Genomic DNA, 45,591 nt, shown 5'->3' with positions numbered 1-45,591 from the left:
AAGAGGCCGGTGATAGCAACGAACATTGATTGTGTTTTCACCGGCCTCTTCGCAGCGCAAGGCTGCTCCTACACAGATTGGGGGCGCAGCGCTATTGCACATGGGCCTGCAGCGCTTGCTGGTCGGCATGGTAGGAGGACCGCACCAGCGGCCCGGACGCCACGTTCTTGAAGCCCATCGCCAAGGCCCGTTCGGCAAACCAGGCGAAGGTGTCCGGGTGCACGAAGCGCTGCACCGGCAGGTGGCTGCGCGACGGTTGCAGGTATTGCCCCAGGGTCAGCATGTCGACCTGGTGCTCGCGCATGCGCTGCATCACCTCGATCACTTCTTCATCGGTTTCACCCAGGCCCAGCATCAGCCCGGATTTGGTCGGTACGCTGGGCACACGGCGTTTGAAATTCTCCAGCAGGTCCAGCGACCACTCGAAGTCCGAGCCCGGCCGTGCCGCCTTGTACAGGCGCGGCACGGTTTCCAGGTTGTGGTTGAACACGTCCGGCGGCTCCTGCGCGGTGATGGCCAGGGCCACGTCCATGCGCCCGCGGTAGTCCGGCACCAGGGTCTCCAGCTTGACGCCCGGCGACAGCGTGCGGATTTCACGCAGGCAGTCGACGAAGTGCTGGGCGCCGCCGTCGCGCAGGTCATCGCGGTCCACCGAGGTGATCACCACGTACTTCAGGCGCAGGTCGGCAATGGCAATCGCCAGGTTCTTCGGCTCATCGGCATCCAGCGGTTTCGGCCGCCCGTGGCCGACGTCGCAGAATGGGCAACGGCGGGTGCAGATGTCGCCCATGATCATGAAGGTCGCCGTGCCACCGGAGAAGCACTCGCCCAGGTTCGGGCACGACGCTTCTTCGCAAACACTGTGCAGCTTGTGCTTGCGCAGCAGCGCCTTGACCCGTGCGACCTCGGGTGACGTGGCAATGCCCACGCGAATCCAGTCAGGTTTACGCGGCACCTCCTCGGTGGGCAGGATTTTCACCGGGATGCGCGCCACCTTGTCGGCGCCGCGCAGTTTCACACCGGCTTGCAGGGGCTGCGGGAGCGTGGCGGCAGGCAGGGTCTGGTTCATGTTCATGCTCCGGCAATCAAGGCTTCAGCCACGGTAATAACGTTGCGCCACAAAGGGTGTGCGTACCACCTGCATCGGCACCCGCTTGCCTCGCACCAAGGCGAAGACTTCGGTTTCCAATGCCGCGTGCGCACTGTGCACGTACCCCATCGCCAACGGCCCGCCCAGGCTGGGGCCGAAACCGCCGCTGGTGACACGGCCGACTTCCTGGTCGTTGGCATCGACGATCAGCGCCCCTTCCCGCACCGGTACACGCGCTTTGGGCATCAGGCCCACCCGTTTACTGGCCACGCCCTCGCGTTGCTGGGCAAAGAGGCGTTCGGCCCCCGGAAAACCGCCGGCCCGCACGCCCTCGGCACGTCGAGCCTTGGAGATCGCCCAGGTCAGGCTGGCCTCGATAGGTGTGCTGCGCGCGTCCATGTCATGGCCGTACAGGCACAGCCCGGCCTCCAGGCGCAGCGAATCGCGGGCGCCCAGGCCGATGGCCTCGACCTCAGGCTCGGCCAGCAGCGTGCGGGCGAGCATTGCCGCCGCCTCGGCCGGCACCGAGATCTCGAAGCCATCCTCACCGGTATAACCCGAGCGGCTGACGTAGCAGTCAACACCCAGCAGCTTCACACGGGCGAACTGCATGAAGGTCATGGCGCCGACCTGGGACGCCAGGCGGCCCAGCACCTTGGCCGCCGCAGGCCCCTGCAGGGCCAGCAAGGCGTGGCTTTCGAACAGCGATTCGACCTCGCACTGCCCTTCCAGATGCTGCTTGAGGTGCAGCAGGTCCTGGTCCTTGCAGCCAGCGTTGACCACCAGCAACAGTTCGTCACCGCCCAGGTTGGCCACCATCAGGTCGTCGAGGATGCCGCCGTCGTCGTTGGTGAACAGCGCATAACGCTGCATGCCCACCGGCAGGTCGAGGATGTCGACCGGCACCAGCGCCTCCAATGCCTTGGCAGCGCCGGCGCCGCGCAGGCGAATCTGCCCCATGTGCGAAACGTCGAACAGGCCGGCCTGCTCGCGGGTATGCAGGTGCTCCTTGAGCACCCCCAGCGGGTATTGCACCGGCATGGCGTAGCCGGCAAAGGGCACCATGCGCGCGCCGAGTTTCAGGTGCAGGTCATGCAGTGGTGTTTGTTTGAGTTGTTCTGTGGACATGAACGATTCCCCGTAGTCGATTCAGGCGCGATAGACCGGATATTCCGCGCACAGCCTGGCCACCGACGCGGCCACCTGGGCCTCGACATCGGCATCGCCAAGGTGGTCGAGGATGTCGCAGACCCAGCCGGCCAGGGCCACGCATTCGGCCACCTTGAAGCCACGGGTGGTGACCGCCGGGGTGCCGATACGCAGGCCCGAGGTCACAAATGGCGACTGCGGGTCGTTGGGCACGGCGTTCTTGTTGACGGTGATGTGCGCGCGGCCCAGGGCGGCGTCGGCATCTTTACCGGTGAGGCCCTGGCGGATCAGGCTGACCAGGAACAGGTGGTTGTCAGTGCCGCCGGAAACCACGTCGTAGCCGCGGTCGATGAACACCTGGGCCATGGCCTGGGCGTTTTCGATCACTTGTTGCTGGTAGGCCTTGAAGCCTGGCTCCAGCGCTTCCTTGAAGCACACGGCCTTGGCGGCGATGACGTGCATCAGCGGGCCACCCTGGGCGCCGGGGAACACGGCAGCGTTGAGCTTTTTCTCGATCTCTGGGTTGGACTTGGCCAGGATCAAACCGCCACGTGGGCCGCGCAGGGTCTTGTGGGTGGTGGTGGTGACCACGTCGGCGAACGGGATCGGGTTCGGGTACAGGCCCGCAGCAACCAGGCCGGCAACGTGGGCCATGTCGACGAACAGCAGCGCACCGACCTTATCGGCGATGGCGCGCAAGCGTGGGAAGTCGAGGGTCTTGGAGTAGGCCGAGAAGCCGGCGACGATCATTTTCGGCGTGTGCTCGACCGCCAGGCGCTCGACTTCGTCGTAGTCGATCAGGCCGGTCTTGGTGTCGATGCCGTATTGAACCGCGTTGTACAGCTTGCCCGAGGACGACACTTTAGCGCCGTGGGTCAGGTGGCCGCCGTGGGCCAGGCTCATGCCCAGGAGGGTGTCACCAGCCTGCAGCAAAGCCAGGTACACAGCGCTGTTGGCCGAGGAACCCGAGTGCGGCTGGACGTTCGCGTAGTCGGCACCGAACAGCTGCTTGGCGCGCTCGATGGCCAACTGTTCAACCACATCGACGTGCTCACACCCCCCGTAGTAACGCTTGCCTGGGTAGCCTTCGGCGTACTTGTTGGTCAGCTCGGTGCCCTGGGCCTGCATCACTTGCGGGCTGGTGTAGTTTTCCGAGGCGATCAGCTCGATGTGGTCTTCCTGGCGTTGTACTTCGCGGCTGATGGCCTCCTGCAGCGCAGGGTCGAAGTCGGACAGGGTGAGGCTTTTATGGAACATGTGGGTGCTTCCTTATTGTTGGGGGCAGGCAAGGCCCGGACGGGGTCCGGGCCTGGGCAGTCAGGCGTCTTGGTAGACCGACATGGGCGGGCAGGCACAGGCCAGGTTGCGGTCACCGTAGACGTTGTCCACGCGCCCCACTGGCGGCCAGTACTTGTTCTCGCGCAGCGTCTGCAACGGGTACACCGCCAGCTCCCGGCCGTAGCGATGGGGCCATTCGCCCACGAGTTCGCTGGCGGTGTGTGGGGCGTTTTTCAGCGGGTTGTCGAGCGTGTCGAAGGTGCCGTTTTCCACCGCGCGGATTTCCTCGCGGATGCAGATCATCGCCTCGCAGAAGCGGTCCAGCTCTTCCTTGGACTCGCTCTCGGTCGGCTCGACCATCAGCGTGCCAGCCACCGGGAACGACATGGTCGGGGCATGGAAGCCGAAATCGATCAGGCGCTTGGCCACGTCCTCGACGCTGATGCCGCTGCTGTCCTTTAGCGGGCGCAGGTCGAGGATGCATTCGTGGGCGACCAGGCCATTCTCGCCGGTGTACAGCACCGGGTAGTGCTCCTCCAGGCGCCGGGCAATGTAGTTGGCACTCAGAATCGCCAGCTGCGAGGCACGCTTGAGCCCTTCGCCACCCATCATGCGGATGTACATCCAGGTAATCGGCAGGATGCTCGCACTGCCATAAGGCGCTGCGCAGACGGCACCTTGTTTATGTTCCAGGTGCGCGTGGCCAGGCAGGAACGGCGCCAGGTGCGCCTTGACCCCGATCGGGCCGACACCGGGGCCACCACCGCCGTGCGGGATGCAGAAGGTCTTGTGCAGGTTGAGGTGCGACACGTCGCCGCCGAACTTGCCCGGGGCGCAGAGGCCGACCATGGCGTTCATGTTGGCACCGTCCAGGTACACCTGGCCGCCGTACGCATGAATGATGTCGCAGATGCGGGTGATGCCCTCTTCGAACACCCCGTGGGTCGAGGGGTAGGTGATCATCAGCGCGGCCAGTTGCGCCTGGTGCTGCTCGGCCTTGGCTTGCAGGTCGGCCACATCGACGTTGCCGCGCTCATCGCAATTGACCACCACCACGCGCAGGCCGGCCATCTGCGCCGTGGCCGGGTTTGTGCCGTGGGCGGACGAAGGGATCAGGCAAACATCACGGCCCGCTTCACCACGGCTGGCGTGGTAAGCGCGGATGGCCAGCAGGCCTGCGTATTCCCCTTGCGAGCCGGCGTTGGGCTGCAACGACATCGCGTCATAGCCGGTGGCCTCGCAGAGCATCGCCTGCAATTCGTCCGTCAGTTGCCGATAGCCGAGCGACTGTTCGGCCGGGGCGAACGGGTGCAGGTTGGCGAACTCGGGCCAGGTGATCGGGATCATCTCGCTGGCGGCGTTGAGCTTCATGGTGCACGAGCCCAGCGCGATCATGGTGCGGTCCAGCGCCAGGTCCTTGTCGGCCAAGCTGCGCAGGTAGCGCATCAGTGCTGTTTCAGAATGGTAGCGGTTGAACACCGGGTGCTGCAGGAACGGGGTTTCGCGCAGCAACTGCACCGGTAGGCAATCGCCACAGCGCTCTGCCAGGGCGACGAAGGCCGGAAGCGCCTGGCCCGGGGCGGCGAACACCTGCCACAAGGCCTCGACACTGGCCTGCTCGCAGGTTTCATCCAGTGACAGGCCGACCCGCTGGGCGTCGATCGGGCGCAGGTTCAGGCGGGCCTCTTGGGCGGCGGCCAGCACATCGGCCGCAGGCCTGGCAGTGACCACGCTGACGGTATCGAAGAAGTGCGCTTGTTCCACTGTGTGCCCGAGCTGCAGCAGCCCTTTCACCAGGACTGCCGTTAACCGGTGCACACGCTGGGCGATCTGCGCCAGGCCTTGAGGGCCGTGATACACCGCGTACATGCTGGCGATGTTGGCCAGCAGCACCTGCGCGGTGCAGATGTTGCTGGTCGCTTTCTCGCGGCGGATGTGTTGCTCGCGGGTCTGCATGGCCAGGCGCAGCGCCGGCTTGCCAAAGCGGTCGATGGAGACACCGACCAGGCGGCCGGGCATGTCGCGTTTGAACGCATCGCGCGTAGCGAAGTATGCCGCGTGCGGGCCGCCAAAGCCCAGCGGCACGCCAAAGCGCTGGGCGCTGCCCAGCACCACGTCGGCATCGAACTCGCCCGGCGGGGTCAGCAAGGTCAGCGCCAGCAGGTCGGCGGCCACCGCCACTAATGCGCCGACGGCATGGGCGCGTTGCACCAGGGCCCGGTGATCGGCGATAGCGCCAGTGCTGGCCGGGTACTGCAGCAACAGGCCGAAGTACGCCTCAAGGCCTTGGCCTTCCAGTGCCGCTTCATCACCGATGACCACCTCGATACCCAGCGGCTGGGCACGGGTGCGCAGCACGTCAAGGGTTTGCGGGTGGCAGTGGCGGGAGGCGAAAAAGGCCGGTGCCTTGCTCTTTGCCAGGCGCTTGCAGAAGGTCATGGCTTCGGCCGCAGCGGTGGCCTCGTCGAGCAAGGACGCGTTGGCGATCTGCATGCCGGTGAGGTCGCAGACCAAGGTCTGGAAATTGAGCAGCGCTTCCAGGCGGCCTTGGGAAATCTCTGGTTGATACGGCGTGTAGGCGGTGTACCAGGCTGGGTTTTCCAGCAGGTTGCGCAAGATCGGCGTCGGCGTGTGGCACGGGTAGTAGCCTTGCCCGATGTGGTTACGAAACAGCTGGTTCTTCGCGGCGATGGCCTTGAGCGCAGCCAGGGCCTCGGCCTCGCCCTGCCCTTTGCTCAGTTCAAGCACGCTGGTGCCTTTGATGCTGCCTGGGATGACGCTGTCGACCAGGGCCTGCAGGGAGCCATGGCCGGTCAGCGCCAGCATCGCCTCGATATCGTGCTCACGCGGGCCAATGTGGCGGGCGATAAACTCATTATCCGTGGTCAATGGAAACGGTGCGTTGTGCATGTCGATACCCTGGCTCAGGCGTTGTCGGCCAGGAAGCGGTCGTAGCCGTCCTGGTCCATCAAGGTGTCGAGGTCGGCGAGATTGGCCACCTGGATACGGAAGAACCAGCCGTCCTGCATCGGCGAGGCATTAACCAGTTCCGGGTCGTCGGCCAGGGCCTGGTTAACCGCCACCACAGTACCGTTCAGGGGCATGCTGATGTTGCTGGCGGCCTTCACCGACTCCAGCACTGCGACTTCATTGCCCTCGCCGTACTCGCCCGGCTCTGGCAACTGCACGAACACCACGTCCCCCAGCGCCTCCTGGGCATAGGTGGTGATGCCGACAGTCAGTTCGCCAGTCGCTTCCAGACGCAGCCATTCGTGTTCGGGGGTAAAACGCAGCATGCTCATGGATCTTCCTCTCTTGTTATCAGGTAGGTCCCGGTACAGGACTGAAAACTACAAGAGCAAGGGCGATGCCAACTTGATTAAATTCTTTTATTTCAATGACTTAGGATAAAAACGAGGACCATTCCAGTCGGCCCAGGCGGAACGAATAAGCTCCAGTGCATCGCCCCGGCAGGCCTGCGTGCCGGGGCGTGCCAATGAACGCGGGGACCTCGCCGAACTGGAGTGCAATCACTCCAGTGGAACGCATTGACACCAGGGTGCTACGCCCGGGTGGCAATGCCGTATTTGCGCAAGCGCTGGCCGATGGCCGTGTGCGACGTCTGCAAGCGTGCGGCCAGTTGCCGGGTCGAGGGATAGGTTGCATAGAGCTTTTCCAGCAGGGATTTTTCGAACCCCTGCACGGCCGCTTCCAGGCTGATGATTTCGTGTACGTCGGGCTGCTGGCTGCTCAAGGCGGTGCCGGCCAACTCCAGGTCGTCGCAGTCGATCACCTCCCCTTCGCTGATGGCCGCGGCGCGGAAAATCACGTTCTGCAACTGGCGCACGTTACCCGCCCAGCGGTTGCCCAGCAGCAGCGGATGGGTCGCCAGCGCCAACCGGCAGGGCGAGCGCTGTATCTGCGCGCAGGCCTGGCGCAGGAAGTACTCGGCCAGCAGCAGGATGTCCTTGCCTCGCTCGCGCAAGGGCGGCACCTTGAGGTTGAGCACGTTGAGGCGGTAGTACAGGTCTTCGCGAAAGCTGCCTTCGACCACCATGCTTTCGAGGTTGCGGTGGGTGGCACAGACCACCCGCACATTCACCCGCACCTCGCCGCCACCGCCGACGCGGCGGAAGCTGCCGTCATTGAGAAAGCGCAACAGCTTGGCCTGCAGGTAAGGCGACATCTCCCCCACTTCATCGAGAAACACCGTGCCGCCATCGCCCAGCTCCAGCAGGCCGGGCTTGCCGCCGCGCTGGGCGCCGGTGAATGCGCCAGCGGCGTAGCCAAACAGTTCGCTTTCGGCCAGGCTCTCGGGCAAGGCGGCGCAGTTGAGGGCCAGGAACGACGCATCGCGCCGGGCACTGAGGGCGTGGCAGGCGCGGGCGACCAACTCCTTGCCGGTGCCCGTCTCGCCCTGGATCAGCAGCGGCGCCTCAAGGCCAGCCACCTTGTGCAGGCGCACCTTGAGTTCCTTCAGCGCCGTGGAATCGCCCAGCAGCCCCTCCAGCCCTTCGGTGTGGTCGTGCAGCAACGACGCCAGGCGCTCGCCGATGCGGCTTGGCGGGTACAGGGTAAGCAGGCCGCCCACCAGGGCATCGGCACCACCGCTGATGGGCGTGGCTTCCAGCAACAATGCCTGGCCCTGGAAGCCGACCTCGCACATGGGCAGGCGAAAGCCCTTGTCGATCAGGGTTTGGGCCAAGTCGGCCTCGGCAAACAGCCGCGACAACGGCTCGCCGGCCGGCTCGCGGCCAATGAGGTTGACCAGGGTGGGGTTGGCCAGCAGCACATGGCCGCCGGGGTCAACCGCCAGCACTGGGTCACTCATCGACGCCAACAGGGCCTCCAGTTGCAGCCGCCGGCGGTGGCCAGGCAGGAAGTCGACCAACTCGACCGCCTGCACCCCCACCACGCGCAACAGCGCACCGTAGAGCTCGTCCAGCACGGCCTGTGACAGCGCCGGGGCGTCGATGTAGACGTTGGGCGGGATCATTTCCACCGCGTCCAGGTTGAGGTTGCGCGCCCCTAGCAGTGCCAGGATTTCCTGGGTGATGCCGACGCGGTCGATGAAGGTGACGTGGATTCTCATCGTGATTCCCTGGTTGGCGAAACGACAACAGGGGGACAGCGCACCCGGCGCTGTCCCCCTGGTTAGAACGTGAAGGCGGCGGTTACTCCGCTTCGAGCGACAACGCGGCGTGCTCCTGTTTTTTCTGGCGAATGGACCGGTAGGACAGGCCCAGCACGGCAAACCACACAGGCACAGCGAACAACGCCATGCGGGTGTCCGCCTCCAGGGCCAGCAGGCCGAGGATGAAAGCGAAGAACACCAGGCAGACCCAGCACATGATCGTGCCGCCCGGCATCTTGTATTTCGACGCACGGTGCAGGTGGTCACGCTGTTTGCGGTACGCCAGGTAAGACAGCAGGATGATCGACCAGACGAACATGAACAGCAGGGCCGACACCGTGGTAATCAGCGTGAACGCGTCGAGCATGTTCGGCACCAGGTAGATCACCAGGGCGCCAGCGGTCAGGCAAATACAGGAGAAGATCAAGCCGTTGGAGGGCACCGCCCGGCGTGATAACGCGCTGAACCGGCCCGGTGCATCACCCTCCACCGCCAGGCCATAGAGCATGCGGCTGGTCGAGAACACGCCACTGTTGGCCGAAGACGCCGCAGACGTCAGTACCACGAAGTTGATGATCCCCGCTGCAGCAGGCAGCCCGGCCAGCACGAACAGTTCGACGAAGGGGCTCTTGTTGGCCACCACTTCTCGCCACGGGGTCACGGCCATGATGGCAATCAACGCCAGCACGTAGAAGACGATGATGCGCAGCGGGATGGAGTTGATGGCCCGTGGCAGGTTGCGTTCCGGGTTCTTGGTTTCGGCCGCGGTGGTGCCGACCAGTTCGATGCCGACGAAGGCGAACACCGCAATCTGGAAACCGGCGAAGAAGCCCATGGCGCCGTGGGGGAACATCCCGTCGTCGTTCCACAGGTTGGCCAGCGAGGCGACGTTACCGGTCGGCGACTGATAGGCTGCCGCCACCATGTACACCCCGGTGCAGACCAAGGCGCAGATGGCCACGATCTTGATCATGGCGAACCAGAATTCCAGTTCACCGAACATCTTCACCGTCATCAGGTTGAGCGACAGCAACACACCGACGCAGGCCAGTGCCGGTAACCACAAGGGAATATCCGGGAACCAGAACTGTGAATAGGCGGCGATGGCGATAACGTCGGCAATACCGGTGACGATCCAGCAGAACCAGTAGGTCCACCCGGTAAAGAACCCCGCCCACGGGCCCAACAGGTCCGCCGAAAAGTCGATGAATGACTTGTACTGCAAGTTGGACAACAACAGTTCGCCCATCGCCCGCATGACGAAAAACAGCATGAAGCCGATGATCATGTAGACGAAGATGATCGAAGGCCCAGCCAGGCTGATGGTCTTGCCAGAGCCCATGAACAGGCCCGTGCCAATGGCGCCGCCGATGGCGATCAACTGGATATGGCGGTTGGACAGGTTACGTTTGAGTTCGTGGGTGTCACCCTCAGGCGGACAGTGACCCTGCGGCAGGTTATTCATTGTTATTTACCTTGCTAGTTTAATTGTTTTTATAACGTCACAAGTTCAACTTTCTAACCGGACATGCGTTGCAACAGCCGGCCGAACGCAAGGGAAAGAGCAAGGACTATGCCAAAGGCTAGAGCCCTTTAAATACGGGGGTCTGTGTGGGTATTAACGTTTATTGCTGTAATGAAGCCACTCCAGGCGGTGGCGGTAAAGGCGCGGTGTACGACACCGAAGCGTCGTATACCGTGCCCTGCCCTGTGCTGTATCGATATCACTACAATGGAGCGCTATCAGTCCAGGTTTATCTGCTTCATCCGCCCCATGGCCAGCGCTGTACCTGTGGGAGCGGGTTTACCCGCGAAAAATCCGACGCGGTGTATGGCACCGGCTTCGCCGGTGTTCGCGGGTAAACCCGCTCCCACAGGGACCGCGTAGGCTCACCCACGCTTGATCACGCACGCACCTCGCGCCGCGGCGCGCGGCTGCGCTGTTGTTCTTCCCACCCGTCCACCAAACCGACCGGCACATCGACCGGCGCCAGCGGCTCACGCCCGCGCACCAGGTCGGCGGCACGTTCGGCCAGCATGATGGTCGGTGCGTTGAGGTTGCCGTTGGGCTCGCTCGGGAACACCGACGAGTCGATCACCCGCAGCCCCTGCAGGCCATGCACACGCAACGTCGAATCCACCACTGCCATGTCGTCCTCACCCATGCGGCAAGAACCGCACGGGTGCATGGTGCTTTCCATGTTGGCACGCACGAAGGCATCGATCTGCTCATCGGTCTGCACCTGCGGCCCAGGTGCCAGCTCCTCGCCGCGGAAGCGGTCCATGGCCGGCTGGGCGATGATCTCACGGGTCAGGCGCACGCAGCGGCGGAAGCCCTCGCGGTCCGCCTCGCTTTGCAGGTAGTTGAAGCGGATTTCCGGGTGCTGGTAAGGGTCGGCCGACAGGGCCCGCACATGGCCGCGGCTCTTGGGCTTGTTCGGCCCGGTCAGCACCATGAAACCGTGGCCCTTGAACGGTTTGTCACCGTCGTAGCGCATAGCCGCCGGCAGGAAGTGGAACTGGATGTCCGGCCAACGCAGCCCCTTGGACGAGCGGATAAAACCACCCGCCTCGAAGTGGTTGCTGGCGCCCAGGCCATCCTTGAACAGCAGCCAACGCAGGCCGATCATCGCCCTGCCCAGCAGGCTCATCTTGCCGTTGAGGGTCACGGGCTCCTTGCACGCGTACTGGATGTAGATTTCCGAGTGGTCCTGCAGGTTTTCGCCCACACCCGGCAGGTCGTGCAGCACCTTGATGCCGGCCTTTTTCAGCACTGCCTCTGGGCCGATACCCGAGCGCTGCAACAGGTGCGGCGAGCCGATCGGGCCGGACGATACCAACACCTCGCGGTTGCAATGCACCGTGTGGGTCTGCCCGCCCTCGTCATACTCCACGCCCACTGCGCGCTTGCCGTCGAGCAGGATGCGCCGGGTCATGGCGTGGGTCACCACGGTCAGGTTCGGCCGGTTCATCGCCGGGCGCAGGTAGGCATTGGCGGTGGACCAGCGCACCCCGTCCTTCACGGTCATGTGCATGGCGCCGAAGCCTTCCTGCATGTAGCCATTGCAGTCGGCGGTCTTGATGTAGCCGGCCTCAGCCCCGGCCTCTACCCAGGCACCGTACAGCGGGTTCTGCATGTTGTTGCCGTTGTTGGTGGCCAGCGGCCCTGCGCCGCCGCGGTAGTCATCGCCACCAAACTTGAAATGCTCGGCGCGCTTGAAGTACGGCAGGCAGTTGCGGTAGCTCCAGTGCTTCGCGCCCAGGCTTTCCCATTCATCGAAGTCGCAGGCATGGCCACGGATGTACACCAGCCCGTTGATCGAGGACGATCCCCCCAGCACTTTGCCCCTCGGGCAGTGCAATCGGCGGCCGTCCAGGTGGGCTTCGGCGGCGGTCTCGTAGCGCCAGTTGTACTTCTTGGTATTCATCGGCAGCGAGAACGCACTGGGCATCTGGATGAGCACGCTGCGGTCACTGCCGCCGAACTCCAGCACCAGTACCGAGGTGCCGGCATCTTCGGTCAGGCGGTTGGCCAGGACGCAGCCGGCAGAGCCTGCGCCGATGATGATGTAGTCGTATCGTTTTTTCATTGTTCTAGTCCTGTACGCGAAGGCCTGCGGCCTCGATGTTGCGTTCATTGCCCTTGGGGTAGCCGCCCCAGCCCAGGCGTGTGGCCAGCAGGCGGGTCAGGCCGTAATGCACCAGCCCGGCCAGCAGGCAGGACGGCAGCGAGGCGGTGGCGAAGGTGAAGAAATCGGTATGGGCCAAGGTTTGCGGGTTGAACACCATCACGTAGATGGCAAACCCTGCCACCAGCGCCAGCAGCGCGATGGGGTTGAAGCCTTTGCAGAAGCGCAACGGCGAGCCGCTTTGCTCGGCATACAAATGGCGCAGGTTCAGGCGTTGCTTGCGCAGGAAGAAGTAATCGGCGATGCCGATGCCGGCCAGCGCGCTGTTCAGCGCCGACGTCCACACCAAGAAGATGAAGAAGCCGTCGTAGATACCCGGGAGGCACACCACGATGACCACCGGGATGATGCAGAACAGCCCGATCAGCATCCCCCAGCCCAGGCTGCGCAACCGCTCCCCGGCCAACTGACGCAGGCCGATGACTGCTGTGTAGAGGATGTTGACCATGCCCGTCAGGTTGGCCAGCGCCAGAAAGCTCAGGGCGATCACGCCGAAGGTCATGCCGCCGGCCAGCCGCATCCAGGCGGTGGGGTCGCTGCTGCCCAAGGTGGTGGCGGCGAACAGGCTGACCGACTCACCCAGCGACGCGGCGCCGAAGATGCCCACCAGGTTGGGCCAAAACGCCGTACGCTGGTTGCTGCACAGGCGCGACAGGTTGCCGATGTAGGGCCACCAGGAGAACCCCGCAGCGATGTTGATTTCAACCGCGATCATGAAGTTGACGTGCGGGTTTTCGAACGGAGGCTGCAAGGGCGGCATGGCCAGCAGTTCGCCGAAACTGTAGCGGCGGGAGATGAAGTACATCAGCGCCAGCATGATCAGGATCAAGCTGGGCGCGATCACCGCGCTCAGGCGGCGGATCATGTCTGGCCCGCGCATGGCCACCAGCGCCGCCAGCACGATGGCCAGCAAGGCCCCGGCGGTCACCAGCCAGTCATTGCTGTCGGGCTGGCTGTGCTGCACGAGGGTTTCCAGGTTGTCCAGCGCACGCCCGCACATCAGCCCCAGCACCGCCAGCCAACCCATGGTCAGGATCACCACCGAAAGGGTATAGACCAGCCGGCTGCCATTGAGGCCAAACATGCTGCGCAGGAAAGTGAACTGCTCGACGCCGTACTTGCCGCACGGCAGGCAGGTGGACGAGGCCGCGAGCACCACGCCGATGATGTTGCCGATGATGATCGCGGCAATGCCTTGCAAGGGCCCGACAAACAGCGCAGTGGCACCGCCGATCAAAAACACCCAGGTGGCCACCGCCAACGCCGAGTTGGCGTAGGCATAACCCCAGAAGCCCCAGACCCGCTCACCCGGCAGCAAGGGTGTATCGCCGCGTTCGGCGGCCAGGCGAAATTCCTGCTCTCTGGAGCGGCTCATGGCTGGCCCCCCAGGCAATACGCGCCCACCACCATGACCAGGGTCAGCACGGCCAGGGCAACAACATCCGCCGCGCTCAGCGCGCCGGGCCAGTGCGCCCTGCCCTCCAGTTCTTCATAGGCGCGCAGGCGCCGTTCCAGGTCTTGTGCACGCTCGGTATCCACTTGGCTGTTCATTGGCATCACCTCGACGGGTTCTTGTTCTTGAAATTCGATGCGTTCATGTGGCCCGCGTCGCTCGCCAAACCAGGCGACGCGGGCCAGCCCTGTACCTCAGGGCAAGGTGATCCAGACCGCCTTGGTCTCCAGCAAAAACTCCAGTTGTTCAGCGCCCATGTCCTTGCCATAGCCCGATTGTTTGTAGCCACCAAACGGCATGGAGGGGTCCAGCGTGCTGTGGGCGTTGACGTAGACGGTGCCAGCGCGCAGGCGCGGGATCAGCCCGTGGACCTTGCCCAGGTCGTTGGAATAGATGGCCGCGGCCAAGCCGTATTCCGAATCGTTGGCCAGCGCCAGGGCCTGCTCCTGGGTATCGAAGGGCAAGGTCACCAGCACCGGGCCGAAGATCTCCTCGCGGACGATGCGCATGGCGTTGTTGCAGTGGGCGAAGATGGTCGGCTGCACGTAGAAGCCCGGGCCTTCGACCGGCTCGCCACCGTAGTACACCTGCGCCCCTTCGGCCTTGCCCAGGGCGATGTATTCCAGTACCCGCTGCTGTTGCTGGCGCGACACCATGGGGCTGATGAAGCAGTCAGGGTCCAGGCCCGGGGCAATCTTCAGCGTGGCCGTATAGCGGGCCAGCGCTTCGAGGAAGGCTGGGTAGACGCTGCGCTCGACATAGGCACGGGTACCGGCATCACACACCTGCCCCGAGTTGAAGAACACACCGTTGGCGACCGCCTCAGCCGCCGCGTCAATGTCGGCATCGGCGAACACGATCACCGGCGACTTGCCGCCCAGTTCCAGGGTCAGGCGTTTCATCTGGTCCATCGCCGCCTTGCCCACCGAGCAGCCCACCGGGGTAGAGCCGGTGAAGCTCAGCTTGTCGATGCCTGGGTGGCTGGACATCGCCGTGCCCACCACGCTGCCGCGACCGGTGACGATGTTCAGCACACCGTCAGGGATGCCCGCCGCCTGCACCAGCTCGGCAAAGCGCAGGGCCGACAGCGACGTCAGCTCCGCCGGCTTGACCACCACGGTGCAGCCGGTCGCCAGCGCCGCGCCGAGCTTCCAGGCCATGGTTTGCAGCGGGAAGTTCCAGGGCACGATGGCCCCCACCACGCCGACCGCTTCCTTGCGGGTGTAGGCCAGGTAGTTGCCCGGCAGCGAAGGCTCGACCGTGCGCCCATGGATCTTGCTGGCCCAGCCGGCGAAATAGCGCAGCGTATCGACGGTACCTTGGATATCCACCGCGCGGGCCTGGGCGACCGACTTGCCCATGTCGATCGACTCGATCTGCGCCAGCTCGTCGGCATTGTCTTCTATGAGGTCGGCCAAGCGATGAATCAGGCGCTCACGTTCCAGGGGCTTGAGCTGGCTCCAGGGGCCACCATCGAATTGCGCACGGGCGGCACGCACCGCGCGGTCGAGGTCATCCTGCGTGCCCATCGGGATGCGCGTCAGCACGCCCTCGGTGGACGGTTCGATGACCTCGGCGCTGGCACCGTCACTGGCCTCAAGCCAGGCACCGCCAATGAACATGCGCTGGGGCTTGCAGAGAAAACGCTGGGTGGCCTCGGAAACGCCGAAGGCCTGCAGGTAGGCTTTTACCTTGTTGTCCACGGTACAGTCTCCGGATCAGCGGGCGTTGGCACGCGCGTGGAAGATGAAGCCGATGCTGTTCATCAGCAATTGCGCGGCCAGAATCGAGGTCACGCCTGCCGGGTCGTAGGCCGGGGCCACTTCCACCAGGTCCATGCCGACAATCCGCCCCTGGCTGCGTCGGGCCAACGCCTGGATGATCTCCAGCACTTCGTAGTAGAAGAATCCGCCATGGCTCGGGGTGCCGGTGCCTGGGGCGATGGACGGGTCGAAGCCATCGATGTCGATGGTGATGTAGTAGTCGCGGCCCTCGGGGATCTTCGCCAGCACACCTTCGCAGCCCAGGCGACGCACGTCGCGTACCGAGAGGATCTGCGAGCCGGCTTCGCGTGCGGCATCGTAGTCGTCGCGGTTGGAAGACGACACGTTGCGGATGCCCATCTGGGTCATGCCGACGATGTGGTCCAGCTCCGAGGCGCGGCGCAAGGGGCTGCCATGGCCGTAGCGCACGCCATGGCGCTCGTCGACGAAGTCGAGGTGGGCATCGAAGTGCACGATGTGGATCGGCCCACGCCCTTCGAAGGCCTTGATGACTGGCGCATGGATCGAGTGGTCGCCGCCCAGTACGATTGGCATGGCACCCGCCGCGAGGATCTGGCGCACGGCCGACTCGATGTTGGCATTGCTGGTGGCCATGTCGGTGTGCACGATATCGGCGTCGCCGACATCGACCATGCGCAGCTGGTCATCGGTCAGGTAGGTGGCGTCATCTTCGAAGTCGTAGGCACCGGCGTGGCCGAACGAGAACAGGGTCGATGCCTCGCGGATGCCGCGCGGTCCGAACCGTGCGCCCGAGCGCCATTGGGTACCCATGTCGTTGGGCGCGCCGAGGATCGCCACATCGGCGTCGATGGCATTCCAGTCGGTGCAGATGGGTGACTTGGCGAAGGTGCAATGCCCTACGAAGGGCAGGTTCAGGCGGCCGGATTCATAACCGTGCTTTGCCATGTTCGGGTTTCTCCACTTATTGTTCTGGTCAGGAGACGGGGCGACTGCTCGACCGCCGTTGCAGCCACTATGGCGGCAGGCCAACGCGGGAAAAATGCGCAAGTGCAGATGCATACATCGGCCAACCCGAAGTAATCGCCCGCTGCCAGCGGCCAGGCGAAATGCCGGGTGTGCACCGGCAGTCATTTGCAGGTGCCGGGCATTGCAGTGATCACAGGGGCGTGGTTAGCTTGAAAAAAAACAATGGCCGGACGCTCATATCAGCCAGCGCGATGTGACGCACCGCCAGGAGGCCCCAGTGATCCAGCTCCACGACGTCGATCTGAAGCTCCTCAGGGTATTCACCACCATCGTCAGGTGCGGTGGCTTTTCTGCGGCGCAGGCCGCCCTCAACGCCGGCCAATCGACCATCAGCGAACAGATGACGCACCTGGAAACCCGCCTTGGGGTCAAGCTGTGCCAGCGAGGGCGCAGTGGCTTTCGCTTGACCGAACAGGGCGTGGCCATCCACGAAGCCACCTTGCGCCTGCTCAGCGCGGTGGAAAGCTTTTGCATGGATGCCGACGTGCTCAAGCAGCACATCAGCGGCAAGCTCAACCTGGGCATCATCGACTCCACCCTGACCGACACCGCCTCGCCTCTGCCGCGCACCACCCAGCGCTTTGTTTCACGCGGGCACGATGCCCACCTGCACATCTACATCGGCGCCCCGGCCGAGCTGGAAGAGCGTGTGCTGGACAGCCGGCTGCACCTGGCCATCGGCCATTTTCCGCTGCGCGTGCCGGGGCTTTCGTACCTGCCGCTGTACGACGAAGCCCTGGGGCTGTACTGCGGCCGCCGCCATCCGTTGTACGCCAGCAAGGCGGCGAACGGCCGGTTGCTTGAAGAGGTTCGCCAGTGCCATATCGTGGTGCGCGGCTATATGCAGCAATACGACCTGGAGCAACTGGGCATCACCAAGGCCGCCGCGACCGTGGAGAACATCGAGGCGGCCGCGATCCTGATCATTTCCGGTGCCTATATCGGGTTTCTGCCGGTGCACTTCGCCGAGCAGTGGGTGAAAACCGGCGAAATGCGCCGGCTGGGCGCGAACACCCTGGACCTCACCTCGCCCTTCGACGTAATCACCCGGCGCGGCGTGTCACCACCGCCGATCCTGCGGGCGTTCCTCGAAGACCTGAACGCCTGCATGCACCAGGCTGGGGGCGTTTGAGCCCGCAGGCTCAGGCAATAACCCGGGCAACCTGCTGCGCGCGAACAAGCCCGGTCGTCACCAGGCCCTGAAGCCTTGCCACCAGCACGGCGCGGGCGGTTGGCGAGGTGGCAGGGTCGATAATCCGATACTGGCGATCGCACCAGCCGCTGATCTCCTGTAGCCAGCCGGCCTGCAGGACGGGCTCGGCGTCCAGGCGCTGCAACAGGTAGGCCACTTGCTGCCAGCCAGACAACAAGTGGAGCACCGCCAAGCGACGCGGCGCCGGGCATTCATGCCAATGGCGGTCCAACCAGGCGCTTGCCTCGACATTGACGGTCGCCCAGGGCAGCTTGCCCAATTGCACGATGGTGGCGGCGAACACCTTGTCCGAAGGGTCGCCCAGCAGGCCGAACAGCTCACCCGCAGTGGCCTCCCCTGCCTGGTGCACCGCAGCAAAACGCACAGAGGGGTAGCGCGATTGCAAGGCGGCCCTCCACCACGCGAGGGGGAGTTCCACCTGCAGTTCTGCGCCAAGGCCGAGCACGCCCAGCCAATCGCGTTTTGTGGTGGGCATTTCACCGGCCAGGCGCGCCGCCAGCACCGTCGCAGCGTCAACCCCGTAGCGCGGCGCCTGCCAACGCGCAAGGCTGCGGATCGCGGGCGAGGCATCCAGCAAGACCTGGCGCAGTAACGGCTGCGGGTCATCCAGCAAGGGCAGCAATGCCCGCAGCACACAGACCCGTACCTTGGCAGCCGCGTGTGGCAAGGCGTGCACTAACAGCGGCACGGCTTGCGTAGCGGGGAGCGCCTGGCACGCAGCAACCGCTGCCAGGCGAACGGTCAATTCGCGGTGGGCCAAGGCATCACGCAGCAGGGTTGCAGGCTCGGTGTCGGCTTCCAGCAAGCGCGCAAACAGAAAACGCGCGGTCTTGCCTTGCCGGGTCAGAAAATCAAGGTGGACTTCACGCCGAACCTGCGCCCCCTGCAACACTGCACACACCTGTTCCAGGGTGGCAGCATGATCGACCCGCCGGCGCGCAGCCAGCGCCACCACTGATTCCAGGGCGCTCAACAATGACGTCACATGGGCGCCTGTGAGGTAAGGCTGAATGCCCGCCTTGGCCAGTTCGCGAACCTGCGGCACCCAGTCATTCAACCGCTCGATCAGCGCCTGCAAGGCTTGCGGCGTTTGCTCGGCGCACAGCGCCCGTACCGCGACTTCTCGCACGAAGCCGTTGTCGTGATGGCTGAGGGTGATCCACGTATCGCCATCACGGGCAGACGCGATCAGTTCGAGGGCTTCATTACGCCGCTGCTCGGCCCAGGACCCTGCCGGTACCTGCCTTGCCTTCAGCCGACCCAACCAGTTGCTGATGGAGCTTACATTCATTCCCTTGTATTCCATGTGTGTGCAGTGTGGGCTTCAGACGCTATTCGAAGGCTCAGGTTTCACGGCAGCTGATTTCGGAGCCGGGTTCAATCTGCTTCTGCAGCCAGCTGCCCCTCGATCCAGTCGATGAATGCCCGCACCTGGGGTCGCTTCAACTGCTCCTTGCGGGCGACCAGGTAGTAGGCGAAACGTGAAGGCCAGGGCCGGTCCACGGCCACCACCAGGCTGCCGTCACGCAGTCCCTCTTCGGCGTGTTGCGCCTGTACCAGGGCGATACCTTGACCACTCGCGGCCGCGCTTAGCAACAGCAGTTCTTCGTCAAAACTCGGCCCGCGCCGGCTGCGGCTGTCGGGCTCGAAGCCGTGGGCCTGCAACCACAGCGTCCAGTCGGCACGGTCGGCATCCTGCAGCAGCGGGTACTGCAAGCAATCCTCAGGCGCATGCAGTGGCGGGCCGCTGGCGAGCAGCGCCGGGCTGCACACCGGCAACAGCACCGGCGCCAACAAGGGTATCGACTGCAGCCCCGGGTAGTCGCCCAGGCCATGGCGCAAGGCGATGTCGACACGGTCACGGTGCAAGTCGACCAACGCCGCCGTGGCCTCGACACGGACCTCGATGCCGGGGTGCAGCGTGCTGAAACTGGCCAGGCGCGGCACCAGCCAGCTAGAAGCGAAGGACGGTTGCGTGCTGATGGTCAGGGTGCTGGCGCGGGCCAGGGCTTCAAGGTCGAGCAGTGCACGCTCGATGTCGCCGAAGCCACGTGATACGCCTGGGTACAGGCTCGCCCCAGCCTCGGTGAGTTGCACGCCATGACGGCTGCGGGTCAACAGAGTGACGCCTAGGCGGTCCTCCAGCAGGCGAAGCTGCTGGCTGATGGCCCCAGGCGAAACCCCCATGCGCTCGGCGGCGGCTTTCAAGCTACCCAGGCGGGTGGTTTCGCTGAAGGCGCGCAAGGCAAGCAGTGGCAAGACGGCGCCCATTACATTCCTCACTTTAGAAAAACTAACGCTTAGGTTAGAAGCAATCGTTTTTGTATCTTGCTTCATCTGCATAGCATAGCGCTCAGGCCAAACAACTTGCGTTAGTTTTCCTGAGGTTACTCGATATGCCTGACCCGTCACTGGTGCTCTATACCGACAGCTCGCCCAACGGCTTCAAAGCCACCATCGCCCTCGAAGAGATGGGCCTGCCCTATCGCCTGGAACATGTTCGCATCGAGCACGACGAGCATCTGCAAGCAGGCTTTCTGGCGCTCAACCCGGCAGGCCGCATTCCGGTGTTAGTCGACCACGGCGCCAACATCGTGCTGTTCGAGTCGGCCGCCATCTTGCTGTACCTGGCACAGCGCAGTGGCCAGTTGCTCGACTCCGCACCGCAGCCACGCTGGGCGGCGATCACCTGGCTGATGTACCACAGCGCCAGCATGGGGCCGCTGCTCGGCCAGCGCGTGCACTTCGAGTGCTTCGAAGCCACGCCCAACCCGGCTGCGCTCAAGCGCTACCGCAGCCTTACCGAAAGCACTTTCGCGGTCCTCGACCAGCAACTTGCCAGCCACCCATGGCTGGCCGGCGACCACTACTCGATCGCGGACATCGCGACTTTCGCCTGGCTGCACATCGCCGCCCTGGTGGGCTTCGACTTCAGCCCGCACCGCCACCTGACGCGGTGGTACCAGCAGGTGGAGCAGCGCCCCGCCGTGCAACGCGGCATCCGCCTGCCTGCCCCGGCCACCGGCCCATGAACGCCCACAACCCAGGAACAGCCATGAACGCTAAAACCGCCACCTGCGGCGCCAACGCCAACGCTTTCGCCCACCACCCCGGCTACCGGCGCATGTTTGCCCCAGATCACCTGACCCTGGGTATCTTCATGCCGCAGCGCTTTTATGACGGCGACCTGCAGGCCCTGGCCGGGCAGGCGCGGCTGGTCGGTGAAATCGACCGCCTGGGCTTTGCCGCAGCCTGGGTGCGCGATGTGCCGTTGTTCGACCCAGCCTTCGGTGATGCCGGTCAGGTATTCGACCCGTTCACCTATCTGGCTTACCTGGCCGCGCACACTCGGCAGATCGCCCTGGTGACCGGCAGCGCGATCTTTGCCTTGCGCCACCCGATCGACCTGGCCAAGGCCGCCACCACCGTTGATACCTTGTCGGGCGGGCGTTTGGTGCTGGGCATTGCCTCGGGCGACCGGCCCGTGGAGTTTCCGGCGTATGGCCTGGACCACGGCAGCCGCGGCGAGCGCTTTGCGCACAGCGTGGACTACTTCCGCCAACTGTTGGCCGAGCACCCAGGGCCTATTCAGTCGCCGTTGGGCCAGCTCAGTAACGCCCGGCTGTTGCCCAGGCCTGTGTCAGGGCGCATCCCCCTGGTGGTGACCGGCTCGTCGCGCCAGACCCTGCAGTGGCTGGGCGAGCACGCCGATGGCTGGCTGACCTACCCCGACGCCACCCATAACATCCTGGGCCCACGCCGCCTGGCCGAAAAAATCCGCGCCTGGCGCGAAGCGATCCCGGGCGGGGGGTTCCGCCCGCACATGACCAATGAATGGATCGACTTGGACGACGACCCCAACTTCCCGCGTACGCCGCAGCAAGGCGGCTATGTACTGCGCACCGGGCGCAACGGGCTGATCGACTTGCTTGGCGAGTGGCGCGAGGCTGGGGTCAATCATGCGGCCTTGGGCGTGCAGATGGCGCGGCGCCCGGCCCGGGAAATCATTCAGGAACTGGCCGAAGAGGTAGTGCCGCTGTTTCCGGCGCTGGCCGGGCCTGCACCGCAGTCGCAAGACTGGTAAAGCCTGCCAGGCAACGCAGATGCACAGCATACGGTATGGGGCTTGCCCGCGAAGCAGGCGCCGCGGTGGATGGCACGGGCTTCGCCCGTGTTCGCGGGCAAGCCCGCTCCCACCCGAACGGTGTAGCCGGCAAGGCTAGCGCCGCACCTGTGGGGGCAACTTCCTTGCGCAATTTCTACAAATCGACGCATTACGTGGGAGCGGGCTTGCCCCGCGAACACCGGCGAAGCCGGTGCCATGCGCCGCGTAGCCCCATTCGCGGGGCAAGTCGGATCGCCGCACCGCCGCTTCCCACCCGAACGGTGTAGCCTCCAAGGCTAGCGCCGCACCTGTGGGCTTGTTCAAATGTCTGGGGGCAACCCATGCTCTGGGAGATCACCCAGCCCTTTGGGCCGCGTTGTCGAGCAGAGAACAAAGTTCGTAAGCGAGTTGCTGACCCTGTGGGAGCGGGTTTACCCGCGAACACGGGCGAAGCCCGTGCCATCCAAGGTGGTGCCTGCTTCGCGGGTAAACCCATTCCTACAGAAATCACGCTGCGCCTTGAGCCTGCGCTGTACTTTCAGGCTTTGGTAGCGGTTGCTCTCGCCATGGCGTGACCGTCCGGATCATCGCGTTGTTGCAAGATGAAGACCCGCATACCACTACAAGACAGTTGCTCCCACACGGGCACTGCTAGAACAGTGAAACGTGAGCTTTCCTACAGAAGCGGGCTTGCCTGTGGCATTGCCGCGAGCCACTGCATCATCAACTGTGCCAGCACTTGAGGCTGTTCAAGCGGGATCATATGACCGGAGCCTTGAATGATCTCGAGGCGTGCTCCCGGGATCTGACTGCATAAGGCTTCAGCCTCTTCAACTTGCCTCAGCGCGTCCTGCGCTGCCGCAATCACAAGTGTCGGGCACTGGATCTGATGAGGCCCCACACCCGCTCTGGTCAGCAGCGACTGTGTGGCAAATACCGCATGCCCCATGCGTGTCCCCATCTCACGAATTCTGCCAGTCAGGGCGTTATCCGCAGCACGCTGCGAATGCACCGACTGCCTGATGGCAGCCAGGCTCAAACCGCGAAACTGCCCGTGAGCCGACGCATCGACCGCCGCTTGCTTGGCTTTCTGCCGCTCGGGCGAATCTTCACGCAGGGAGGTAGCGATCAGTATCAGGGCAGCCACACGATCTGGGCATTGCTGCACGATTGATCTCGCCACATAGCCCCCAAGGGAAAAACCAACGAGGACGAAACGAGGCGGCGCACTTGCCACGACATGGCGGGCGATCTGCGCAAGGGTTTGCCCCTCGAGCAGGTTGGCCCGGTGGACCTCACACGTAGCGGGCAGGCTCTCGACCACTTCATCCCAGAGCGTTTCGTCCAGCATGAAGCCTGGGATCAACACCAGGGGGAGCGCGTTTTCAGGGGGCATGTTCTTCACCAGGCAAATCCAGACTGCAGCATACGGGCCAACGCTGATCAGTTGCACAGCGGGTCGCGCAACGCATCGGCAATGTGTGTGTACAACGCATCGGCGGCGCGTGAACCTGCGGAGTCTCGACTGCGGGTCAGTACCACCTCCGCCACCGGCAGGTCCGGCAGGCCGTGCCGCAGGTCGAGCACCTTGAGGTGCGCCGGCAAGCTGCAGCGGGTGACCACCGCCACCGCCAGGCCAATCCTGAAGAGTTGATTGCGCTGGGCATCACGCTGGTTGCCGCATGGCGCTTGCCGATGCTGTTCACCGTCGCGATTGGCGTGGCGTCGTTGGCGGTACTGCGATTGTATTGGCAGTGAGAACCTGGATCTTGCCCTTCTGCGCGATAAGGACGCTGCATGCTCGTCAACTCGGTCCGCCTAAGCCCCTCCCGCTCCAGCTTCGAGTGACTGATCTGCTTAAGGTAATGCGTGCAAAACAGCCGCAACCATGTGCTCTGCACTGCTTGTTCCGTCAACCCGCAACACTGCAGACTTCTGCTCTGCCAACCACGCCTCGTGCCACGCTCGGTTGCGCCCCGAGAAGTTAGGGTCGTCATACTGCGAGGCCCATTCGCGAAAGGCCGTGTGGATCCCGTGCATGTCGCCACCCGGTGCAATCCGATCGCCAAAGCGCTCTTTTTCACGCGCGGCCAGCCGTTCAAGGCGAATGGGCGTGGGGGTGACGACGAACACGGTCAGGTCGACGTGCGCAAGCAGCGCATCGCCCCACACCATGCAGGAACCGGTCAGTACCCAATCTTGGTCACCGAGCTTTTGCTGGATCACTTTCACGCGGTCAGGGACAGGCCGCTTGGTCGTGAAAGGTGGGTCGGTGGGCATCCAGTAAGCATCATCGACATCCACATGCCGCGCACCCAGCACGGTCGCGAGGTTTTGACCCAAGGTGGTCACACCGGCACAGGAAGCACCCGTAATGTAGATTCGCAATTGTTCCTCCATGAATGCACGTCGAATTCGGGGCCGCACTATACACCCGACCGGCGCAAGACGCTGAACCCGACGGCTGGCATCGGGTCAGCGTCAGGGCGAAAAGGCAGCCTCAACGCTCCATGACATAAGTACCCGGCGCAGGGCAAAGCGGCCGGTACTTGCGCGAGCCCAGCTTCTTTGGCGCTGCCAGGCTTTCGCCGGAACGCTGCCCAATCCATTCGCGCCAATGCGGCCACCAACTGCCTTGCTGGCGCTCCCCGGCGTGCTGCAGCCAGGTTTCCGGCGCCTCGGCGGCGGCGGGCGCCGCGTAGTAGAACGACTTGGGGTTGCCGGGTGGGTTTACCAGGCTTTGCAAGTGGCCGGCATTGGACAGCACGTAGGTCGTGTCCTCGCCAAACAGCCGGGCAGTACCGTAGCAGCCTTGCCAGGGGGTGATGTGGTCGGTAGTGCCGCCTACCACATAGGCGCCCACCGTTACCTGGGTCATGTCGATCAACTCGCCGGCAATCTCCAGGGTGCCGGGGTTGCTGTAGGGGTTTTGCTGGATGAGGTCGAGGTAGTCAGCGTGCAGCTGAGCGGGGAGCCGCGTGGTGTCGTCGTTCCAGGCGAGAATGTCGAATGCCGGCGGCGGGTTGCCCAGCAGGTAGTTGTTGACCCAGTAGTTCCAGATCAGGTCGTTCGGGCGCATCCAGGCGAACATGCGGCCCATGTCCTGGCCACTGAGCACACCCTTGCGCCGGGAGCTGGCCTTGGCCGCGCGCAGGGCGGACGGCGTGGTGAACATACCCAAGGTGGTGTCGTTAAGCGCCGACGCCGTGTCGAGTACGCACACGGCCCAGCTGGTATTGGCCACCTTGTGGCCCTCGCCACGGGCCGCCAGCCAGCCCAGGTAGGCCGCCAGGGTGATGCCGCCCGAGCAGGAGCCCCACATGTTTACATCCGGGCTACGGGTAATTCGACGCGCCACGTCCACCGCCTGATCGAGGCACAGCGCATAATCGGACAAGCCCCAGTCGCAGTGCTCGCGGGTGGGGTTGCGCCAACTGATGACGAACAGGCTCACGCCGCTGTCCTGTATCCACTTGACCAGGCTTTTTTCCGGCGACAGGTCGATGGCGTAGTACTTGTTGATCTGCGGCGGCGACATGACCAAGGGCCGGGCAAAGACCTTTTCGGTGGTGGGCGCGAACTGCAGCAGCTCGAACATTTCGCAGCGAAACACCACCTCGCCCTTGGCCGTGGCGATGTTTTCACCCACCGTGAATGGCGTACTGTCGACCTGCCTCGGGAGGCCGCGGTTGTTCAGCATGTCCTGGCCGAAGTGGCGGATGCCCCTGGCCATGCTCATGCCGCCTGTGTCCACCAGTTTGCGCAGCGCCGCGGGGTTGGTCAGCGGGGAGTTGCTCGGTGCCAAGGCATCGGCCAGCTGTGCTGCGACGAAGCGGGCGCGGCTTTTTTCCAGCGGGGCCAGGTCGGTGGCCTCGATGAAGCGGGTCAGCTCTGCCTGGCCAGCCAGGTAACTCTGCAACAGTGCGCGCAGGAAGGCGTTGGATTGCCAGGCCGGGTCGGCGAAGCGCTTGTCCTTCGGGTCTGGCGCGATGCTGGTGTTGCCTGCAACGATGCCGCGCAGCGCCTTAAGGTAGCCCCCCACATGGGCACCCGCCTTGAGCGGCGAGGTGCCCACGGCCTTGAGCAGGTAGCCGGCTGAACTGGCCAGGTCGGCTGGGCGCAGGCTGACCAGGGGGTTGCCTGCCAGGGGCTGGCTGGGGGTGACGGTCTCGTTCGTTTGCGTGGATCTGCTCATGGCGGCTCTTGATTCCGGGCACGGTTGTGTTGTGCTCCGACTCTAAGGCAGCCGTGGCTGCGGCCACTTCTCATCGCACGACAGCGGTTTTTCACTTCATGACGGGGGAGCGATCTGACAGAAAGCACCGGCAAACTCGGTGCCATCCACGCTATGGTCAAGACAACTCCCCGAAAGAGCAATCACGGCTAGGCACCTCGATGCCTGGACACAGGATGCTAGCGCTCACCGCACCTTCCAGAGGCTCCGTTCGTTGACTGACTCACAGCACAGCCCTACCTACGCAAAACGGTTCGAAGCCGTGCTTGCCTACATCGACAACCATCTCGAAGATGACCTGTCGGTGAATGCACTGAGTCGCATCGCCAACTTCTCGGCGTTTCACTTCCATCGGCAGTTCACGGCGTTCATGGGCGTTCCGGTTTCACGGTATGTGCAACTGATGCGGCTTCGACGCGCGGCGCACCAATTGGTCGCCTCGCCCGCAACGTCCGTGCTGGAGGCCGCATTCGGCGCTGGTTTCGAAAGCCCCGAAGCCTTTTCCAGAGCCTTCAAGCGTGCCTTCGGCATGGCGCCGAGCGTGTTCGCCAAGGCCCCGAACTGGCAGGCCTGGAGTGCGGTATTCGTTGTTCCCCATCGTTCCAGGAGTATCACCATGCAGATCCGTATCGTGGATTTCACCGAAACCCGCGTAGCCGCGCTCGAACACCGAGGTGCGCCCGCACTGGTCGGCGAAAGCGTCGCGCGTTTTCGCCAATGGCGCATGCACAGCGGCCAATCGCCAGTGGCCAGCAGCCGCACCTTCGGCATCCCCTACGACAACCCCGACACCACACCGGCGCACGCCTTCCGCTTCGCCGTTTGCGGCGAGATGGACGAGGCTGTGCAGCCCAACGATTTCGGCGTGCACGAACGGCTTATCCCGGCAGGGCGCTGTGCGGTGATTCGGCATACCGGTTCGCCTGACTACATTGGCGAAACCATCTACCCGCTTTATCGTGACTGGTTGCCGTCGAGCAACGAAGAGCTGCGCGACCATCCGCTGTTCTTCCATTACCTGAGCGCGTACCCGGAAACGCCCTTGGAGCAATGGCAAACGGATATCTACGTCCCGCTGAAGTAGGCCGTGCCATGCCCGCCCGGTGCCGGGCCGCCGAGCCCCCACGCATGAGCCTCTTCGATAAAGTGCAGCACTGCACGCGAACGCTCGTCAATCCGTGAAATCAGCGAAAGTTCACTGACCATTTCCGCTTGCGCCAGGGGCACGATGCGGATGCCCGGCATGGTCAGCCGGGTCATGGTTTCGGGCACGATGCTCAGGCCGATGCCGGCGGCCACCAGCCCGGGAATACTCATCAGCGACGGCACATACATGATGTTCTGCGGGTGCAACTGGTGCTGCCGGCACGCCTGGAGGGTGTGGGAGGTCAGGCCGATGCCGGTGCTGTCCTGGAGAAACACGAACTTTTCGTGGCGCAGGGTCGACAGGTCCCCGCTGAAGCGGTCGGCCAATTCATGGTTGTCCGGGATGAGCAGGACGAGCCTGGACTGGCTGAATGGGTGGGTGCGCAGACGGTCCGGCAGGTGGTCCTTGAACACCCGGGCAAAGGCCAGGTCGAGTTTGTGGTCGAGCAACATGTCGAACTGCGCGCGAATACCGGCGTCGACCAGCGACACCTTGACCTCGGGGAACGTGCTGAAGTAATGCCGGAGCAATTGCGGCAAATTGGCTTCGAACAATGCCGAGTGGTAACCGATGTTGATTTCGCCCACCTCCCCCCGCTTGGCACGCCGGGCCGCGGCCATTGCCCGTTCGCTGGCCTCGATGGACTGCCGCGCGTGAGGCAGGAACGCCTCGCCGGCAGCGGTCAACGCCACGCCGCGGTTCTCCCGCCGGAACAGTGTCAGCCCGAGCTCGGACTCAAGCGTTCGCATCAATTGGCTCAGTGCCGGTTGTGCAATGCCCAGTTGCTCTGCCGCCCGGCTGAAATGCTGCAGGTCAGCGGCGACAACAAAGGCTCTCAGGTGACGCAGTTCCATAATCGCTACCCATAAGGCTAATGCCAGTCAGTTAGGGCCAAGGGGGCCGCTGCGCGGCCCTTCGCAGGCAAGCCAGCTCCTACAGGAATAGCGTATTTCTTGTGAATTTCGCCCACCTGTAGGAGCTGGCTTGTCGGGGCGCCGAACCGCTGCGATGGGCTGCACAGCAGCCCCAATTACAGCCGATGACGCTTAACTGACTGGTATTAAACCATAAGGCTGGCTTATCTATTTATCGTGATTTCGATAATTATTCTGCAAGCAGGATGCGCTAACGTCTATTCACTTCGACGATTCCTTTCCACTGCATTGCCCGAGCGGAATCGTATGGGTATTCCGACACCATAAAAACAATGACGAGCCCCTTATGAGCACAATCAGTGACGCGCCTCATGATTCGCGCATGCCTCGCAAAGCGGTGACCGCCGCGACCATTGGCACAGCCCTGGAATGGTTCGACTTCACGTTGTATGGCGCGATGTCCGCGACCATTCTGCCCAAGTTGTTTTTCCCGGCGATGGAACCTACCGCAGGCCTGCTCGCTTCGCTGGCAACGTTCGGTGTCGGCCTGGCCGCGCGGCCCCTGGGCGCCATTACCTGTGGCTACCTCGGTGACAAACTCGGCCGCCGCAACTTGATGCTGGCCACCGTTACCATGATGGGCCTGGCTTCGGTACTGATGGGGTTGTTGCCCACCTACGGCCAGGTGGGTATCTGGGCGCCGATCCTGCTGGTGCTGCTGCGGATCATTCAAGGCTTCGCACTGGGTGGCGAGTCCACTGGCGCGCAACTGATGGCGCTGGAACACGCCTCCCCCGATCGTCGCGGGCGCTATTCCGGCATGCTCGGCCTGTGCTCACCCCTTAGCCAGATTTTGGCCAACGGCGTATTGATGGGCCTGGCAGCGACGCTTTCAAGCGAGCGATTCGAAAGCTTCGGCTGGCGAATCCCGTTCCTGATGAGCTTCGTCCTGGTAATCGTCGCAATTTTCATCCGCCTGAAAGTCGATGAAACCCCGGCCTTCGTGGCCTTGAAGAAGGCCCCGCTCAAACAGGAAAAGAGCCCGCTCACATCAGCCGTGAGCAGCCATTACAAAACCATCCTGCGACTGATGCTGTTCTTCTGCTCACCCGCTGCGCTGTTCTACTTGATCGTGATTTTCTCCCTCAGCTACCTGACCAAGCACCTCGGTTTTAGCCAATCGACAGGGTTCATGTCGCTGATGGTGGCTAACATGTGCGCGATTTTCGGTGCGCTTGCCGGTGGTTATCTGTCCGATCGTTGGGGGCGTAAAAAGGCGCTGGCATTGGGTTCGTGCATGACGTTGCTGATCCTGTTCGTCTACTTCCCAATCCTCAACACCCTGAACGTCCCCGCCATCATGGCAATCATGGGGCTGTTCCTGGGCTTCACCCAGTTCCAAAGCGGCATCCAGCCTGTGGCCTTCGCCGAAGCGTTTCCTACCCAGGTCCGCTACTCGGGCTCGGCACTGGCCTACACAGGCGCCAATCTGGTGATCGGTGGCCCAATGCCGATGATCGCCGTGTGGCTGATGAGCCAGTCGAACAACTCGCCGTGGCCGCTGGTGACGCTGTGCGCGGTGATCAACCTGATCTCGCTGGCGATGATCATCACCGGCCGGGAAACCCGCGGCATCGACCTGAACGCCGTCGCCGAAGACGACACCGTCGAAGCCCGCGCTACCACCCTTCTTTCCAAATAACGCAGCAGGACAATCATGAATCGCACCGTTTTCATCCTTAACGGCCCTAACTTGAACCTGCTGGGCCGCCGTGAGCCGCACATCTACGGCCACACCACGCTTGAGCAAATCCGCCAACGCAGTGAAAGCCTGGCGCTGGAACTTGACCTGATATGCGACTTTCGCCAAACCAACCACGAAGGCGTCATGGTCGACTGGATTCAAGAAGCCTTCGAACAAGGCGCTGCAGTAATCATCAACCCGGCCGGCCTTTCGTTTCACTCGATTCCAGTACTGGATGCGCTGAAATTACTCGACACACCGCTGGTCGAACTGCACCTGTCGAACATTCATGCACGGGACGAACTGCACCGCCACTCGATCATGTCTGGCGTGGTCAATACAGTGATCTGTGGCATGGGCGCTGACGGGTATCCCCTCGCAATCCGAGCTATTGATGCTTTACTGCGGCGTCGGGCAGCCAATAATTAACCGCCCTTCACCGGACGCTGACTGGGTGGCCCTTCGGCCACTTCGGCACGTCGCGCTTACACCCTGAACCGCCCTACCAGCGCTGTCATTTCCCCCACCAGGCCCGACAGCGCCTGGCTCGCCGCACGGGTTTGCTGCGCCCCTGTCGCCGACTGGTTCGCCAACTCGCGAATATTCAGCAGGTTCCGGTCCACTTCCCGCGCCACCTGGGCCTGTTCCTCCGCCGCACTTGCGATCACCAGGTTGCGCTCGTTGATCTCGCCGATGGCGCTGTAGATACCTTCCAGCACCTGCCCCGACGCCAGGGTGACGTCCAGGGTCGACTGGGCCCGGCTGGTGCTGGCCTGCATCGAGGCAACCGCGGCTTCGGTACCCTGCTGCACGCGCCCGATCATCTGTTCGATTTCCTGAGTCGATGCTTGTGTGCGGTAGGCGAGCGTACGCACCTCGTCCGCTACCACCGCAAAACCACGCCCGGCCTCACCGGCGCGGGCGGCCTCAATGGCGGCGTTGAGCGCCAGCAGGTTAGTCTGCTCGGACACCGAACGGATCACTTCCAGCACCTTGCCGATGTCCCGCACCTGCCCCACCAACTGCTCCAGGTGCCCACTGCTGGCCTGGATCTCATGGGTCATGGCCTCGGTACCGTCAATGTTCTCGTTGACTTGCCGGCGGCTTTTTTCGGCCAGTTGATTCGATGCCTGCGTGGTCTCGGACGTGGAGACGGCGTTACGTGCGACCTCCTCGACCGCCGTGGTCATTTCGGTGACGGCAGTGGCAGCCTGCTCCAGCTCCTGGCCCTGCTGGCGCAGGTTATTGGCGCTTTCCTCGGTAACGGTGTTCAGCGCCGTCGCCGCGTCAGCCAGCTGTTGTGTGCAGCTGCTGAGCTTGCCGAGGGTTTCGCGCTGGCTCTGCTGCATGCGCTCCAGTTCGTGGAACAGCTGGCCGATTTCGTTGCGCCGCTGCACCACCACCGGCACGCTCAGGTCGCCGCCGGCGATGCGCTGAAAGTGCTGGCCAGCTTCACGCAATGGGTGCAACACACGCTGTGCGATGAACGCCCAGCACAGCGCCGCCAGCAGCAACGTCACGCCCAGCAGCCCCAGGCTCAGCAGTTGTGCGCGCTCCAGACGGCGGTCGGACTCGAGCATGATCTGCTGGCTGCGCTCGCTCAAGGTGGCTACCAGTTGCTGACGCAGCGCCTGCAGGCGGCCCATGGCATTGCCGGCATCGGTGTTGACCTTGAAGTACTGCTCCAGCGAGCGCTGCCGCACCGCCTCACGCTGCCCCGCCACCGCCTTGGCGTAGTCGGCGAAGGTGGCCTGCAGTTCCTTGGCCGCCGCATGCAGCGCCGGCTCGCGGGCGTTGCCGACGAACTCATCGACCAGTTTCTGGCTCTTGTCGTTCAATTCGACCGACAGCGCCATGCGCTTGTTCGCACTCTCATCGTGGCCGCCCAGTTGCTCGATGAAACCCGAGGACACGTTGGCGCTGGCGCGGATCGCCATGAGCAACGCATTGTTCAACCGGTCCGACTGGTGCGCGGTCTGGTCCAGTTCGCTGATCTGCTCATCGCTGCCCACCGCCGCGCGCCAGGCACTGACGGTGGAGAACAGCAAGGTCAGGCTGAACAGCGACAGCACCCAGAACATTCCGGTGCGAATCTTCAGGTCGGCAAACATACGGGCAGTACTCCTCATGGTCCTGTTGGCACCCCTTCTCATCGGGATTTCGATGGCGGGTGAGCAGGTATCGGAGTGCCCGCTGCGGGCTTGAGTGGCCCTGAGGCGCTTGTGTGCGGTAACCGCACGATTGTTGCCGGCGCCTTGCATGTGGCGGCGCATACGTGCAAGGGTAGAAAAGGAACGTCAGTCATCAGAAAAGGAAGATAAGCACCTTATGCTTGGAATCACACGTATCCATCGCTACGTGCGCCCATTGCCTGCAAGCCAAGCAGCAGCCAGTGGGCGTGACGTCAACGTCAAACCAGGCGCCCGCCTGGCCGCGAAGCTTGCCACCCTCCTCTGCACACCCCGCGCTGTCCCGCCCTACCTCTGGGTCAACCCCGAGCGCCCCCCTGTCGATCGCATGCCCCCTACCTGACCGCCCACACGCCGTCATCGCACCGGCCTCGCCATTCAGTGGCTGAAGGCGGGATGTCTCACGCAAAAAAAGGGGCAACACCCAATGATCATGTTTCAGGGCAAGAAAATTCACAGCGCCATCTTCGACATGGATGGCACGATGTTCGACACCGAGCGCCTGCGTTTCAGGACGCTGAAGCAAGCTTCACTGGAAATATTCGGCACCGCCTTGAGCGAGCAAACGCTGATCGGCTCGCTGGGCCTGAGCGCGAAAAAGGCCGAGGCCCTCGCCAAGGCTCACAACGGCGATGACTTCCCGTATGCGCAGATCCGCCAGCGCGCCGATGAGCTCGAACTGGCCTACGTGCGCAACCATGGCGTGCCGATCAAAGCCGGCCTGCTCGAGGTGCTGGAGCGCCTGCGCAAGTCCGGCCTGACCCTGGCGGTCGCCACGTCCAGCCGCCGCGCCATCGCCGAGGAGTACCTGATCAACGCCAACGTGCTCAAGTACTTCGACATCACCGTTTGCGGCGACGAAGTCAGCCAAGGCAAACCCCACCCAGAAATCTTCCTGCACGCCGCCCGCGCGCTCAATTGCCAACCCAGCCAGTGCTTCATGGTCGAGGACTCGGAAAATGGCCTGCTCTCAGCGATCCGCGCCGGGGGCCAGGCAATCCTGATCGAGGACATCAAGCCGCCCGCGCCCGAGGTCAAGGCCGGCGCGCTCATGGCCTACCGTGGCATGCACGCCTTCCTCGCCGACTTGAGCGAGTGCGTGCCCGACTTGGGCATGCCGGCGCTCGACGAGGCGTTCCCTGCCTCACTGAACCAGTTCCGTGTCGGCATCCACGGCTTCGGCGCCATCGGTGGCGGCTACCTGACCCAGGTGCTGTCCCATTGGGACGGCTACACGCGCCCCTGCGAAATCATTGCCGCGACCCGTTCGCGCATGCTCCGCGAATCGGTCGCTGCGTTCGGCCGCTACAGCGTGCGCTACGGCGCCACCGCGTTCGACCAGACCATCGACAATGTGCGCATGATCGACATGGACGACGAGGAGGCGGTGATCGAGATGTACAACGCCGCCGAAGTCGTCGGCATGAGCCTGCCCGAGCAGGCCATTGCGCATCAGGCCAAGGTCATTGCCAAGGGTTTGCTGCGGCGCTTCGAACGCAGGGGGCGCGAGCTGACCGTACTGATCGTGTTGAACAAGATTGGCGGTGCGGCGTTCGTCCGGCGCCAGGTGCAGGCGCAGTTGGCGTCGCTGTGCACGCCACTGGTGTGCAAGCAGGTGCTGGAAAAGACCCATTTCGCCGAAACGGTGGTCAGCCGCATCGTTTCCAAGATCAGCAATGACGCGCTGGTTCGGCAGTTACGCATCAAGTCGCAGATTTTCAAGAACAGCCTGGAGGATGAGCCAGCGGTCACCCGCAAACCCGCCACGCCAGCCCCGGAATACGAGCGGCTTATCGGGCACTTCAGGCCCTTTGCACAATCCAGCAGTGCCATGAGCCAGTTGCACCTGATCCTGTTCAACAGCGAGCCCGACATGCCGCTGTACGTAGAGCGTGGCAGTGATTTGCTGGAGCGGCTGCGCCAGGTAAAAACGGTCGCAGACATTACCCAGATCCAGATCATCAAGAACCGCTTATGGAATGGGCCACACGCAATCATCGCCTGGTATGCGAGCCTGCTGGGGCACACCTGGGTCGGCCAGGGCATGGGGGACGCCCGCGTCAATGCGCTGGCGCAGCGCCTGATTCATCAGGAAGTGGCGCCAGCGTTGATGGCCGAATACCCGCAGATGTCAGAGGTTGTCAGCAGCTTTGCCAATGCGTTTCTCGAACGGTGCAAAACCTCGTTCAAGGACCCTTGCGTGCGGGTTGGGCGCGACCCCATGCGTAAATTGCAGCGTAACGAGCGCATCCTCAGCAGCATCGACCTGGCCCGCAAGCATGGCATTCAAACGCCTGCGCTGGCGTATGGGGCGGCGCTGGCCATTCACTATGCGCTGCACGGCAACGCCAGCAAGGATCGCGAAGCCCAGTTGATCAAGGCGCTGTACACGGCCAGCGGCGAACGTGTCGAAGCGGTGCTGACCCATGACGGGGAGTATCAGGGCAAGCCTTATCCGGGGCTGGACCCGGTCAGGGATGCGGAGATGGTCGAAAGCATTTCGGCCAACTTCCGGCAGTTGCTGGAGCGGGACAAGGCTGACTGGGCACTGCCCGCTGCGTTGGCGCGGGGGGCGTCCGAGTGTGGTAGGGCGTCGGCCAAGCATTCGCTACCGGTTGCTTGAAGCGGTTTGGTAAGGGCGGTGTGTGGATGTGTTCGCCCTGACATCGTCAGCGCCTGGGAAATCGAGCGCCGCCCGCGCGGCGCATCGCGAGCTCTGCTCGCTCCTACGTTTATTTCGGGCCAATCATGCCTGGGGGATTGGCGCGCGAACGGGCGCATGACGCGATGGTGCGTCGTACAAACCCGGCGGTCGCGCGCGCGTGTCACAGGCGTTACTGGCCAAAAACAAACGTAGGAGCGAGCAGAGCTCGCGATGCGCCGCGCGGGCGGCGCTCGAACTCACAGGCGCCGCAAATGTCGAGGTGAACGACTGACTGACTCAACACTGACCACCGCCAGCACTAGGTCGCAAACCGTCGACCGGGAATGACCGCTTTCGACCCATGGCTGCCATTGCGAAAGTACCGCTATTGCTCATTTTCCGAGGCCGGCACGAACCCTGTGGAAGCAACTGTCCTATTCAAACTCTAAAAGTTTGCGCGATCACTGTGGGAGCGGGCTTGCCCGCGAACACGGGCGAAGCCCGTGCCATCCACCACGTCGCCTGCTTCGCGGGCAAGCCCGCTCCCACAAAGATCACCTAAGATACGACTGGCAGCTTTGGGTCGAAAGCGGACCGTCGCGACCGACCGCAATCGACTCATAGCTGACATTCAAGGCACAGGGCTGATTCGGGATTTCGTTAGCTTTCTCCACTCCAACACGCCAGCAAGCACTGTCAGGCCAGCCGGTTACCTCGCTAGCCGGCTCATTGCCTTCGCACAACAATCGCATGCGTCAATGCAAACAAGAGAAGCTGGATGGGAGCCACTCTGAGCGCGCAAGATTACAGTGCTAACGTGAGAAGAGCGGATCATCTTCTGGCCATCTTTCAACACAGGAGTGACGATGAAAGAACACAATTATGCTGTCACCATCAATTGGATAGGCAACACCGGTGAGGGTACTGCCAGTTATACGGCTTACCAGAGAAACTTCACTGTCGAGGCGCCAGGGAAAGCGCCTATCCCTGGTTCCGCCGACCCTGCTTTTCGTGGTAATCCCGAATACTGGAACCCTGAAGACATGCTGTTGGCATCTATCTCGGCCTGCCACAAGCTCTGGTATCTTCATCTGTGCGCCGTTAACAACGTGTGCGTGCTGGAATACGTCGACCACCCGGTGGGCCGCATGATCGAAGGCGATGGCCAGCGCAAGGGCCATTTCGAGGAAGCAGAGCTAAGACCTCAGATCATCATTAGTAGTCAATCAGATAGGGATCTTGCAATGCGCTTGCATGACGATGCTCACCACGAGTGTTTTATTGCCAACTCGGTCAACTTCCCTATCAAATGTAGGGCTGTTATCAACTCTCGAAACTAATCCTTCCAAGGCTCTAGCGTCGGTATCGGCCCGGACATCTAAATGTCTGCATGGGGTCGACAGCGGTCGGAAAGCAAATGCGCTGCCCCCCCAATGCCCATCATCAGCCAGCCGCCGCCGCTCTGCACAGCGCCTTTCATCGATCTCACTGATGACTACTATCAAGCCGCGCGCCTGTGTAGTTGCCCACCCCCACCCGTATAATCGCCTCCAATTTCCCCCTCCTCCTCGTCTTTCAGGCGACTTCCCCCTTGGAACCCAGCACCATGCCAAGCGACAGCCAGGCCCCTAGCGGCCTTCCCGAACATAATCAACAAAGCGTCAAACAGCAGTGGCTGGCGATTCTTTCGGTCGCGGTGGGTGCCTTCGCCCTGGTGACCAGCGAGTTTCTCCCAGTAGGCGTACTCAACGATGTCGCCAGCGACTTGGGCATCAGCGCCGGCCAGGCCGGGCTGATGGTTACCCTGCCTGGCATCATGGCCGCCCTCGCCGCCCCGTTGTTGTCTGTAGGCATTGGCGCCTTGGACCGTCGTTACCTGCTGATCGGCCTGACGCTGATCATGATCATCGCCAACGCGGTGGTGGCCTACGCCAGCGACTTCAACCTGCTGCTGTTCGGCCGTGTGCTGCTGGGCATCAGCATCGGCGGCTTCTGGGCGACGGCCATTGCCCTCAGCGGCCGCCTGGCGCCCAAGGGCGTGGGCGTTGCGCAGGCCACGTCGATCATCATGGTCGGTGTGACCCTAGCCACTGTCCTGGGGGTGCCCGTGGGCACCTGGTTGAGTGGCCTGATGGGCTGGCGCATGACGTTTCTGGTGACCGCGTTGGTGGGCGTGCCGGTGCTGCTGGCGCAGGTCCTGCTGTTGCCGCGGCTTAACCCAGACAAGGCCATTCGCATCAGTGACCTGCCGGCGCTGTTCATCAATCCGCAGGCGCGGGTTGGCTTGATCGCGGTATTGCTGATTGGCCTGGCGCACTTTGCCGCCTACACCTATGTCGCGCCCTTCTTCAAGCAAAGCGCTGGCTTTGATGGGCCGACCATTGGTTCGTTGCTGCTGCTCTATGGCGTCGCGGGCGTCATCGGCAATATTTTTGCCGGCTTCGCCGCCAACCGAAGCGTGCGTCATACCCTGATGCTGGTCGCCCTGATGATAGGCGTCAGCACCGCGCTGTTCCCCCACTTTGCCACCGGCATGACCGGCGCGGCGATGCTGATCGCACTGTGGGGCTTCGCCTTCGGCGCCTTCCCGGCGTGCGCCAGTATCTGGATGTTTGTCGTAGCACCCAAGGATGTCGAACGCGGCATGCCACTGTTCGTCGCTATGTTCCAGGTGATCATTGCCTTGGGCTCGTTCTTCGGTGGGCAGATCGTCGACCAGTTGGGCACCGCAGTATTGCTGAGCTTGGCCACGGCACTGGTGGGTTGTGGTTTTGCGACGGTGCTGGTGCTGGGGCGTAACGTGAGTAACCGATTGGCGGTTCAACCCTGCTGATAGGGGCGCAAGCTGCCAACGGTCTTTGGCAGCTTGCGCCTTTGCGTGCCGCACTCGTATACAGGTCTTTTTGGGCAGGCAGCAGACGCCGCGGCCGCAGGGCGACGGCGGTGCGTCGCTGGCGCCCTTCAATCATGAGGTAAAGTAAAGTTCATCTCAAAAATAATGAGATTGCCTCATATTCCTTCACGCCTGAAAATCCCCCTATCGTTTTTTGCGCCGGCTCGCAGGTTACCTGGCGAAGCCCACACTGCGTAAACGCACCGGAAAGCTCTGGTGCACTGAACAATTAAGGGATTAAGGCACCGCACCAACATGAACAACACGCTTGCTTTTGCTATCAAGAGCGTCTGTTTCGATGAGCACTACCAGCCCTCGGACAACACGCGCATCACCACCAACTTTGCCAACCTGGCGAGAGGCACCAGCCGCCAAGCGAATTTACGCAACACCTTGAAGATGATCGACAATCACTTCAATGCACTGGCGCATTGGGACAACCCCACAGGCGATCGCTACACGGTTGCGCTGGAGATCATTTCCGTTGAGATGAGTCTCGATGCTGAAAGCGGTGACCCGGCCCTGCCGCTGATCGAACTACTGAAAACGACCGTCATTGATAAAAAAACCAACACGCGTATCGATGGCATTGTCGGCAATAACTTCTCGTCCTACGTGCGCGATTATGATTTCAGCGTGCGCTTGCTGGCCCACAACAAAGGCCGGCCCACCTTCAGCACGCCAGAGGATTTCGGCGACCTGCATGGAAAACTGTTCCAGTGCTTCGTGAACTCAGCGGCCTACACAGCGCATTTCAACAAGCCACCGGTTATTTGCCTGAGCGTTTCGAGCAGCAAAACCTATCAGCGCACTGAAAACCAGCACCCTGTACTGGGGGTCGAGTACCAGCAAGACGCGTATTCGCTGACGGATGAGTACTTCAAGAAAATGGGCTTGAAGGTTCGCTACTTCATGCCGCCAAACAGCGTTGCGCCGCTGGCTTTTTACTTCGCCGGCGACCTGCTGGGTGATTACAGCAACCTTGAACTCATCAGCACCATCAGCACGATGGACACCTTCCAGAAGATTTACCGCCCCGAGATTTACAACGCGAACGCGGTCGCTGGAAGGTCCTATCAGCCCAGCTTGCAGCACCAGGACTATTCATTGACGCGCATTGTCTATGATCGCGAAGAGCGCAGCCGACTGGCGATTGAACAAGGTCGGTTCGCCGAAGAGCACTTCATCAAACCCTACCACGCCGTACTTGAGCAGTGGTCCGCCAATTACGCTCATTGACGCTTCCCACGTTCAAGGTCTTTTACTATGAAAAAGCTGTTACCCACTTCAACCGCCGGCAGTTTGCCTAAACCGTCCTGGCTCGCACAACCTGAGACACTTTGGTCGCCTTGGAAGCTGCAAGATGAGGCCCTGATCGAGGGCAAACACGATGCCTTGCGTTTGTCATTGCACGAGCAGCAAGTTGTAGGCATTGACATTGTCAGCGATGGTGAGCAAACGCGACAGCACTTTGTCACGACGTTTATTGAGCACCTCAGCGGTGTCGATTTCGAGAAGCGTGAAACCGTTAGAATTCGCGATCGCTATGACGCCAGCGTGCCGACGGTTGTCGGGGCTGTGGCTCGCCAGAAACCGGTGTTTGTCGAGGATGCCAAGTTCTTGCGTCAGCAAACCAAGCAACCCATAAAATGGGCACTGCCGGGTCCCATGACCATGATTGATACGCTGTACGACAGCCACTATAAAAGCCGTGAAAAGCTGGCCTGGGAATTTGCCAAAATCCTCAACCAGGAGGCCAAGGAGTTAGAAGCCGCTGGGGTCGACATCATCCAGTTCGATGAACCTGCATTCAATGTCTTCTTTGATGAGGTGAACGACTGGGGGGTGGCCACCCTGGAGAGGGCCATTGAAGGGCTTAAATGCGAAACGGCCGTGCATATCTGCTACGGGTATGGCATCAAGGCCAACACCGACTGGAAAAAAACCCTCGGGTCAGAATGGCGGCAGTATGAAGAAGCCTTCCCCAAGCTGCAAAAATCCAGCATCGACATCGTTTCGCTGGAATGCCACAACTCCCGCGTGCCGATGGACCTGATTGAACTGATTCGCGGTAAAAAGGTGATGGTTGGCGCCATTGATGTGGCAACCCATACCATTGAAACACCCGAGGAAGTCGCCAACACCCTGCGCAAGGCCCTTCAGTTTGTCGACATCGACAAGCTCTACCCGTGCACCAACTGCGGCATGGCGCCGTTACCGCGTCACGTTGCCAGGGGGAAATTGAGTGCGTTGACTGCAGGCGCTGAAATCGTCCGCAGAGAGTATGCGAACGCATAGTGAACTCACGGTATACGTGGTTTACGGGGGGCCGCTTCAGGCCCTCCTTGGCACACTCGATCAGCACTTACTGCTCAGGGTCTTTATGTCACTTCCCACTGCTGCAATCGAACCGTCGCGGTTTCGCGAAGCCCTCGGGCACTACGCCTCCGGCATCACGGTGATTACATCGCACCTTGACGATGAACCGATTGGCTTCACCTGCCAGTCGTTCTACAGCGTGTCGATGAGCCCGCCGCTGGTGTCGTTCAGCGTAATGTGCAGTTCTGCCAGCTACCCCAAAATTCGCCAGGCAGGTCGATTTGCGGTCAATATCCTGTCGGGTGAACAAGCCAAGGTGTCCAACCAGTTCGCCCGACGCGGCACGGACAAGTGGCACGGGATCGACTGGAAGAAATCACCGCTCGGTAATCCGGTCATTGCCGGCAGCCTGCACTGGCTTGATTGCGAAATTCACGCCGAGCACGTCGCAGGTGACCACCTGATCGTGATCGGTGAAGTGAAAGCGCTAAACCCGCAAGCCGCTGCTACCACGCAGCCATTACTGTATTTCAAAGGCGAGTATTGCCACCTCCCCACAGCAGCCGCCTGAAAAGGGTTGACTGCGCTGCAACCCGCAGCGTCGATTCAACTTCCCGCTCTGTGTTCTTCCCAGTCTTGGCCAATCCCTCTACAATCGAGAGTGTTTCGTATTTGCATCCTCCGCCGGCTGGGAGAGGGAATGTCCACAATGCCCCCCGACGCAGTACCTCATGAGCATCTGCATGTGCTGTACCGTGACCACAACGTGTGGTTGCGTAGCTGGTTGCGCCATCGGCTGAACAACTCAGCGGATGCCGCGGACCTGGCCCAGGATACCTTTGTGCGCGTGCTGCTGGCTCGCACCGCCAACAGCCTGAAGGAGCCTCGGCACTACCTGGCGACCATCGCCCGCGGCCTGGTCATCGATCTGTACCGGCGGCGCAGCCTGGAACAGGCCTACCTCGAAGCCTTGCAACTGCGCCCCGAAGCGTACGCCCCTTCGGCAGAAACCCGTGCACAGATCCTGGATAGCCTGCTCGCCATCGATCGCTTGCTCGATGGCCTAGGCACGCGCACCCGGCAGATTTTCCTGGCGGTGCAACTGGACGGGCTGTCTTACGAAAAAACCGCTGAACGCTGCGGGGTTTCGGTCAGCACCGTGCGCAAGCACCTGGCCCGCGGCCTGATGCATTGCCTGCTGCTGGACGAGGCATGAAGCGCGCCCTGGCCCAGGCGGTGGACTGGTATGTGCGCCTTAACGAAAGCACGGTCAGCCCTGCCACCCACAGCCAGTGGCAAGCCTGGCTGGCGGCAGACCCGCAGCACGCACAAGCCTGGGCCCGGCTTGAACACTTGCAGCAGCGCTTGGCCCAAGCCCCTGCGGCGGTGGGTGCGGCGACCCTTGAACAAGCCCGGCAACAGCGCCGTGCGGCGGTGAAGATGCTGGCGCTGTTGCTCGGGGTCGGCGTGGTCGGTTGGCAGGGTTATCAGCTTTCGCCTTGGCAGGCGGACTACGCCACGCGCGTGGGGCAACGCCGCCACCTGACGCTGGCTGACGGCAGCCGCTTGGTGCTGGACACCGACACCCAAGTGAACCTGCATTTCGATGGCCAGCAACGGCTGATCGTGCTGAAGCAGGGCGAAATTCTGGTGGAGACGGCCAAAGATGCGCGCCCGCTGAGTGTGCAGTCGGCCGAGGGACGGATCCTCGCCCTCGGCACGCGCTTTGCCGTGCGCCAGGGGCACGGCAGCACCCGGGTCACGGTCGAGGCGCACGCTGTGGAGGTCCGGCCACGGCTGGCGCAGGCACAGGTGATGCGCGCCGAAGCTGGGCAGACCCTGACCTTTACCGCAGACCGAATCGGGCCACTGCACCCAGCCGCCGCGCAAAGTTCAGCCTGGGCGCGGGGCATGCTGGTGGTGGTCGACTGGCGCCTGGACGACGTGCTCGCCGAGCTTTCACGCTACCGCCCCGGCTACCTCGGTTGCACGCCCGAGGTCGCCGGTTTGCGGCTGTCCGGCACCTTCCTGCTGGATGACAGCGAGGCGGTGCTGGCCAATCTACAGGACTCGCTGCCCGTGCACATCCGGCGCCTGACCCGTTACTGGGTGCGGATCGAGGCAGGTGCGGCATGAAGCAAAACTTTTTCGCGTGAGGGGTAACAGATTTCGATTTCTGCTTCGGCTCTAGCTGCACATGCGTAAAAAACGCAGCCACTGCCAACCCCAACAGGAAGTTGTTCATGTTCGTACCCCCCTCCCGACTCGCCTGCAGTATCCACCGCGCAGCGCTTACCCTGAGCCTGGCCGGCTCGCTGCTGGTGCTGCCCGCTGCCTGGGCGCAAGCACAGCGCTATGACATCCCGGCTGGCAGCCTGGCCGAGGCCCTCAGCCAATTCGCTGCCGCCAGCGGGGTCATGATCACCTTCAGCGCCGAAGATACCGCGGGCCTCGGCTCACCAGGCCTGCAGGGGGATTTCGAGCTGCACCAGGGATTTGCCCACTTGCTCCAGGGCAGCGGCCTGCGGCTCGTGCAGGCGGGGAACAAACGGTACGTGCTGGCCAAGGCCGAGCGCGGCGCCGCCTTGGAACTGGGCGCCACCAGCATCAACGCCGCAGGCCTGGGGGGCACCACCGAGGGCACTGGCTCGTACACCACGGGCCAGAGCAACACGGCCACCAAACTGCCGTTGACCCTTCGCGAAACCCCGCAGTCGATCAGCGTGGTTACCCGTCAGCGTATGGATGACCAGGGGCTGAACGACATCACCGAGGTGTTGCAGCAGACGCCCGGGTTATCGGTGCAGAGCCTTGGCAGTGAGCGTTTCAACATTTATTCGCGTGGCTACTCGGTCGATAACTACCAGTTCGACGGCATCCCCACCACGCTGGATATCGCAACCCAGATGTCGGCGCAGAGCCTGGCCGACATGGCCATCTACGACCGTGTCGAAGTGCTGCGTGGCGCCACTGGGCTAATGACCGGCGCGGGCGACCCTTCTGCCACGATCAACCTCGTGCGCAAACGTCCTACGGCCGAATTCAAGGGCCACATCACGGCTGGCGTGGGTTCGTGGGACAAGTACCGTAGCGAAGTCGACCTGTCCGGCCCGTTGACGCCCACCGGTAACGTGCGTGGGCGGATGGTCGCGGCTTACCAGCAGAACAACAGCTTCATGGACCATTATTCCCAGGAAAAGCAGATTTTCTACGGGGTCCTCGAAGCCGACCTGACCGACACCACGTTGCTGACGGTGGGTGCCGACTACCAGAAAAACAACCCGCAAGGCTCGTCTTCGGTGGCGTTCCCGCTGTTCCACAGCAATGGCGAGCAAACGTCGTTCTCGCGCTCCACCAACAGCGCCGCGCGCTGGAGCCACAACCCGCAAGATGCCCTCAACACCTTCGCAAGCCTCGAGCAGAAACTGGCGTATGACTGGACCCTGAAGGCGTCGGTCAACCAGATGTATATCAAGCGTGACGACTACAAACTGGCCACCGCCAGTTGGGGCTTCCCCGACGAGAGCACCGGCGCAGGTGTACGCCTGTATGGTGGCGCAGGCAGCACCTGGCAGAAACAGACCGGCCTGGATGTGCAAGCCCAAGGCCCGTTCCAGCTGTTCGGCCGCCAGCATGAGTTGATCGTCGGCTACAACTATTCACGTTACGAAAACCGCCATACGCCGACCCGGGGTACCCGCATCGAAGGCACCTTCGTCAACTTCTACGACTGGGACAACTACACAGACAAACCGGTAATGGGTGGCGGCAAGCTCTATGATGGCGACACCGTCATTCACCAGACCGGCACCTACATTGCCACCCGCCTGCGCCCGACCGATGACCTGTCGGTTATCCTGGGTGCGCGAGTCAGCAAGTACGACTACGACTACGACCTGACCTACCCGGCGACGCCCCTCAGCAACCGCACGACCGACTACAAGGAAAACGGCGTTGTCACCCCTTACGCCGGTGTGGTCTATGACCTCAACGACATCCACTCGGTGTATGCCAGCTGGACCAGCATCTACAAACCACAGAGCCTGCGTGACGCCGACGGCTCAAACCTCGAGCCGCGTGAAGGCGACAACTACGAGGTGGGCCTGAAGAGTGAATTCTTCGACGGTCGCCTGAATACCAGCATCGCCGCCTACGAGGTCAAGCAGGACAACCTGGCCGTGCTCGACGAAGGCAAGACCGTCAACAATGATGGTATGACTGCCGCGTACAAAGCCGTGAGCGGCGCCACCACCCGTGGCTTTGAAGTCGAGGCCAACGGCGAGTTGATGCCCGGCTGGAACGTCTCGGCCAGCTATAACCACGGCATCACCAAGGACCGCGATGGCGAGCGCTTGAACACCGAAGCCCCGGCCAACATGGTGAAGCTGTGGAGCACCTACCGACTACCGGGCGACTTCGACCGCCTGACCGTCGGCGGCGGTGCCAACTGGCAGAGCGGCACCCACATCACCGTCACGCCAAGCACCGCGTTGGGCACGGTCAAAGCCAAGCAATCGCAGTTCACCGTGGTCAACCTGATGGCCCGCTATCAACTGACCGACCAACTTTCCACAACGCTCAACATCAACAACCTGTTCGACAAGAAATACATCAGTGCGTTGGATACCACGTTCTACAGCGGCTATTACGGCGAGCCGCGCAACGTGATGTTGAATACCCGATACGATTTCTGAGCAGCCTCATGGCCTGAAATAAGGGGCCGCTGCGCGCCGAGTGTGTGATTTTTGCTGCTGAGCCTGCGTCTGAAACGCTACCCCTCGCTGTCGAATGGGGAGTGATAACAGGGCCTTCCATGCAAACGCTGTTGAACGAGATTCTCGACGAAGTGCGCCCCTTGATCGGCAAGGGCAAAGTGGCTGACTACATTCCTGCGCTGGCCGACGTGCCAGCGCAGCAATTGGGCATCGCAGTCTATGGCAACGATGGCAGTTATCACTGCGCGGGTGATGCCCTGGTGCCATTCTCGGTGCAGAGCATTTCCAAGGTATTCAGCCTGGTCCAGGCAATTGGCCATTCCGGTGAAGCCATTTGGGAGCGGCTTGGGCATGAGCCTTCAGGCCAGCCATTCAACTCGCTGGTGCAGCTGGAGTTCGAGCGCGGGCGCCCACGCAACCCCTTTATCAATGCCGGTGCGTTGGTCATCTGCGATATCAACCAATCGCGCTTCGCAGCCCCCACGTTGTCGATGCGCGATTTCGTGCGACGGCTCTCGGCCAACCCCCATATTGCGATCGATACCCGCGTCGCGGATTCGGAGTATCAATTCCGCGCGCGCAACGCGGCCATGGCTTACCTCATGCAGTCCTTTGGCAACTTCCATAACGACGTCGAGACGGTGTTACGCAGTTACTTCAGTTACTGCGCCCTGCAGATGAGCTGCCTCGATCTGGCCCGCGCCTTCTGCTTTTTGGCCAACGACGGGTTCTGCAAGCACAGCGGCGAGCAAATCCTGAGCCGACGCCAGACCCAGCAGGTGAACTCGATCATGGCCACCAGCGGGTTGTATGACGAAGCCGGCTGATACATGGCTCGCCACGCTGGAGGCGGCTTTTCAATGCCTCTAAATCGCCTTAAAGGCTGTCAGGATCCCCGAAAAACATCTGTATCCGCGACCGCAACCAGCGCTCCGCCGGATCATTATCC

The 45,591-nt window shown here is 62.6% G+C and carries 37 protein-coding genes and 1 pseudogene; 17 read left to right on the top strand and 21 right to left on the bottom strand.

Going from position 1 to position 45,591, the window contains the following annotated elements:
* Nucleotides 1-91: 91 nt before the first annotated feature.
* From lipA to speB, 12 genes are all read right to left on the bottom strand, one after another.
* Nucleotides 92-1,069, bottom strand: a complete 978-nt coding sequence (gene lipA, locus OO306_RS19925; protein ID WP_265969697.1) for a lipoyl synthase — start codon at nt 1,067-1,069, stop codon at nt 92-94.
* A 24-nt stretch (nt 1,070-1,093) separates the two neighbouring features.
* Nucleotides 1,094-2,218: a glycine cleavage system aminomethyltransferase GcvT gene (gcvT, locus tag OO306_RS19920; protein ID WP_265969696.1), complete on the bottom strand. Its 1,125-nt coding sequence runs from the start codon at nt 2,216-2,218 to the stop codon at nt 1,094-1,096.
* Between the two features lie 21 nt (nt 2,219-2,239).
* On the bottom strand, nt 2,240-3,496 hold the full coding sequence (glyA, locus tag OO306_RS19915; RefSeq protein ID WP_265969695.1) for a serine hydroxymethyltransferase: 1,257 nt from the start codon (nt 3,494-3,496) through the stop codon (nt 2,240-2,242).
* A gap of 60 nt (nt 3,497-3,556) precedes the next feature.
* On the bottom strand, nt 3,557-6,427 hold the full coding sequence (gcvP, locus tag OO306_RS19910) for an aminomethyl-transferring glycine dehydrogenase (RefSeq protein WP_265969694.1): 2,871 nt from the start codon (nt 6,425-6,427) through the stop codon (nt 3,557-3,559).
* Between the two features lie 14 nt (nt 6,428-6,441).
* Nucleotides 6,442-6,819 carry a glycine cleavage system protein GcvH gene (gene gcvH / locus OO306_RS19905; protein ID WP_027596340.1) on the bottom strand — a complete coding sequence of 126 codons (378 nt, stop codon included), beginning with the start codon at nt 6,817-6,819 and terminating at the stop codon, nt 6,442-6,444.
* A gap of 260 nt (nt 6,820-7,079) precedes the next feature.
* The gene (locus OO306_RS19900) at nt 7,080-8,609 is read right to left on the bottom strand and encodes a sigma-54-dependent transcriptional regulator (protein WP_265969693.1); all 1,530 of its coding nucleotides are present in this window, start codon (nt 8,607-8,609) and stop codon (nt 7,080-7,082) included.
* 82 nt (nt 8,610-8,691) lie between these two features.
* Nucleotides 8,692-10,116, bottom strand: a complete 1,425-nt coding sequence (gene cycA, locus OO306_RS19895; protein WP_265969692.1) for a D-serine/D-alanine/glycine transporter — start codon at nt 10,114-10,116, stop codon at nt 8,692-8,694.
* A gap of 439 nt (nt 10,117-10,555) precedes the next feature.
* Entirely contained in the window at nt 10,556-12,241 is a 1,686-nt protein-coding gene (gene betA, locus OO306_RS19890) for a choline dehydrogenase (RefSeq protein ID WP_265969691.1), read from the bottom strand.
* Nucleotides 12,242-12,245: 4 nt separating this feature from the next.
* Entirely contained in the window at nt 12,246-13,715 is a 1,470-nt protein-coding gene (locus tag OO306_RS19885) for a cytosine permease (RefSeq protein ID WP_265969690.1), read from the bottom strand.
* Nucleotides 13,712-13,891 (bottom strand): hypothetical protein, encoded by a 180-nt coding sequence (locus tag OO306_RS19880; protein ID WP_027596335.1) that lies wholly within the window; start codon nt 13,889-13,891, stop codon nt 13,712-13,714. Before OO306_RS19880 ends, OO306_RS19885 begins: the two co-directional genes overlap by 4 nt.
* A gap of 96 nt (nt 13,892-13,987) precedes the next feature.
* On the bottom strand, nt 13,988-15,496 hold the full coding sequence (locus OO306_RS19875) for an aldehyde dehydrogenase (RefSeq protein ID WP_265969689.1): 1,509 nt from the start codon (nt 15,494-15,496) through the stop codon (nt 13,988-13,990).
* A gap of 15 nt (nt 15,497-15,511) precedes the next feature.
* Nucleotides 15,512-16,483, bottom strand: a complete 972-nt coding sequence (gene speB / locus OO306_RS19870; RefSeq protein ID WP_027596333.1) for an agmatinase — start codon at nt 16,481-16,483, stop codon at nt 15,512-15,514.
* 298 nt (nt 16,484-16,781) lie between these two features.
* Here speB and OO306_RS19865 point away from each other — a divergent pair, with 298 nt between their 5' ends.
* Nucleotides 16,782-17,696: a LysR family transcriptional regulator gene (locus OO306_RS19865; RefSeq protein WP_027596332.1), complete on the top strand. Its 915-nt coding sequence runs from the start codon at nt 16,782-16,784 to the stop codon at nt 17,694-17,696.
* A gap of 10 nt (nt 17,697-17,706) precedes the next feature.
* Here OO306_RS19865 and OO306_RS19860 read toward each other — a convergent pair whose 3' ends face one another.
* Together OO306_RS19860 and OO306_RS19855 are read right to left on the bottom strand one after the other, a co-directional pair.
* Entirely contained in the window at nt 17,707-19,068 is a 1,362-nt protein-coding gene (locus tag OO306_RS19860) for a HEAT repeat domain-containing protein (protein WP_265969688.1), read from the bottom strand.
* Between the two features lie 86 nt (nt 19,069-19,154).
* Complete coding sequence (locus tag OO306_RS19855) at nt 19,155-20,048, bottom strand: LysR substrate-binding domain-containing protein (RefSeq protein ID WP_265969687.1); 894 nt, start codon at nt 20,046-20,048, stop codon at nt 19,155-19,157.
* Nucleotides 20,049-20,173: 125 nt separating this feature from the next.
* Between OO306_RS19855 and OO306_RS19850 the strand changes: the two genes are divergently transcribed.
* Both OO306_RS19850 and OO306_RS19845 read left to right on the top strand, forming a co-directional pair.
* Entirely contained in the window at nt 20,174-20,809 is a 636-nt protein-coding gene (locus OO306_RS19850) for a glutathione S-transferase family protein (RefSeq protein ID WP_265969686.1), read from the top strand.
* 23 nt (nt 20,810-20,832) lie between these two features.
* On the top strand, nt 20,833-21,861 hold the full coding sequence (locus OO306_RS19845; protein WP_265969685.1) for an LLM class oxidoreductase: 1,029 nt from the start codon (nt 20,833-20,835) through the stop codon (nt 21,859-21,861).
* 697 nt (nt 21,862-22,558) lie between these two features.
* Here the strand turns inward: OO306_RS19845 and OO306_RS19840 are convergent.
* Nucleotides 22,559-23,278 (bottom strand): alpha/beta fold hydrolase, encoded by a 720-nt coding sequence (locus OO306_RS19840; protein WP_265969701.1) that lies wholly within the window; start codon nt 23,276-23,278, stop codon nt 22,559-22,561.
* A gap of 47 nt (nt 23,279-23,325) precedes the next feature.
* On the bottom strand, nt 23,326-23,469 hold the full coding sequence (locus OO306_RS19835; protein ID WP_265969684.1) for a hypothetical protein: 144 nt from the start codon (nt 23,467-23,469) through the stop codon (nt 23,326-23,328).
* On the opposite strand from OO306_RS19835, the gene OO306_RS19830 reads away from it, so the two are divergent.
* On the top strand, nt 23,452-23,640 hold the full coding sequence (locus tag OO306_RS19830) for a hypothetical protein (RefSeq protein WP_265969683.1): 189 nt from the start codon (nt 23,452-23,454) through the stop codon (nt 23,638-23,640). The two genes, OO306_RS19835 and OO306_RS19830, sit on opposite strands and share 18 nt — an antisense overlap.
* Before the next feature lie 99 nt (nt 23,641-23,739).
* Here OO306_RS19830 and OO306_RS19825 read toward each other — a convergent pair whose 3' ends face one another.
* A complete protein-coding gene (locus OO306_RS19825) occupies nt 23,740-24,270 on the bottom strand; it encodes an adenylate kinase (RefSeq protein WP_265969700.1) in 531 nt (176 codons plus the stop codon).
* Between the two features lie 112 nt (nt 24,271-24,382).
* Nucleotides 24,383-26,077, bottom strand: coding sequence for an alpha/beta fold hydrolase (locus OO306_RS19820; protein ID WP_265969682.1), 1,695 nt, complete (start codon nt 26,075-26,077; stop codon nt 24,383-24,385).
* A gap of 253 nt (nt 26,078-26,330) precedes the next feature.
* Between OO306_RS19820 and OO306_RS19815 the strand changes: the two genes are divergently transcribed.
* Entirely contained in the window at nt 26,331-27,200 is an 870-nt protein-coding gene (locus OO306_RS19815; RefSeq protein WP_265969681.1) for a GyrI-like domain-containing protein, read from the top strand.
* Here the strand turns inward: OO306_RS19815 and OO306_RS19810 are convergent.
* Nucleotides 27,182-28,117 carry a LysR family transcriptional regulator gene (locus OO306_RS19810; RefSeq protein WP_265969679.1) on the bottom strand — a complete coding sequence of 312 codons (936 nt, stop codon included), beginning with the start codon at nt 28,115-28,117 and terminating at the stop codon, nt 27,182-27,184. The genes OO306_RS19815 and OO306_RS19810 overlap by 19 nt on opposite strands.
* Nucleotides 28,118-28,484: 367 nt before the next feature.
* Between OO306_RS19810 and OO306_RS19805 the strand changes: the two genes are divergently transcribed.
* Nucleotides 28,485-29,840 carry an MFS transporter gene (locus OO306_RS19805; protein ID WP_265969678.1) on the top strand — a complete coding sequence of 452 codons (1,356 nt, stop codon included), beginning with the start codon at nt 28,485-28,487 and terminating at the stop codon, nt 29,838-29,840.
* Between the two features lie 15 nt (nt 29,841-29,855).
* On the top strand, nt 29,856-30,311 hold the full coding sequence (locus OO306_RS19800; protein WP_186682475.1) for a type II 3-dehydroquinate dehydratase: 456 nt from the start codon (nt 29,856-29,858) through the stop codon (nt 30,309-30,311).
* Nucleotides 30,312-30,367: 56 nt separating this feature from the next.
* On the opposite strand, the gene OO306_RS19795 is transcribed toward OO306_RS19800, so the two are convergent.
* Nucleotides 30,368-31,993, bottom strand: coding sequence for a methyl-accepting chemotaxis protein (locus OO306_RS19795; protein WP_265969677.1), 1,626 nt, complete (start codon nt 31,991-31,993; stop codon nt 30,368-30,370).
* Between the two features lie 505 nt (nt 31,994-32,498).
* Here OO306_RS19795 and mtlD point away from each other — a divergent pair.
* The 10 genes and pseudogenes from mtlD to glsB form a co-directional block, all read left to right on the top strand.
* Nucleotides 32,499-34,694, top strand: coding sequence for a bifunctional mannitol-1-phosphate dehydrogenase/phosphatase (gene mtlD / locus OO306_RS19790; protein ID WP_265969676.1), 2,196 nt, complete (start codon nt 32,499-32,501; stop codon nt 34,692-34,694).
* An 887-nt stretch (nt 34,695-35,581) separates the two neighbouring features.
* Nucleotides 35,582-36,055: an OsmC family protein gene (locus tag OO306_RS19785; RefSeq protein WP_265969675.1), complete on the top strand. Its 474-nt coding sequence runs from the start codon at nt 35,582-35,584 to the stop codon at nt 36,053-36,055.
* A 266-nt stretch (nt 36,056-36,321) separates the two neighbouring features.
* Nucleotides 36,322-37,548: an MFS transporter gene (locus OO306_RS19780; RefSeq protein WP_265969674.1), complete on the top strand. Its 1,227-nt coding sequence runs from the start codon at nt 36,322-36,324 to the stop codon at nt 37,546-37,548.
* A gap of 315 nt (nt 37,549-37,863) precedes the next feature.
* Nucleotides 37,864-38,847 carry a DUF1852 domain-containing protein gene (locus OO306_RS19775; protein ID WP_265969673.1) on the top strand — a complete coding sequence of 328 codons (984 nt, stop codon included), beginning with the start codon at nt 37,864-37,866 and terminating at the stop codon, nt 38,845-38,847.
* A 27-nt stretch (nt 38,848-38,874) separates the two neighbouring features.
* Nucleotides 38,875-39,906, top strand: coding sequence for a methionine synthase (locus tag OO306_RS19770; protein WP_265969672.1), 1,032 nt, complete (start codon nt 38,875-38,877; stop codon nt 39,904-39,906).
* A gap of 85 nt (nt 39,907-39,991) precedes the next feature.
* Entirely contained in the window at nt 39,992-40,498 is a 507-nt protein-coding gene (locus OO306_RS19765; protein WP_265969699.1) for a flavin reductase family protein, read from the top strand.
* Between the two features lie 129 nt (nt 40,499-40,627).
* Nucleotides 40,628-41,143 (top strand): sigma-70 family RNA polymerase sigma factor, encoded by a 516-nt coding sequence (locus OO306_RS19760; RefSeq protein ID WP_265969671.1) that lies wholly within the window; start codon nt 40,628-40,630, stop codon nt 41,141-41,143.
* Entirely contained in the window at nt 41,140-42,063 is a 924-nt protein-coding gene (locus OO306_RS19755) for a FecR domain-containing protein (RefSeq protein WP_027596307.1), read from the top strand. The genes OO306_RS19760 and OO306_RS19755 overlap by 4 nt, the downstream gene beginning before the upstream one ends.
* Before the next feature lie 107 nt (nt 42,064-42,170).
* Nucleotides 42,171-44,621 carry a TonB-dependent receptor gene (locus OO306_RS19750; protein ID WP_265969670.1) on the top strand — a complete coding sequence of 817 codons (2,451 nt, stop codon included), beginning with the start codon at nt 42,171-42,173 and terminating at the stop codon, nt 44,619-44,621.
* 119 nt (nt 44,622-44,740) lie between these two features.
* Nucleotides 44,741-45,466: pseudogene (gene glsB / locus OO306_RS19745) on the top strand (glutaminase B); the annotation flags it as partial.
* Nucleotides 45,467-45,518: 52 nt separating this feature from the next.
* On the opposite strand, the gene OO306_RS19740 reads toward glsB, so the two are convergent.
* A partial coding sequence (locus OO306_RS19740) for a hypothetical protein (RefSeq protein ID WP_265969698.1) occupies nt 45,519-45,591 on the bottom strand: 73 nt, incomplete at its 5' end.

The sequence above is a fragment of the Pseudomonas sp. DCB_AW genome (genome assembly GCF_026240895.1).
Classification (GTDB): Bacteria; Pseudomonadota; Gammaproteobacteria; order Pseudomonadales; family Pseudomonadaceae; genus Aquipseudomonas; species Aquipseudomonas kermanshahensis.
The sequence above is the reverse complement of the archived record's forward strand: the minus strand, read 5'-3'. Positions and strand labels throughout refer to the sequence as shown.

Excerpts from the sequence above, each read along its gene's own strand:
- lipA (WP_265969697.1), bottom strand. The coding sequence starts at position 1,069 with ATGAACCAGACCCTGCCTGCCGCCACGCTCCCGCAGCCCCTGCAAGCC.
- gcvT (WP_265969696.1), bottom strand. The coding sequence starts at position 2,218 with ATGTCCACAGAACAACTCAAACAAACACCACTGCATGACCTGCACCTG.
- glyA (WP_265969695.1), bottom strand. The coding sequence starts at position 3,496 with ATGTTCCATAAAAGCCTCACCCTGTCCGACTTCGACCCTGCGCTGCAG.
- gcvP (WP_265969694.1), bottom strand. The coding sequence starts at position 6,427 with ATGCACAACGCACCGTTTCCATTGACCACGGATAATGAGTTTATCGCC.
- gcvH (WP_027596340.1), bottom strand. The coding sequence starts at position 6,819 with ATGAGCATGCTGCGTTTTACCCCCGAACACGAATGGCTGCGTCTGGAA.
- OO306_RS19900 (WP_265969693.1), bottom strand. The coding sequence starts at position 8,609 with ATGAGAATCCACGTCACCTTCATCGACCGCGTCGGCATCACCCAGGAA.
- cycA (WP_265969692.1), bottom strand. The coding sequence starts at position 10,116 with ATGAATAACCTGCCGCAGGGTCACTGTCCGCCTGAGGGTGACACCCAC.
- betA (WP_265969691.1), bottom strand. The coding sequence starts at position 12,241 with ATGAAAAAACGATACGACTACATCATCATCGGCGCAGGCTCTGCCGGC.
- OO306_RS19885 (WP_265969690.1), bottom strand. The coding sequence starts at position 13,715 with ATGAGCCGCTCCAGAGAGCAGGAATTTCGCCTGGCCGCCGAACGCGGC.
- OO306_RS19880 (WP_027596335.1), bottom strand. The coding sequence starts at position 13,891 with ATGAACAGCCAAGTGGATACCGAGCGTGCACAAGACCTGGAACGGCGC.
- speB (WP_027596333.1), bottom strand. The coding sequence starts at position 16,483 with ATGGCAAAGCACGGTTATGAATCCGGCCGCCTGAACCTGCCCTTCGTA.
- OO306_RS19860 (WP_265969688.1), bottom strand. The coding sequence starts at position 19,068 with ATGAATGTAAGCTCCATCAGCAACTGGTTGGGTCGGCTGAAGGCAAGG.
- OO306_RS19855 (WP_265969687.1), bottom strand. The coding sequence starts at position 20,048 with ATGGGCGCCGTCTTGCCACTGCTTGCCTTGCGCGCCTTCAGCGAAACC.
- OO306_RS19850 (WP_265969686.1), top strand. The coding sequence starts at position 20,174 with ATGCCTGACCCGTCACTGGTGCTCTATACCGACAGCTCGCCCAACGGC.
- OO306_RS19845 (WP_265969685.1), top strand. The coding sequence starts at position 20,833 with ATGAACGCTAAAACCGCCACCTGCGGCGCCAACGCCAACGCTTTCGCC.
- OO306_RS19840 (WP_265969701.1), bottom strand. The coding sequence starts at position 23,278 with ATGCCCCCTGAAAACGCGCTCCCCCTGGTGTTGATCCCAGGCTTCATG.
- OO306_RS19820 (WP_265969682.1), bottom strand. The coding sequence starts at position 26,077 with ATGAGCAGATCCACGCAAACGAACGAGACCGTCACCCCCAGCCAGCCC.
- OO306_RS19810 (WP_265969679.1), bottom strand. The coding sequence starts at position 28,117 with ATGGAACTGCGTCACCTGAGAGCCTTTGTTGTCGCCGCTGACCTGCAG.
- OO306_RS19805 (WP_265969678.1), top strand. The coding sequence starts at position 28,485 with ATGAGCACAATCAGTGACGCGCCTCATGATTCGCGCATGCCTCGCAAA.
- OO306_RS19800 (WP_186682475.1), top strand. The coding sequence starts at position 29,856 with ATGAATCGCACCGTTTTCATCCTTAACGGCCCTAACTTGAACCTGCTG.
- OO306_RS19795 (WP_265969677.1), bottom strand. The coding sequence starts at position 31,993 with ATGTTTGCCGACCTGAAGATTCGCACCGGAATGTTCTGGGTGCTGTCG.
- mtlD (WP_265969676.1), top strand. The coding sequence starts at position 32,499 with ATGATCATGTTTCAGGGCAAGAAAATTCACAGCGCCATCTTCGACATG.
- OO306_RS19785 (WP_265969675.1), top strand. The coding sequence starts at position 35,582 with ATGAAAGAACACAATTATGCTGTCACCATCAATTGGATAGGCAACACC.
- OO306_RS19780 (WP_265969674.1), top strand. The coding sequence starts at position 36,322 with ATGCCAAGCGACAGCCAGGCCCCTAGCGGCCTTCCCGAACATAATCAA.
- OO306_RS19775 (WP_265969673.1), top strand. The coding sequence starts at position 37,864 with ATGAACAACACGCTTGCTTTTGCTATCAAGAGCGTCTGTTTCGATGAG.
- OO306_RS19770 (WP_265969672.1), top strand. The coding sequence starts at position 38,875 with ATGAAAAAGCTGTTACCCACTTCAACCGCCGGCAGTTTGCCTAAACCG.
- OO306_RS19765 (WP_265969699.1), top strand. The coding sequence starts at position 39,992 with ATGTCACTTCCCACTGCTGCAATCGAACCGTCGCGGTTTCGCGAAGCC.
- OO306_RS19760 (WP_265969671.1), top strand. The coding sequence starts at position 40,628 with ATGTCCACAATGCCCCCCGACGCAGTACCTCATGAGCATCTGCATGTG.
- OO306_RS19755 (WP_027596307.1), top strand. The coding sequence starts at position 41,140 with ATGAAGCGCGCCCTGGCCCAGGCGGTGGACTGGTATGTGCGCCTTAAC.
- OO306_RS19750 (WP_265969670.1), top strand. The coding sequence starts at position 42,171 with ATGTTCGTACCCCCCTCCCGACTCGCCTGCAGTATCCACCGCGCAGCG.